General features: G+C 43.8%; 34 protein-coding genes and 2 pseudogenes. 16 read left to right on the top strand and 20 right to left on the bottom strand.

Annotated elements, in window-relative coordinates; genetic code table 11:
* Positions 1-104 precede the first annotated feature (104 nt).
* From A7325_RS13940 to rsmG, 11 genes and pseudogenes are all read right to left on the bottom strand, one after another.
* Positions 105-248 (bottom strand): hypothetical protein, encoded by a 144-nt coding sequence (locus A7325_RS13940; protein WP_227514935.1) that lies wholly within the window; start codon positions 246-248, stop codon positions 105-107.
* A gap of 90 nt (positions 249-338) precedes the next feature.
* Positions 339-461, bottom strand: a pseudogene (locus A7325_RS14225) (helix-turn-helix domain-containing protein); the annotation flags it as partial.
* Between the two features lie 107 nt (positions 462-568).
* Positions 569-1,699, bottom strand: coding sequence for a DNA polymerase III subunit delta' (locus A7325_RS04040; protein WP_227514934.1), 1,131 nt, complete (start codon positions 1,697-1,699; stop codon positions 569-571).
* A 134-nt stretch (positions 1,700-1,833) separates the two neighbouring features.
* Positions 1,834-2,676, bottom strand: coding sequence for a 3-deoxy-manno-octulosonate cytidylyltransferase (gene kdsB / locus A7325_RS04035; protein WP_226928773.1), 843 nt, complete (start codon positions 2,674-2,676; stop codon positions 1,834-1,836).
* A gap of 21 nt (positions 2,677-2,697) precedes the next feature.
* Positions 2,698-3,825, bottom strand: a complete 1,128-nt coding sequence (gene lpxK / locus A7325_RS04030; RefSeq protein WP_068404875.1) for a tetraacyldisaccharide 4'-kinase — start codon at positions 3,823-3,825, stop codon at positions 2,698-2,700.
* A gap of 36 nt (positions 3,826-3,861) precedes the next feature.
* Positions 3,862-5,649: a lipid A export permease/ATP-binding protein MsbA gene (gene msbA / locus A7325_RS04025; protein ID WP_068404873.1), complete on the bottom strand. Its 1,788-nt coding sequence runs from the start codon at positions 5,647-5,649 to the stop codon at positions 3,862-3,864.
* 143 nt (positions 5,650-5,792) lie between these two features.
* Positions 5,793-6,236 (bottom strand): ExbD/TolR family protein, encoded by a 444-nt coding sequence (locus A7325_RS04020; RefSeq protein WP_068404870.1) that lies wholly within the window; start codon positions 6,234-6,236, stop codon positions 5,793-5,795.
* A 58-nt stretch (positions 6,237-6,294) separates the two neighbouring features.
* Positions 6,295-7,027, bottom strand: a pseudogene (locus A7325_RS04015) (MotA/TolQ/ExbB proton channel family protein).
* An 80-nt stretch (positions 7,028-7,107) separates the two neighbouring features.
* Positions 7,108-8,229 carry a ParB/RepB/Spo0J family partition protein gene (locus tag A7325_RS04010; RefSeq protein WP_068404868.1) on the bottom strand — a complete coding sequence of 374 codons (1,122 nt, stop codon included), beginning with the start codon at positions 8,227-8,229 and terminating at the stop codon, positions 7,108-7,110.
* A gap of 103 nt (positions 8,230-8,332) precedes the next feature.
* Positions 8,333-9,118, bottom strand: a complete 786-nt coding sequence (locus A7325_RS04005; RefSeq protein ID WP_068404866.1) for a ParA family protein — start codon at positions 9,116-9,118, stop codon at positions 8,333-8,335.
* Between the two features lie 180 nt (positions 9,119-9,298).
* Positions 9,299-10,015, bottom strand: coding sequence for a 16S rRNA (guanine(527)-N(7))-methyltransferase RsmG (gene rsmG / locus A7325_RS04000; RefSeq protein ID WP_068404864.1), 717 nt, complete (start codon positions 10,013-10,015; stop codon positions 9,299-9,301).
* A 372-nt stretch (positions 10,016-10,387) separates the two neighbouring features.
* Here rsmG and A7325_RS03995 point away from each other — a divergent pair, with 372 nt between their 5' ends.
* From A7325_RS03995 to A7325_RS03985, 3 genes are all read left to right on the top strand, one after another.
* Positions 10,388-13,219: an ATP-binding protein gene (locus A7325_RS03995; protein WP_068404863.1), complete on the top strand. Its 2,832-nt coding sequence runs from the start codon at positions 10,388-10,390 to the stop codon at positions 13,217-13,219.
* Positions 13,220-13,337: 118 nt separating this feature from the next.
* A complete protein-coding gene (locus A7325_RS03990) occupies positions 13,338-14,504 on the top strand; it encodes a helix-turn-helix transcriptional regulator (protein ID WP_068404861.1) in 1,167 nt (388 codons plus the stop codon).
* A 135-nt stretch (positions 14,505-14,639) separates the two neighbouring features.
* Positions 14,640-15,305 carry a TerD family protein gene (locus A7325_RS03985; RefSeq protein ID WP_068404859.1) on the top strand — a complete coding sequence of 222 codons (666 nt, stop codon included), beginning with the start codon at positions 14,640-14,642 and terminating at the stop codon, positions 15,303-15,305.
* 122 nt (positions 15,306-15,427) lie between these two features.
* Here A7325_RS03985 and A7325_RS03980 read toward each other — a convergent pair whose 3' ends face one another.
* Entirely contained in the window at positions 15,428-16,408 is a 981-nt protein-coding gene (locus tag A7325_RS03980) for an ion transporter (protein WP_068404857.1), read from the bottom strand.
* Positions 16,409-17,097: 689 nt separating this feature from the next.
* On the opposite strand from A7325_RS03980, the gene A7325_RS03970 reads away from it, so the two are divergent.
* Positions 17,098-17,751 (top strand): OmpW/AlkL family protein, encoded by a 654-nt coding sequence (locus A7325_RS03970; RefSeq protein ID WP_068404854.1) that lies wholly within the window; start codon positions 17,098-17,100, stop codon positions 17,749-17,751.
* Positions 17,752-17,918: 167 nt separating this feature from the next.
* On the opposite strand, the gene A7325_RS03965 is transcribed toward A7325_RS03970, so the two are convergent.
* Both A7325_RS03965 and aceE read right to left on the bottom strand, forming a co-directional pair.
* A complete protein-coding gene (locus A7325_RS03965; RefSeq protein WP_068404852.1) occupies positions 17,919-19,694 on the bottom strand; it encodes a 2-oxo acid dehydrogenase subunit E2 in 1,776 nt (591 codons plus the stop codon).
* 39 nt (positions 19,695-19,733) lie between these two features.
* On the bottom strand, positions 19,734-22,547 hold the full coding sequence (gene aceE / locus A7325_RS03960; protein ID WP_068404850.1) for a pyruvate dehydrogenase (acetyl-transferring), homodimeric type: 2,814 nt from the start codon (positions 22,545-22,547) through the stop codon (positions 19,734-19,736).
* 799 nt (positions 22,548-23,346) lie between these two features.
* Here aceE and A7325_RS03955 point away from each other — a divergent pair.
* Together A7325_RS03955 and A7325_RS03950 are read left to right on the top strand one after the other, a co-directional pair.
* Positions 23,347-23,718: a hypothetical protein gene (locus A7325_RS03955; RefSeq protein ID WP_223808581.1), complete on the top strand. Its 372-nt coding sequence runs from the start codon at positions 23,347-23,349 to the stop codon at positions 23,716-23,718.
* Positions 23,719-23,759: 41 nt separating this feature from the next.
* Entirely contained in the window at positions 23,760-24,542 is a 783-nt protein-coding gene (locus A7325_RS03950; RefSeq protein WP_068404847.1) for a hypothetical protein, read from the top strand.
* Between the two features lie 123 nt (positions 24,543-24,665).
* On the opposite strand, the gene A7325_RS03945 is transcribed toward A7325_RS03950, so the two are convergent.
* The 4 genes from A7325_RS03945 to glpK all read right to left on the bottom strand — a co-directional run bounded on the left by A7325_RS03945 (position 24,666) and on the right by glpK (position 29,612).
* Entirely contained in the window at positions 24,666-25,358 is a 693-nt protein-coding gene (locus tag A7325_RS03945; RefSeq protein WP_068404845.1) for a TetR/AcrR family transcriptional regulator, read from the bottom strand.
* Between the two features lie 213 nt (positions 25,359-25,571).
* Entirely contained in the window at positions 25,572-26,600 is a 1,029-nt protein-coding gene (locus A7325_RS03940) for an endonuclease/exonuclease/phosphatase family protein (protein WP_068404843.1), read from the bottom strand.
* 409 nt (positions 26,601-27,009) lie between these two features.
* Positions 27,010-27,480 (bottom strand): glycine zipper domain-containing protein, encoded by a 471-nt coding sequence (locus A7325_RS03935; protein WP_225211729.1) that lies wholly within the window; start codon positions 27,478-27,480, stop codon positions 27,010-27,012.
* 539 nt (positions 27,481-28,019) lie between these two features.
* Positions 28,020-29,612: a glycerol kinase GlpK gene (gene glpK, locus A7325_RS03930; RefSeq protein ID WP_068404840.1), complete on the bottom strand. Its 1,593-nt coding sequence runs from the start codon at positions 29,610-29,612 to the stop codon at positions 28,020-28,022.
* A 324-nt stretch (positions 29,613-29,936) separates the two neighbouring features.
* Here glpK and A7325_RS03925 point away from each other — a divergent pair, with 324 nt between their 5' ends.
* The 4 genes from A7325_RS03925 (at position 29,937) to A7325_RS03910 (ending at position 35,663) form a co-directional block, all read left to right on the top strand.
* On the top strand, positions 29,937-31,688 hold the full coding sequence (locus A7325_RS03925; protein ID WP_068404839.1) for a TolC family protein: 1,752 nt from the start codon (positions 29,937-29,939) through the stop codon (positions 31,686-31,688).
* A 106-nt stretch (positions 31,689-31,794) separates the two neighbouring features.
* On the top strand, positions 31,795-33,078 hold the full coding sequence (locus A7325_RS03920; protein WP_068404837.1) for an HlyD family secretion protein: 1,284 nt from the start codon (positions 31,795-31,797) through the stop codon (positions 33,076-33,078).
* A 3-nt stretch (positions 33,079-33,081) separates the two neighbouring features.
* Entirely contained in the window at positions 33,082-34,431 is a 1,350-nt protein-coding gene (locus tag A7325_RS03915) for an ABC transporter permease (RefSeq protein WP_068404835.1), read from the top strand.
* A gap of 71 nt (positions 34,432-34,502) precedes the next feature.
* Positions 34,503-35,663, top strand: a complete 1,161-nt coding sequence (locus A7325_RS03910) for an ABC transporter permease (RefSeq protein ID WP_068404878.1) — start codon at positions 34,503-34,505, stop codon at positions 35,661-35,663.
* A gap of 112 nt (positions 35,664-35,775) precedes the next feature.
* On the opposite strand, the gene sthA is transcribed toward A7325_RS03910, so the two are convergent.
* Entirely contained in the window at positions 35,776-37,419 is a 1,644-nt protein-coding gene (gene sthA, locus A7325_RS03905; protein ID WP_068404833.1) for a Si-specific NAD(P)(+) transhydrogenase, read from the bottom strand.
* A 225-nt stretch (positions 37,420-37,644) separates the two neighbouring features.
* Positions 37,645-38,541 (bottom strand): pyruvate, water dikinase regulatory protein, encoded by an 897-nt coding sequence (locus tag A7325_RS03900; RefSeq protein ID WP_068404832.1) that lies wholly within the window; start codon positions 38,539-38,541, stop codon positions 37,645-37,647.
* Between the two features lie 427 nt (positions 38,542-38,968).
* On the opposite strand from A7325_RS03900, the gene ppsA reads away from it, so the two are divergent.
* The 6 genes from ppsA to A7325_RS03870 all read left to right on the top strand — a co-directional run bounded on the left by ppsA (position 38,969) and on the right by A7325_RS03870 (position 44,501).
* Positions 38,969-41,353 carry a phosphoenolpyruvate synthase gene (ppsA, locus tag A7325_RS03895; RefSeq protein WP_068404830.1) on the top strand — a complete coding sequence of 795 codons (2,385 nt, stop codon included), beginning with the start codon at positions 38,969-38,971 and terminating at the stop codon, positions 41,351-41,353.
* Between the two features lie 153 nt (positions 41,354-41,506).
* Positions 41,507-42,493, top strand: coding sequence for an RDD family protein (locus tag A7325_RS03890; protein ID WP_227514933.1), 987 nt, complete (start codon positions 41,507-41,509; stop codon positions 42,491-42,493).
* 299 nt (positions 42,494-42,792) lie between these two features.
* Positions 42,793-43,191, top strand: a complete 399-nt coding sequence (gene rpsF, locus A7325_RS03885) for a 30S ribosomal protein S6 (protein WP_068404828.1) — start codon at positions 42,793-42,795, stop codon at positions 43,189-43,191.
* A 16-nt stretch (positions 43,192-43,207) separates the two neighbouring features.
* A complete protein-coding gene (gene rpsR, locus A7325_RS03880; protein WP_068404827.1) occupies positions 43,208-43,435 on the top strand; it encodes a 30S ribosomal protein S18 in 228 nt (75 codons plus the stop codon).
* Positions 43,436-43,460: 25 nt separating this feature from the next.
* Positions 43,461-43,970 (top strand): 50S ribosomal protein L9, encoded by a 510-nt coding sequence (gene rplI, locus A7325_RS03875; RefSeq protein WP_068404825.1) that lies wholly within the window; start codon positions 43,461-43,463, stop codon positions 43,968-43,970.
* A 252-nt stretch (positions 43,971-44,222) separates the two neighbouring features.
* Positions 44,223-44,501 carry a hypothetical protein gene (locus A7325_RS03870; protein ID WP_068404823.1) on the top strand — a complete coding sequence of 93 codons (279 nt, stop codon included), beginning with the start codon at positions 44,223-44,225 and terminating at the stop codon, positions 44,499-44,501.
* Positions 44,502-44,556 lie beyond the last annotated feature (55 nt).

Raw genomic sequence — 44,556 nt, 5'->3', positions numbered from 1 at the left:
ACAATACAAGGGCGCTCATGAATCGAGACTCTGTCATTGATACGGCCTCGAGTCTCAGCGGTTAGACGCTGCCGGTATGGTTTTCCTTTACGTCTGAGACACTGTCACAATGTGCCGCCCTGCCTCTTATCACGCCAAATATAGCGATAAATGCTCATATGACTGATACCAGCATGAACGCCAGATATTTGCTCAGGACTCCAGTTCTCTTTAAGCTTGTCTGTCACCCATGCCCAGAGGTCAGCCACAATAGTTGTGGCGTTGTTAGCCCGTCTGTCACAAGCCTTGTTATTAGCATGCTTTGCTCGGTAACCTCGTAGGCTTTTATTGCGTCTAAGCTCTCTTGATATGGTACTGGGACTTCTGTTTAACGCCCTCGCTATAAATTTAATACTATGTTTTGCCCCTTTAAGGACATAAATCTGGTATCGTTCACCTAGGCTTAGATGTGTATAGCTCATGGTTGCAATCTCACTTTGGTCGGTGGATAAAAACTTTGATGCTAGCGCATCTAGGTCTTTTTTTCACCTTGCATTTGGTATTGCACTTCATGTGTTAATCTAAGAATTTATAGATAAGCCAATTCTTGCATCAGCTTATCATAAGCGAATTTTTCTTGCACATTTTGTTGTAGCGCCGTTTTTATTTCTTGCATACTTTTTATAAACGTCTCTAAACTACTTTCAGTAGGTTGATGACTGTGTAAAGACGCTGGTAAATCAATATCCTTTTGCAGCGCATCAAGACCCAAGCATACTCGGCGTATATCAACGAGCATTAGCTCCGACAATTGAATAAACTCGCTTATACTAAGCTGGGTCTGCCAATAGTCGCTTGCCGCTATGCTACTACGCTTGCCGCTACGCAGCGCTTGCCACGTTGTCAGCCATAGTGCGCGCTTGCTATACCATGGTGCTTGCGCAAGGGCGACCGCGGCTAAAGGCGCGCCATTTGCCAACTGTATCAGCTGCTCAATGCCCGCCGTACCGACCGCCTCACGATTGACCGTACTACCTAAAGCATGAGTCACATAGTCAACTGCAACGGCAGGTTCAATGGTCTGTAGTGCCAACTGCTGAACACGGCTTTTTATGGTTGGCAGTAACTGCGCTGGAGTATCACTGATGAGGAATAAATGTACTTGGGCTTGCGGCTCTTCCAAGGTTTTGAGCAACGCATTAGCCGCTGCAACCGTCATTTGCTCTGCGTAATCGAGCACACATATCCGCACGCCCTGCCCGCCTTGATAAATAAATGGCTGCAGAGCACGGATATCATCGACCTTTATTTTTAACGCAGCGTTATTAGCAGCTTTGGCAGATTTTTTGTCTTTTGCGCTGTTAGTTGCTGCTTGTTTAGCATCAGCATGTTCGGCACTGACTGGCATACTAATAAGTGGCAGAACTTGTAAGCTTGGATGTGTCCCTGATCTGAGCCATTGACAACTCTCGCAAATACCGCAAGCGCCAAGCGGATTGTGCTCGCGCTCTCGGCATAATAACCACGCTACCAAACGCCAAACAAAAGCGCGCTTGCCCATGCCCTGCATACCAGCGGCTAAAAGCGCGTGCGGCAAAGATTGCTGCGGCATCAACACCCGCTTGGTCAGCTGTGACCATAGCTCGTTTTGCCATGGTAATAGCGGTGCAAAATATATATTATCCGTCAAAGGCAATGCGCTTGTCATTTCAGTTGTCATTTTGGTTATCTTACTCATAATCACCTAATCGCCGCTCAATACCTTTAGTATGCTATACACGCTAATACACGTAGAATATTTGAATAATTGAACATACCAATTAGCTTGCTTAGGCTATTGCCAATTATATTGTATCAGCAATTTTGAAAATCGACTAAGCTCATTGCATTTAGCCGATTCAAATCTTCTTGAGTATCGACGCCGGCTGGTAGATGACAGCTTGCAGTGGCAATAGCAATTTGACCACCATTTTCTAAAACTCGTAATTGCTCTAGGCTTTCTAATATCTCGAGCGGCGTTTGCGGCCAGTGTACAAATTGCTGTAACAAGCTAACTCTGTAAGCGTATAACCCCAAATGACGATAAGCGTTTTTTGGTGCTTGCTGCTGTATATTTTTATCGTTTGCCAAAACCACATCACGGTCGCACGGAATCGGTGCACGGCTAAAATATAATGCACGCTGTAAATTGCTGGAAGTCTGACTGACAACTTTTACGACCGATGGGCGCATAAAAGTTTCGTAGTCTTCGATAGGCTCGCATAAAGTCGCCATCACGCTGTCGCTATCTTGCATTAGCAGGGCTTTGACTTGCTGTAATAATAACGGCGGTACCAGAGGTTCGTCACCCTGCATATTGACCACGATATCATGCTCAGCCCAGCCTTTGATAGCAGCAACTTCAGCCAAACGGTCAGTCCCTGACGCATGCTCATTACTGGTCATCACCACATCAAAACCTGCCTCTGTGCAAACTTTAGCAATCGTCTCATCATCAGTCGCAATACACATATCGTCAGCAAAATCAGCCAACTGTGCTTTTTCGGCCACCCACAGTATCATTGGTTTGCCATGAATCTTTAATAATGGCTTACCGGGTAAGCGCGTGCTTTTAAAGCGCGCAGGAATAACAATATGAGTTTTGGCTGGCGCAGCTTCAATTGGCATTGTTTCAGCTGATATTAAGTCTGACGACATGGTTTATTCCTATAAAATCATTTACGCTTTTGTGCTTTTAGATAAATTAATATTTAAAGCTTTTAATTGCTGCTGTAAGTTGACATAGCAACTGTCTGATAACACCGCAGACACTGGCAATACCCATAAGCGATTAACGAGTTCTTGATATTCATCGTTAAGTGGTTGGTGGCTAGACGTATCTATTAGTAACGCTCTGATTTTGACCGCGTCTTTACTGGTGACAATGATCGGCAGCTCGCTATATTGTAAAAGCTCAGTCAAGCTAAAATCATAATGATCAGGATAAGCGTGCCCAATGACATCAAAGCCAAGCGACAATAAAGTATCAAAAAAACGTTGCGGATAACCGATACCGCTTACCGCATGTACCCGACCATTTGGTATAGGTGGCATAAGTGGCATAGGCGTTTTTGCTGCGAAACTGAAACCATCTATCTCAACAGCAGAAGGCCATAAAGACTGCAATTTATCCGCTTGTAGATGCATGGTTAAACGATTGGATTGAGCTTGCTTATTATCTTCGGTCGTCCTATCCGCTTTTTCATGATAAACCACATTTGCGCCTTTTAAGCGCGACATGGGTTCACGTAAAAAACCGGTTGGTAGCAGCTGCTGATTACCAAAGCCACGCGACGCATCGACCACAATCCATTCGATATCACGTTGCAGCGCATAATGCTGCAAGCCATCATCAGCAATAATCAGTTGTAAGTCGGGATAAGCATTTAATAAGGTGGTAATAGCCTGCTTACGATTGGGGCAAACGGCCATCGCCGCACCTGTCATATTGACGATTAAACAGGGCTCGTCCCCTACGATGCTTGGTAAGGTATCGGCATGCACCAAAGCGGGCATTTTGCTGCTATCACCGCCATAACCGCGGCTGATAACGCCTACTTTTATACCTTGTTTTTGCAGATGAGTAACCAAGGCAATAATCAACGGTGTCTTACCGCTGCCGCCTACCGTGATATTACCAATCACCATCAGCGGAATAGGCGCACGATAACTGGAAAACAGGCCTACCTGATAAGCCTGACGGCGCACCATCGTAATGAATCCATACAACCAGCTGACAGGCAGTAGCAGCCAGAGCCAAGCAGCCTGACGTTGCCAGGCACGCGTCATTGTGGTTTCAATACTCATGATGATGTGTTATTTATCCTAGTTATGCAGCCATCTTTATTCAAAATCACGCGCGTACATTTGCGCATAATGGCCATGTAGTCGCATCAGCTCTTCATGGGTGCCTAATTCGACAATTTGACCACTATCTAACACCGCAATACGGTCAGCTGATTCAATGGTCGTTAAACGGTGGGCAATCACCAGTGTCGTCCTATCTTTCATGACGTTATCGAGTGCTTTTTGAATATAGTACTCTGACTCGTTATCTAAGGCACTGGTGGCTTCATCTAAAATCAAAATCGGTGCGTCTTTCAATAACGCACGCGCAATCGAGATACGCTGACGTTGACCACCTGACAGCTGCAAGCCTTCAGCGCCAATCTCACTTTGATAGCCATTTGGCATTTTCATAATAAAATCATGGGCAAAAGCGTCTTTTGCAGCGCGCTCGACCTCAGCTTGAGTTTTATTTGCCAAGCTGCCATAGGCAATATTATTAAACACCGTGGTATTAAACAGTACCACTTGCTGATTGACCATCGCAATTTGCGCGCGCAAGCTTTCAAGCTTGATGTCGCCAATTGGCATACCGTCAAGGGTGATTTGCCCCGAGGACGTATTTAAAGTACGCGTGAGTAAGTTAACGAGTGAAGACTTACCAGCGCCGCTACGGCCGACCAGTGCTATCGTCTCGCCTGCACGCACATCCAAAGTAAAATCACGCAGCGCCACCGTTGAATCAGGATAAACCAAACTGACATTATCGAACTGAATGTCACCTGCTAAAGTCGGGCTAAGTATGCCTGTGTCTTGTTCTTCTGGCTCATCCAACAAAGTAAAGATTGACTCACCCGCGGCAAGCCCTTTTTGCAATTTTTGATTGATATCAGTGAGTGAGCGCACCGGCTTACTTAATAATCCTGCGGCAGCAATATAGGAGATAAACTCACCTGCCGAGATATTATCTATTACCGCAGGACGCAGCGCGAGCCATACAACGACCGCCATCGCCATCGCCATCAATAACTGCACCGCTGGGGTATTGATGCTATTGGTCACCACGACCTTCATGCCTTGGCGCAAGTTTTTCTTTGAGGTTATATCAAAACGCTTGGCTTCATACGCTTGTCCGCCATAATTTTTCACTACCTGATAGCCGCCGATGACCTCATTGGTGATGTGGCTGACACTACCCATGGTTTCTTGAATGCCTTTAGACAGCTTTAGATAACGCTTTGAGGCCACCCGTATCAACCATAAAATCGGCGGTAGCACCACAAATAAAATTAAGGTTAAACGCCAGTTGCTATAAAGCAAAAAACCTATCAAAGCCACCACGGTCAAACCATCGCGCAACAAGGTTTTCATTGAATCAGTACTGGCTGCAGTTACCTGCTCAACATCAAAAATGAGCTTGGATGAAATAGTCCCTGCTGGATTTGCCAGATAGAACGAGCTTGGCAAACGCAAAAGCTTATTGAACACTTGAACGCGTAACTCATAAACAAGATTGCGCGATACCAAAGCCGTATAGTAATTACCCAAAAAACTGCCCACGCCGCGGACAAAAAACAGCGCCACGATAATAAATGGAAATAAGTCCTGTTTGCTTTGATCGTTTTGATTGATGGCATCAGTGATATATTGCAATAACTTGGCAATCCAAATCTCTGTTGCCGCATTAATCGCAAAGCCTATTATGACCAAGATTAGCGCCCACCAATAAGGTTTAAGGTAGCTTAATAGCCGCAATAAAGTCCTATGCCTAGGCGTATTTGATGGCGCTGCTGACAACTTTTTAGCAGAATTTTTTTTAGAGTCAGGTTGATAAGCTTGGCTCATAAAAGCCTCAATTTAGGTATAAAAAGAAATGACACAAATGCAGCAGTAGCAAGTGAACATAAAATACAGCAGTAAAAACACCAAGGGTTATGATAGTGGCGTTTGATGTTTTTACTGTAGCAATATATCAAACGCCCTAAAATTTACTGCGGCGCAGATTCTGGTAAAGGCTGCCCAAGTGGCACAACCGTACTGATATTGAGATTTAAAAAACCCAGTTTACCAGCGATATCCATGACCCGTACCACCGATTGATGGGTAGCATTTGCATCAGCAGCAATGACAAATAGCATATCACGATTGCTTCCCGCTTCTTGCTGAAGCATGTTAGTCAGCTCGGCCTCATCGCTACTCGCAAGGGTGATGCCATTAACCAAATAACTGCCATCTTCTTGCACAGCGACTTCAATACTGTTTTGCTCTTCTGTTAATGCTACCCCTTCCGCTTCCGGAAGAATAATATTTAAGCGGCTAAAGTGATTGAACGAGGTGGCAAGCAGTAAAAATACGATTAAAAATAATAAACAATCAATCATCGGCGTCAGATTGATTTCAAGTGGCTCAACGGTCGGTTTTCTAAAACGCATATCGCTCTCTTTAATGGGCTGCAATGTACAGATTCAACAAATAAGTGACATCACACAATTAAGTTGCTGTAGCGGCTGTCTCTAAATCCGAGGTGTCAAGTGAAAGTTCATAACCCTTAGTTTTAGTTGTTTCCGACCCATTAGCAGGTAGAGACATGGTAGAGGCATGCGTATTGTCTAGCAATTGATAATCATACAATTCTTGAATCATCAGTCCCGCTTGCGTTTCAAACTGCGCATTGATATCGATAATACGGCGCTGAAAATAGCGGTAAGCAACCAGAGCCGGAATAGCCACAATCATACCAGCCGCCGTAGTAATCAATGCTTGTGACACGCCAGCAGCTAGCATCGTTGGGTCTTGCATCGCGCCATCAGTAATCGCTAGAAATGACGAGATAATACCCAACACCGTACCTAGCAAACCAAGCAATGGCGCAATCGCCCCAATGGTGCCGAGCATATTAATGTTTTTTCTCTAACTGATGCACTTGCACACTGGCGCGGTTTTGCATATGCATTGTCATTGAGTCGAGGCCGTATTGACGATACAGCAGGCCAGTTGCCAGAATATCACCCAAAGGGGTTTTTTCTTTGACATTCATCAGCTGCGTACGACCGATGTCGCCGTTTTCACGTAGACGGGTTATTAGCTGTTCGCGCAATCTATTAGGTACAATTTTATTAAACTGCAACGTATGGCTACGCTCGATAATAATTACTAACGCCAATATTGAGCACACCACGATAGGTGTCATCAGCCAACCACCTGCTTTTACCAGCTCCCACATACGCACTCTCTTCTATGTTTTTGTTAATTATTAAAAGCCGGTTTTACATTTGAATAACCAGTTCAGGGGTATAAAAAGCCCTAAGCCTGCGCTTCTATCTGCTTAATCAAAGCCGCTAGCTGATCATGATTGTGGAAAAATATCTCAACGCTACCCTGCCCATCTTTTTTATGCTTAAGCTTTACTTCTGCGCCTAACATATCAGTTAAACGCTGGGTTAAGCGCTCAACATCGCGAGACTGTACTTGCTCGGCACGATTGGCTTTTGGTGCAGGCTGCAGGATAGATTTCACCAGCTTTTCAGCTTCGCGCACCGTCATACCAGCATCAATGATTTTTTGCGCAATGATAGGCTGCTGTTCTGATGATAGCGCCAACAGGGTACGCGCATGGCCCATATCTAAAGCGTTAGTTGCTAAATGGTCTTTTACCGTATCATGGAGCTGATTCAAGCGCAAAAGATTCGATACCGTGGTACGCGCTTTACCAACGACTTCGGCAATCATGGCATGGCTCATACCAAATTCGGTATGAAAGCGCTGCAGGGCAGCCGCCTGCTCAATCACCGATAAATCTTCGCGCTGAATATTTTCAATCAAGGCTAATGCTATGGCCAATTCATCAGATAGTGCACGTTCAATCGCTGGTATAACCGATTTACCCGCCATTTTTGCCGCACGCCAGCGGCGCTCGCCAGCGATAATCTCATGCGTCACCAAGGCTTCGCTTTTATCTTCATTCGCCAGTAATGGACGAATAACAATCGGCTGCATGACGCCATGCTGCTCAATAGAAGAAGCCAATTCTGCCAGCGCCGTTTCGCTCATATCACGGCGCGGCTGATACTTACCTGCTTGCAGACGCGTGACATCGATTTGCACCAAGCTGATTTGGTCTTCAGAGGTACTATTTTCTGTGACGTTTGTGCGAGCCTTATTAACAGGGGCTTTTTTTATCGTCCGCGCTTTACGATTATTATTGTCATTGGTTTGTTCAGACACTGGCAAGGCAGAAGGCTTGTTAACAGCCGCAGCTGCGCTATCTTCTTGCTCAATAGGTTGTGGTATTTTGGTTGACTCAGTATGCTCACGCACTACCGTGTCATCTTGTAAGGCAGAGGCGGCAATTTGCTTTTCTTTTTTGATTGACCCTAATAAGGCATCTAAGCCTCGATTGGCAGCCAACCCTCTTTTCTTTGCCATGATTACCTATCCTCTAACGCTAAAATAAAAAGCCAAATATTGCTAAATACCGGCTTACTGATAAATATAATTTGCTGTTCTTTTATTAACTTGCAACATGAACTTATAATGATGCGCTCTGCTTTATCACCTCAGCCGCCAGTTTTTGATAGGCGCGCGCACCTTTTGACCATCTTTCGTAAGCAATAACTGGCAAGCCATGTGCGGGTGCTTCAGCCAAACGAATATTTCTTGGAATATGAGTTTTATACATAATATCACCAAAGTGCGCCTCTAACTCAGCAGAGACATCACGCGCCAAGGTATTGCGCGCATCGAACAAGGTTCTGACCACACCGCGAATATAGAGCTTAGGATTAAGTTCAGTGAGACGCTCAATCGTCTGCGACAAATCCGCCAAACCTTCTAGGGCATAATATTCACACTGCATGGGAATAATAACGCTATCGGTGGCAACTAATGCATTAATCGTTAATAAATTTAAGCTTGGTGCACAATCGATAATGACATAATCGTAAGCAGATTTATTGGTCGCGATTTGATCCTTGGCCAACTGCGCCATTGCCGTCTTAAAGAGCTCATGACTATTGGTTTTGCTCATTAAAGTAATGTCCATCCCTGCCAAATCACGATTGGCGCCGATGACATCAAACCCAGCTGGACTACTCACAATCGCCTCAGATAGCGCAACGCCATCGAGCAGTACATCAGCGATGGTCAAGTCCAAGGCGTTCTTGTCGACACCTGTGCCACTGGTCGCATTGCCCTGTGGGTCTAAGTCAATCAGTAGTACATGCTTGCGCTTGGACGCTAAGCTGGCGGTCAAATTTACTGCCGTCGTGGTTTTCCCCACGCCGCCTTTTTGATTCGCAATCGCTATGATTTCCATACACTCACTCAATTTAATTAGAATCTGTTACTGATTTTTACTACAGTATTTTTGCCGCTCAAGCTTATTATATTACTCAAATACCTGACACTTACCTATAAGTCTATTTAGACAACAGCGTACACGCCACTTATAACTAAAGAACAATTGTTGCCTCACATAGCGTGACGTGCTCATAGCTTAGACATTTTTATAAGATAATTCAATTAAATGACGACTATCTTGTAAACGCGGTACTTTTAATGCAATCGTTCTTATCTGCCAAGCGTCACTTAGCGCCTGTAGCTCTTCATCGCTTGGGGCTTTGCCTTTCATCGCGCATAAATAGCCATTTTCTGCCAAGCGCGGCTGAGCCACTTCGACAAAATCAATCAGACTGGCAAAGGCTCTTGAGGTTACCACCTCGTAGCTGGCTTCATGCGCCTCAATACGCGAGGCGATTGGGTGCATGTTACTCAAACCAAGCTCGCTACTGATTTGCTTAATAAAACGAATTTTTTTCTGATTGCTATCGAGGGCGGTACATTGGCGCTCAGGCTGACAGATAGCAATAATCACCGCTGGCAAGCCCGCCCCCGTACCAATATCAAGCAGCGACCCTGACGGTAAATGCGTTATAATAGCCAAACAATCGATGATATGTTTGATAAGCGCCTCGACTGGATCGGTAATCGCGGTCAGATTATACGCCTTATTCCATAATAAAAGCTGGTCTAAATACAATAATAACGTGCGCTGCTGCTGCGCGCTTAACGTAAGACCCAACTCGTCTATTGCTTGCGCCAGCATACTTGCCAGCTTAGGTAATTGCGCACCGAGCTTTACAAAGCCTGTCGGGTCAATATGACTGTTACCCGTGCTAGCAGACGATGAAGAGGTATTAGTAGAATCTGACATACGGGTTATCCAGTTTTGACATGTGAACCGTCTATTTTATCATGCGCTCTGCTCCTTGAATAGTTGCAGATTGCGCCAATGTACGCCATCTTATACTATCTACGCCTATGTTGATGGCTTATCTTCTTCAATAACCAGCAGGTCATCGTAATAAAATCTCTATTATTACAGCCTAATAAGCTGAAACTTTCACTTTACTATGATACAAAACTGCGCTGAATGTCTTGTCTAAAACGCGCCGATATCTTGTAAGATGTTCTTATTTACTATCATAAATGTAAGCATGATTAAAAATATATTCCTAAACTTAAAGCGCAAACAGTAAAAAATCAATAACCATTCCACCCTTTTAAAACGACTTACTATATAACTATGACCGAACCGCAAAACACCCCTATAAATCAAGATTCAAAAGACAGCAAATCTATGGCAACACCTGTTAAAAATTCAGCAGTAACAAAAGCATCTAAGCCAGCCAATACAAAGCCGACAGCAATAAAGGCGAACGAGACTGATGAGCAAGAGCGCACTTTAGATATGCCTAATACGCCTCATCCGGTATTTATCGAGGTTAATGAGCGCTGTCTTATTAGTGCCGAGCAGCTGAAGCGTTATACCAATCCTGATGAGCTACCGAGCGATACCCGCACTGCCCCTGATTTAGATGTCGGCTTTGGGCAACAGCGCGCCCTAAAAGCCTTGCAGACGGCGCTGGATATTCATGCCAGCGGCTATCATGTGTTTGCCGCGGGCGAAAATGGTTTAGGTAAACGCACGGTTATAAATCGTTTACTACAACGAATTGCCGCTGACGCACCGACGCCAGATGATTGGGTTTATGTGCACAATTTTACCGACCCGCGTACACCGCAAGCGCTGCGCCTACCTGCCGGACAAGGGCAGATATTGCAGCAACAGGTTAATCAACTATGGCAGCACGCCAAAAAACGACTTAGCCAACGCTTTCGTAGCGACCAGTATCAAAGCAAAATCGAAGCGATTAAAAATGACACCCATCAAAAAGAAAGTCAGGCTTACGATGACCTTAATACCGAAGGTAAGCAGTACGATTTGGCACTGACGTTTCGCGCATTTGATAATAAAGCGGTATTTGTCCATCCTAGCAAGTTATCTACCGAAGAAAATCATCAGAGCACTGACCATTCAAAAATTTCTAGTAGCCAAAAAAATCAAACAACGGAAGAAAAAACTGCGCACCCTACTAAAAATAATCTTGATGATGGTAATGCTAACAGCGAGTATGGCAACGAATACGGCAAAAGCGAATATGAAGCTGAGCTGAATAACTTTGCCCAAAAAAACCATATGCAAAAGCGCTTAAGCCAGCTAACCATTGCGCTAGAGCAATTAGAAGACGAAGCCAATGATGCCATTGAAGCACTGCATCGCAATATTGCACGTCGTGCGCTACAACCTTTATTTGCGCCTATTTATGAGCAATTTGCTGCTCATCCCTTGGTTGTCGAGTATCTAAAAACCGTATTTGCCGATATGGTCACTCATGTCGAGCGCATCGTTAACGGTGATGATGATGAGTTTGTGACGGCCGTTCTTGCCACAACGCCGAGCCGTTACGCGGTCAACGTCATTGTCAGTCATACGCCAGATAGTGGCGCCCCGGTTATCTTTGAAGACTTACCGACGCATTTAAACCTATTGGGTCATGTCGAGCAAATCACCCAATTGGGCACAGTGACCACCGATGTCAGTATGATTCGAGCAGGCGCCCTGCACCGTGCCAATGGCGGCTATCTGTTGTTAGAAGCCAGTCATCTGCTTGAGCATCCTTACGCCTGGCAAGGCCTTAAACGCGCCCTGCAATCTCGCAAAATCAGACTATCTAGCCTTGAGCAGATGCTAACCTTGACAGGCAGTTTGTCGCTTGCACCCGCACCGATTGACCTTGATATTAAGGTAATTTTGCTTGGCGAAGCGGATTTATATTACGAATTACTCGAGCTTGAGCCAGAGTTTGATGCGGTATTTAAAGTACGTGCCGATTTTCATGATGATGTGACACGTAGCCCTGAACATGAATTGGCATTGGTGGCAAAAATGGCAGACATCATTGATTATGCCAACCTTTATCCGTTTGATAGTAGCGCCCAAGCTGCCTTACTTGAGCATTTAAGCTTACAAGCCGAAGACCAAGACCGCTTGAGTTTGCATAGTGATTTATTGATTAAGCTGTTGCATGAATCCAACCGCCATGCGCGTTTGAGCGGTAAAAATATCGTTAGCGCCATTCACGTGACCCACGCTATTGACGATATGGACGAGCGCTCAGGATACTTGCGCGACCTTTATTGGGATGAGCTAAAAAATGGCCAACAGCTGATTCAGACCCAAGGTAACGCCGTCGGCCAAGTCAATGCGCTCACCGTCGTCAGCTATGCCGATAGCGAATTTGGTATGCCTGCGCGTCTGACCGCGGTTATTCAGCCAAATATTGGCGCTGGCGAAATCCTCGATATCGAGCGCGATGTCGATTTGGGCGGCAGCTTACACGCCAAAGGCATGCTGATTATGACCAGCTATTTGCGCGCCTTATTTAGTCAGCATCATGCGCTCAACTTTAGCGCCTCGCTCGCTTTTGAGCAAAGTTACGCTCATATCGATGGTGATAGTGCCACGGTCAGTGAAGGCTGCGCGCTGCTTTCCGCTTTAGCAAACGTCCCGATCAATCAATCTTTTGCAATTACCGGCTCGATGAATCAGTTAGGCGAAGTCCAAGCAGTTGGCGGTATCAATTCTAAAATCGCGGGTTTCTTTGACGCTTGCCGCGAGCAAGAGCTGACGGGACAACAAGGCGTGGTCATTCCGATGGCCAACGTCAAACAATTAATGCTACGTGACGATATTATCGCCGCTGTTCAAGCAGAGCAATTTCATATTTATGGCGTGCAGACGCTTAGTGAAGCCTTGACCTTAATGACGGGTCTGCCTGTCGACACCATGAATAAAAAAGGTCGCTACCGTAAAGACACTCTATTTGGTAAAGTATTAAGTCGGTTGATGCTTTGGGATGAAAATCAAAACGCTGATGACGAAGTCGATGATAAAAAATCGAAGAAAAAGGATAAAAAGAAGCGTAAGGCCAAACGTCAAAAAAAACAGGATAAGCAAAAAAAAGCCAAAAAAGAACAAGATGACTGCTGCGCAAATACAGCAGAGCAACTCTAGACGCTGATATGCTTTTCTGCGATGATGAGTTTTTTGCGCTTTGCTGTTTTAATAAGCTGTATTCATAAATAATACCCTTATAAAAATTAAACTCGTGACTGAATAAAGGTTATCTTTAATGACTGTACATTCTACTGACGCCGATGGTCTTCAATCGCAAGCAGCTAATAATAAGCAAGCAACTGCTCTAGTGACTAAAGAAGTAACGAAAGAATTAGCTGCGCAAAATGAAGAAGTTGTGACAGATAATAAAGCGTCTGAGGAAGCAGCAGATAATCGCCATGGTGCCGCAACGACGGCGCGGCAATGGCAAGTATTGTCGCAGTTGCAGCGCAATCGCTGGGTAGGCACCACCCATGTCTACGAGCAGCTTAAATTGGCAGGTTTTGATATCAGTTTGCGCACCGTGCAACGCGATTTAAATGCCCTTGCCAAACGCTTTCCTATCGAAAAAAACAATGCCAATCCGCAAGGTTGGCGTTGGAAAGACGATGCGCCGCTGCAAAGTCTGCCGCATATGAATTTATCGCAAGCGGTTGCCTTTAATATGGTCGAAGCCAATCTAAGCCAGCTGCTGCCGCCGGTTATTTTAGATGAGCTTTTTCCTTGGTTTGATTTGGCACGCCGGCAGCTTAAAAACAGCAAAGTCACCCATTCATGGATTGATAGGGTACGTATCGAGCCTGCCTCGCAACCCTTAATTGCGCCACATATTGATTTGGAAAGTAAAGACAATATTTATCATGCGTTGTTTTATCAACTACAAATAAAAGCCAGTTATACTCGTAGCGATAAATCACAAGCCAGCGAATACATTCTAAATCCCATTGCCATCATCCAGCGTGGGGTGATTATTTACTTATTGGCGACGCGTACCGATGACCCAGACGTAATTATTCGTACCTTTGCCCTTCACCGCTTTGCCAGCGTTGAGATACTAGAAAGCGCGGCTCAAACCCCTGATAATTTCCACCTCGATAACTATTTAGATGCAGGTGGCATGGGCTTTAGCCATCCTCTATTTAGCCAGCTACCCGATCGTGGCAAACATACCGCAGTTGAGCTACAATTTACCAAACAAGCGGGCAAAAGCTTAACGGAAAGCAAGCTGAGTGACGATCAAACTGTAATCATCAATAGTGATGGAACCCTAACCATACGCGCAACCGTCAACTTAACCTCGCAGCTGGTTTGGTGGTTACGCGGCTTTGGTAGCGGTCTATTAGACGCCAAACCTGCGCTCCTATATCAAGCGGTTTTAGACAAACCCATCAATGATGCATAGCGACAATAAAAAGACAGCGAATGATTACTTATGATAACTATTAACGATGATAAAAATTTAACCGCTGTACCCAATACGCCAACGTTTATCTTAATTAAAAACCTAATACGAAATTAAAAGTCCAAAAGGAATATTATGTCAGCCACTACCCCATCACCGTTACTTTCAGACAGTTTAAGAGGGCTGGGTTTAGACACGGGGACATTGTTTTTTGCGCTCAATTATGAATTTACCAAGATTGAGCAAAAAGGCTTATTTAAAAACCTAAAAAAACGCTTTAAGAAAAATGAAGGCGCGATTGATATTGATTTGGCCTGCGTACTATATAACGACAACTGCACCATCAGCGATATCGTTTGGTTTAAGCAGCTACGGGATAAAGCAGAATCCGTCAAACATCAAGGCGATAGTCTCAACGGTAAGGACCGCGGTGAACAAGCGATGTATCTTGCGCCCCTTGACCAAGAGCAAATCAGAATTTATTTGGATAAAATACCCGCGCATATCACTCACATTGCCTTAATCGCTAACTCTTACCACGACCTACCGTTTAGCAGAGTCAAAAAAGGTGAGATTCATTTAAGCGATGATGAAGGCAACCGCGTTTTTGAGGTTAATTTAAAGCAGCTACCACGCGACTGTGTAACACTTTGGGCGGCACACTTGCAGCGAGAAGTGGACGATTGGCATTTGACCTTGCAAAATCTACCGCTACCTGCAAAAGATTTAGCAACCGCCGCGCAAGAAGTGGCGCATGAATTGGCACGCGCTCTACCGATTACGCCAGCTATGTATAACTGATACATAACCAATATTAGATTGATTATACATCAGTTAAAAAACCTATCGATTAAAAAAAAGGTAAAACGCTAATTAACGTTTTACCCTTGTTCTTTTTAAATAAGAATTTTTACATACTCCTCTTATTCTAACGGCTCACCGCAATGCGGACAAAAATTCTTTTGCCGCACTTCCTTTTCTCGGCGCTCAAGCTCTTTTTCGCGCAGTACTTGCAGTACGATTTCTTGCGCTTGCTCCTTATCCAATCCAAGCTCGCGGCGAATCTTTTCAATCATCATCTGATTTTGCACCAAATCAAAATCACTATCGACCAGTTGTTCGCGAAAATCTTGCTCGAGCTCTTCTCGGCGTTGACTGAGCTCATTTGCCAAACCCGTCGCCAAGATACCCGCTGGCAAAGCCGCAAGACCAACGCCGAGTATGGTGATAAGTGCACCTAATATCTTACCAGCATTGGTGATAGGTGTGACATCGCCGTAACCTACCGTCGTCAGGGTGACCACCGCCCACCACATAGCTTTGGGTATCGACTCAAACTCTTCAGGCTGAGCGTGGTTTTCGACCAAATAAATGCCACTTGACGCCGTCACAATCATAATGATTAAGATAAAAATAACCGCTTGAAACGAGCCTTTCTCCTTACTGATAACCACCAATAAAATACGCAGGGAGGCAAAATAACGGGTGAGTTTCAGAATTCGAAACAGGCGCAAAATACGTAAGAAGCGCAAATCGATACTGACAAAGAAATTCAAAAATGCGGGGGCAATGGCAATGATATCAATCAACGCCGACGGACTTTTTAGCCAATCCCAGCGCTGACGCCACGTGGTATTGTTGGGTTTGGCTTCAGCGACACTCCATAACCTCAGTAAATACTCGATAGAAAAGATCACGATAGAGAAGTTTTCAAACCACGTAAAATACGCTTGATACGGGTAATACCAGTTGTCAACCGACTCAGCGATAACCGCCGTGACGTTCGCCATAATCAAAAAAATGAGAAAGTAATCGACATAACGACTAAAGAGCGTGTCATGCTCATCGTTTTGCAAAATGTTATAGACGAAAAGACGCAAGCGCCGAATAGATTGGAATAGCATGCCGTCCCTATGTGGTGTAATACCGGTTTTATGTGATAAAAATCAGGTGGGAGATATCAACAAAAAGGTAGTTGCGCTTGCAGAATCAATGAGGGTTTTTTAAACAATTTATCGCAATTTTTGCTTCAGACGTTATGATTATACAAAATTTATGTAATAAATGTAGGTCGCGATTACTAATAGCAGCGCCGTGACAAAAAATATCAAACGTAAAAAACGCTCATCCGCTCGTAATTGATTGCTTAAGTTTTGGGCTGGTAATAAAAACAAGCCACATTTAGGACAACAGGCATCTATTTGGTTTAAAAGCTTAATTGAGCGGGCATTTTCGCAGCGCAGCGGAGAGTTACTACAATAACCGAGCATAATATCCAATCTATCCTTCTATCCTTCTATCCTTCTATCCATGTCATTGTTTAATACTAATGTTTAAAAACGCAAATGTAGCATAAGACAAGCATTTAAAAATAGAAAGAGTAATTTAACCCATAAAATCCGTCACGACTGTAACATAAAATACAATTAAGCTAACTTCCTATTTAAAACCTTACTCCTCGTGAGGTTTTTGTATTATAATAGAGAAATAATGTTACCAGCTATATTCTGACTCTAACATTATCTAATGGTCACTAATGCCATCCCTCATTAGAAACTGACCAATAACATCTATTATGTTGAGGAACTTAACGATGAAACTACAATCCCTAGTTTTAGCTGCTGCAACTGCCCTTACTATGACCACTGCTTTTGCGGTACCTGCTGGTACTTGGTCTATCGCTGCTGGCGCACATTATGTTGACCCTAAAAGTGATAACGGTACTTTAGCAAACACTGATCTTGGTTTAGTTGCGAATGTCGATGTTGATGGCGATGTACGCCCAACCATCAGTGGCGAATACTTTATCGCCAATAACGTTGGTGTTGAACTACTAGCAGCCATTCCATTTCATCATGATTTCACTTTAAATGATGCTACTGGTAACGAATTGCTTACAGGCAAAACTCAGCATCTACCACCTACTCTTTCTCTACAATACCACTTCGATGGCTATAACCTACCTATGAATGTAAAGCCATTCGTTGGTGTTGGTGTGAACTACACCACTTTCTTTAAAGAAAAAATTTCTAACGGCGCCGATTTAGATCTTGATGATAGCGTTGGTGTTGCTGGTCATATTGGTCTAGATATACCATTTGCGCCTACTGAGTCTTTCCGTATTGATGCGCGTTATATGGACATCAAAACCGATGCTAGCTTAAATATTGACGGAACTAAGTATGAACTTGGTGAAGTAGATATCAGCCCTTGGGTATATGGCGTTGCTTTCGTAAAACAGTTCTAATATAGTCCATTGCTATAAACTGAACGCCATAAATAAGAGAAGCCAGCTTAATAGCTGGCTTCTTTGTGTCTGCAAATATCTTTTATTCATTCATAAATGAGATATAAAAAAGACCATCCGCAGACAGTCCTTTTAACAATATATCTAATTATAATGAATAAGCAAGCCTATAGCAAAATGCGGCGTGGATCTGCCAATAAGCTTGCGATATAACGGGTAAATACCGCAGCATCAGCGCCATTAATCACCCGATGATCGTAAGATAAAGATAACGGCAACATCAGACGCGGCTCGAAAGATTGCTTACTAGCATTCCAACGCGGCTGCATACTGGCTTCTGATACCCCTAAAATACCTACTTGCGGCCAATTTACCAGTGGCGTAAACGCCGTACCGCCTAGATTACCTTGACTAGAGATGGTAAAGCTTGCGCCTTGTAATTCTTTAGCCGTGAGCTTCTTATCACGCGCTTTGACCGCAAGCTCACCTATCTCAATGGCGATTTGCTTTAAGCCTTTATCTTGCACATTTTTGATAACAGGTACAATCAGGCCATCATCCGTCGCAACCGCAATGCCCATATTGACGCTTTTACGTAAGATAATTTGGGTATTATCGTCACTCAAATGACTGTTAAAGCGCGGATGCTGGGTTAATGCATAAGCAGTTGCTTTAACCACGAAAGCTAAAATCGTGAAGCCGATACCTTCCGCTTTCATAGCGCCTTTGAGCTCACCACGTAACTTTTCAGTTTCCGTGATGTCTGACAAATCAAACTGCGTTACTTGCGGCAGCAAAGTATTGTAATTGAGCTGCGGTATCGAGACTTTTTGTAGGCGGCTTAAATCTTGTACTTCGCTCTCGCCCCATATCTCAGCATTGCTCATATCAGGTAAGCTTGGCAGGCTCGAGCTTACAGTACTACTACTGGTAGGCGCAGTTTTTTGCTTGCTTAAGCTGTCTTTTACATGGGCAAACAAATCTTCTTTTAAGATACGATCGTTAAGCGCCGAACCCGTCACTTGAGTAATATCAACGCCTAGCTGACGCGCAAGTTTACGCACGGCAGGACCGGCATAAATATCGACCATTTTTTCATTGACTTGCGATTCGGTTAGCTTAGCATTTGCAGCGCTAGTATTAGTCGTAGATTTAGCGGCTTGTTTAGGCTCACCAGTCGTTTGCTTGTTGGCTTTTTGGTCTAAATCAGCGCTTTTATCTTCTGCTTCAGCTGGCTTGGACGCTTGCGTCTCAGAAGTATCAGCCTTAGATTCACTAGCATTATTACTGCCGCTCTCTGAACCTTCACCAATAATCACGATAAAGTCTTGACCATTGGCGACCATATCACCCGCTTGCACCAATATTTTTTCAACCTTGCCTGCTTCTGGTGCTGGCACTTCGACCGACGCTTTATCAGATTCAATGAGCAAAATGGATTGATCCGCCGTGACCATATCACCGACACTGACCATAATCTCAGACACTTGCGCTTCATCAACACCTAAGTCTGGCAAAGCATGCGTGGTTGCTTTTCCTGCTTGCTCGCCTGCTTGGTTTGCTGGTTGAGAAGTATTTTCCTCAGCTGGATTAGTATCTGCTTGCTGATTATCCTGCGCTTCACTTTGTTTGTCGGCAGCAGCGTCTGTTTTGTTTTGTGTATCAGCGTTAGTGATTTGGCTGTCACTGTCGCTTTCGATTTCACTGTCAGCATCAGTATCGCTTTCAAGCTCAATGAGCACCATGCCTTCGCTGACTTGATCGCCAACTGCCACGCTAATTTTAGTGACTTTACCGGCAGCCGAGCTTGGTACTTCTACTGAGGCTTTATCAGATTCTAATAAGATAATATTGTCGTCTTTTGCAATAACGTCGCCAACTTCGACCATAATCTCACTGACTTCGGCGCTATCAACACCCAAATCGGGGGCTTTAATGTCCATCCGTAATTCTCCTTATATTATTGTTGCCTTGTCTTTGGGCTATTCTTTGACGTCGTCATCATTGAGTAAGGCGGCATCGGCCGGATCTTCTGCGCGGCCTTCGCTGCTTATTTCGTCATCATCTTCACTGACAAACTCTGGCACAGGGTTCGGATGTACATTGTCAGGGCCTGGGGCATCTGGGAAATGATCATAATGAGGCTGTTGTTGCCATGCAGGCGGTTGATCCGCTTCGATACCAAAGCTTGAAATCGCATCTTTTACCAGACGCATCTCAACTTCACCTTCATCAGCTAAGCGCTTAAGTGTCGCAACCACAATGTGCGCGGCATCGACATGGAAGAAGCTACGTAATTGTTCACGAGTGTCTGAGCGACCATAGCCATCAGTACCTAAAGTCGTATAAGGGCGATTGTCAGGCAACCACGCGCGGATTTGTTCTGGATAATTGCGCATATAATCGGTCGCTGCGACGACGATACCTTCGTGCGGAGCAAGCTGTTCGGTCACCCATGGCACCACTTCTTCATCCATTGGATGCAGGCGGTTATAATCATCACAAGCCATACCATCGCGGGTTAGCTCATTAAAGCTGGTCACGCTCCAGACGTTAGATGAGATATTAAACTCATCTTTTAGTATTTTCGCCGCTTTTTGCACTTCACGTAAAATAACGCCTGAACCTAATAGCTGAACTTGGCTTGAACCATTGTCTTCTAGCAAATACATACCACGCTTGATGCCTTCTTCGACACCTTCTGGCATGGCAGGTTGTTCGTAGTTTTCATTCATTAAGGTTAAGTAATAATAAACACGCTCGCCCTCACCATACATGCGGCGTAGACCATCATGCATAATCACTGCCAGCTCATAACCGAAACAAGGGTCATAAGTCACGCAGTTCGGTACGACGTTAAATAAAATCTGTGAATGACCATCTTGATGTTGCAAGCCTTCGCCGTTTAGCGTGGTACGGCCAGCCGTTGCGCCAAGTAAGAAACCTTGCGCCTGACAGTCACCTGCTGCCCATGCCAAGTCGCCAACACGCTGGAAGCCAAACATAGAGTAATAAATATACAGTGGAATCATCGGCAAGGCGTTGACAGAATAACTGGTTGCCAGAGCAATCCATGTACTCATTGCGCCCGCTTCGTTAATGCCTTCTTCTAACATATGACCATCGATGGCTTCTTTATAACCCATTAAAGCTTCACTATCCTCTGGCGTATATTTCTGTCCAGAAGCTGAATAAATGCCCAATTGGCGGAACATACCTTCTAGACCAAAGGTGCGCGCTTCATCAGGAACAATAGGTACGACGCGATCTTGAATGTCTTTATTTTTTAACATCGCTGCTAGTAAACGCACAAACACCATGGTAGTCGATTGCTCTTTACCATTACTGCCTTTTAGCACGCGATCGAAAATAGACAACTCTGGAATATTTAATGGAATATGACCACTACGGCGATTGGGCAGATGACCACCCAAGGCTTCGCGGCGACCTTTTAGGTACTTCATCTCCAGCGAGTCTTCTTTTGGACGATAAAACGGTAGCGTCTCTAACTCTTCATCGGTAAATGGCAAGTCAAAGCGGTCACGGAAATACATCAAAGCTTCATGATCGAGTTTTTTGATTTGATGTGTCTTATTGACTGCCTGTGCTTGATTAGATAAGCCATAGCCTTTTACCGTTTTTACTAAGACCACGGTCGGTTGGCCTTTGGTTTTCATGGCTTCACTAAAGGCCGCATAGACCTTCATCGGATCATGACCGCCACGGTTTAGGCGCGAAATATCATGGTCAGACAGCTCGTTTGCCATCTCCTCTAGCTCAGGATATTTACCAAAGAACTCTTTACGGGTAAATTCAGGCGTACGCGCTTCATACAACTGATATTCGCCGTCGACCGCTTCTTCCATGCGATATTTAAGCACGCCGGTGGTATCTTTATCTAACAAGGTGTCCCACTGACCGCCCCAAATCACTTTAATCACCCGCCAGCCTGCACCGCGGAATACCGACTCAAGCTCCTGAATAATCTTGCCGTTACCACGCACAGGACCATCGAGACGCTGTAAGTTACAGTTAACGACCCAAATTAAATTGTCCAATTTCTCACGACCGGCAAGCGAAATGGCTCCCAAGCTTTCTGGCTCGTCGGTTTCACCATCACCCAAGAAAGTCCAAATCTTGCGATCTTCTTTTTCTAGCAAGCCGCGGTTTTCCATATAGCGATGCACGTGCGCATGATAAATGGACATAATTGGGCCCAAACCCATGGACACGGTTGGGAACTGCCAATAATCTGGCATCAAATATGGGTGCGGATAGCTTGACAGACCCTTGCCGCCGACTTCACGGCGAAAGTTATCCAGCTGCTCTTCATCTAAACGCCCTTCTAAATAAGAACGCGCATAAATACCGGGCGCCGAGTGACCTTGATAATAAATCATGTCACCGCCGAAATGGTCGCTTGCCGCCCGAAAGAAATGGTTAAATCCGGTTTCATAAAGGGTCGCACTTGAAGCAAAAGTCGCTAAGTGACCGCCTAAATCATCATCATTTTTGTTGGCACGCATGACCATTGCCAATGCGTTGTAGCGAATCAGCGCACGAATTTTACGTTCAATCGTCAAGTCGCCTGGATACATTGGCTCATCTTCGACCGCAATGGTATTGATATAAGCGGTATCGAGACGGTTAAATGGCAGCCCTTCTTGTACCGCCATGTTATATAGTGCTTTTAATAAAAATTGCGCTCGATCCTTATCGGCATGTTTGATAACCGACTCAAAGGCTTCCAGCCATTCTTGGGTTTCGGTGCTATCAGCATCCTTATAATAATTCATCTTTATTAATCCTTTTTATCAGTCAGCCCTGCACGATAACAGGGTGTTATTAAATCAGAGGGTGGTACGTATCTTAATGAGCAATCGATTGACTTGATGCCTTCCCTATAACTTCCTTGCCGCATCTAAGCATTGCATTTACGTTCAGGGTTATAACAGAGAATTCTAAATAAATCATATCACTGTAGAGTAGCATTAGGCGCGAATAAAAACCGTTGTAAAATTAAACGATAGCCACTATGCGCTTCTCACTATCAAATGATAATGACACTCTATTATAGGTACTTATTGTGGATTTGTTTATAGCTATGGAGAAATGCCGATATGACAAGTATTTCTGAAATAAATAGTGGATATTTTTTTTGCGATATTTCAGAATATTGTTTAGTCGTTTTATTTTACGGAGCCATTACTTAAATTTAGCATTTTGATGTGTTTGGTCATACTAAAACTGCCATTCGTCTGTTTTTTAGAGTTGCTATAAGAGAATTGGTAAAAAATATTTATAATCTAGTAGAGAGCTATAAAAACAAAAGCGTACATATTTATAACTGCACAGATTAGCAAATATTCACCACCCCTATAATTAAATAGCATCTTCCTTATAATTACCTCATAATCTCTAAATAATGAAGGTGATATCTCATTTAACATTGATACAGTCAGCAAGTAGATAGCGATATGAGAATTGAGGAAGAAATATACTATGAATTGCCTTAGATTTTTAAAGGTTATTTTGTCAACAGTTTTATTATTTATGCTTTCATTAACTCTGGGATATGCTAATAATGGAGTAAAAATGGAACTGACAACTAATAAAGTAGTGAGTGATAAGCAAGGCAAAGTAGTTTATATACCTGTCAGAACTGCTCCAGTAGGCACTATTATCCAGTATAAAGTCATTTATACTAATACTTTAGCCAAAGATATCAATGACTTAATTATTACTCTACCAATTCCTTCAAGTATGACATTTACTGGTGAAGCACATCCTGCTAGCGCTCAAGCTAGTACCGATGGAAAAAACTTTGCTGATATACCCTTAGTGCGTCAAGTAGCTGGAAAAATGACTAATACGCCGCTTTCTGAATATCGCTATATCCGTTGGAATATTAAACTTTTACCTGCAAGAAAATCTGCCAATGTATCTTTAAATACCACGGTAAATTAGTTTTCTCGAAATACTTATTACCTTACTATAAGGTTGTTCTTATGCCTCGCACTAGCATTCAAGCCACTGGCTATAAAAAACCTTTATATACTGTCTTATCAGCTGCGTTACTATTGTCAGCGGTTTCTTGTGTATCAACTACAAGTCTTACGCCAAAAGAGAATACATTAAAGACAGCAGATTACTGTCGCAGCAGCAACGATACTAAAACTCTAGCACCTTCTAAATCACAAAGCGTACAGCAGCGTGCTATGGATTGCATGCTGAACGAATTACAAACTTATCAACAAAAAAACATGAGCGCGCGGCAACAATACTTTGCTTACAAAGCCCAAGCTTGGCTAAACTATGCAAATCATAAAGACAGTATGAATAGTCGCTCAGACGTTGGTGTGGAAGCTGCCCAAACGGCAGAAAATATCTTGCAAGCGTTAAAAAATGATAAGGTTGAAGAGCTTGCACTTATTGAAGACATTCCGTCTACTTCTGCGCTCATGCGACCTGATTTATGGGCAACGTTAAGCGCTCTTAAAGATAGTGGCGGTATCGATAGCGCGCCACGCGAAATCGCCTTTAGCGAAGTGTCATTAATATGGGCAGCTACCGACCAGTGTGAGCGTGGCGCGAAATCATCAAACAGTCACTTTCGGATGGCAGACCGCTGGCTTGAGCAAGCGCGCGAGGCATTTGTAAATACTCATGATTCAAAAGCGAATGTCGCTTTAGAAGCGCTTATCGTGCGCTATTATGAAGAATACGCTCCTTTAGATTCAAGCGATGACGGTTGTAACGGTCAAGCGCTACCGATAATGAATAAAAATTAAATGTCCTCTTAAAACACTAAACGATTAATACAATCTCATAAAATTGCACAAAAAAAGCCGACATCATGTCGGCTTTTTTATATTCGTCATTTGGCTCAAAACTCTTGTCTAACTCAATAAAAATTAACGGTTTTTACGCGGTAATTTTTCTGGCAGATAGCAACGCAGATAAGCGATAGACGCCGTATTGGCTTCTTGCAAATACTTCTCAGTAATGCTTTGATGACGGCGATAAGAAACCGTAAAGATGGCATTGATGATGCTGAAGGTAATCAATAATACATCTTGAATATCTTCTAATTTTGGCATCTCATAACGCTCTGATAAGCGCTTATAGACCAATTGCACCACTTGATTGTCCATATGCTCACCATAGCTATCCCCTTCAAAATCAGGCGTATTGGTGTCATAAATCAATTTGGCTTTGGTTTGATCTTCATCAAATATTTGTACACAGCGCTCAATCAACGCGGTCAAGTACGCTTGCCATCTGTCATAATCAACCGTTTCAACCGTTGTCAGCACTTCTAAAATATCGATGGCATTTAAAAAACGCAGTGCTAAAAATATCGCTTCGATATTAGGGAAGAAATGATAAGCAGAAGCTCTTGGAATACCCGCTTCTTCGCAGACAGCTGCCAAAGTGATGTCGTTAATTGCTTGAGTTTCACTCAATTTTTTCGCGCCCATCAATAGTTTTTGACGGCGTGCGCGGCCTTGTTGACTGGTAAATTTGAATTTATTTGGCACCAGCTTCTTTGCCAGCTCAGAATCTACCAGTACATCTTCAATCTTATCTTCTTTATTTTCAATCATCATAAATCTCTTAAGGTTACGCCCTAACTTTATATAGTCTTCATCAGATAGTATTTGTCCTAAATCGAAGGACTATTTTCTATCAACCGGCAATTTGGGCCAATAGCACCGCTACTATACTAAAATGAAGCAGCATGATAAACGCTTGTAAACTATCAAGCAAGGGACATGAATAGGTTAAAAAATAACTCACTAATTACTAAGTAAACAGGGTTAATTGTGAAGTTTAATTTTCGCTCTTATAATACCATGATCGATGACTCTATCGGCATAATCCCACTTTAAATGGTCATTAAAATAGTCAACTCGTTCAACCTGACCGAGCGAAAACTTACTATCAGGTAAAAATTCTTCTGAAACAAACAGCTGATCAATCACTTCAGGCATACCTTGATAAATATGGGTATAAGCAACATCTTTCATCCAGCCATAACGTGCTTGAATACGAGCGGCGTCAAATAACGCGACATCGCGCATACTTTTATCATAATTGACTTCGCCTGTCTCGCTCATCAGTTGGGTGGTCACGCTACCGGTGACATCGTTCATATCGCCTAATAAAATCAGTGGCTCACGCGTATGATGCAGGCGCTCAATAATGGACATACGAATAGAGGCAGCTTCTGCGGCGCGCATACACAAACTACGCAGCTTGGCACGGACGCGAATATTTGGATCGTCCATATCCTCTAGCAACTGACCGTTTTCATCGCGTAGGAAAAAAGCCCGTTTGCTTTTTAAATGCGCGGTGACAATCGTAATCGGTTGTCCAAAGGCATTGACTCGTAATACAAGCGGCGGACGATTAAAGCGCTGATAAAGACCGATATCAGGAATATCAATGACCGCTTTTGGTTCTACCTGTTCTAACAAAGTGTTTTCTAACTGCTCAAAACGCGTAATAATTCCGACAGCTGGCGTATGTTGCGCGCCTTTGCCTTGGGTATAAGGACTGGCCTTATCATTACTTGCCAGCGGAATAACCACATGCTCAGGTTTGAATCCTAACCCTACTGCCAGTGCTTCAAGCGCCTGACTGTCCCATACTTCTTGTACGGCTATAATATCAGCATGGGCCTTTGCCAGTAAGTCGGTAATGCCGTGCAGCTTATGCTGGTATTCGTTATCGCTATAAGCCGGCGTGTTTTCATAATAAATTCGATTAGGGTTAGCAAAATTAAGTAAATTGGCCGTTGCTATATAAAATTGCTTAGGGCTATTGTCTTCAGCGTTATTAACCATGAATTACCTATTATTATTATTTTTATTTTTAATAATTGTCTTTTTTACGAGTAACTGTTTTTGATGATTGTCTTTGTTTAATAATGGCTATTTTCTAAAATAACCTTTTACCACTCTATATTCATACATAATAATATACATTAAAAAAGCCTCCAAAGACATCTTTGGAAGCTTTAAAATAACATAAAACTGACTATATTTATGAGTTAGCAGAGCCAGTTCTACAATCAAACTAACTCTAGTAATGAAGGAGTAAGTTTTCTTATCCTTTGCTTACTTATATTAAATACCTCATTAGTTAAACTTAACTTATATGTTTAGCAAAAAGCAGTTCAACAAAACGTAACTTATCCTTCATTTTTTAAGGCTAACCTGACTTATAGCCAGTATCTATGAACTCATCGCTTTATTACGATACACGGTTCCATGCGTCACGTGAGGCACGGCGTGCTTCATTCCACTCTAGGCGCGACTCACCTTTCACTTCATGCCATGAGCGCTCTAAGTCTGATTCATGGTCTTCAAAACGAGCACCAGCTGGATAACGAGCACGATTTGCATAACCTACTGCATACGCTGGGTGTAAATCGCGGTCAAAGTCGTGACCTTCACGGTAATAATCGGCATTGGCATGTTCTGCGCGCCAGTAAGCTTCTTCACGAGTAGGATCAATCGCTTCTGCTGCTGCATGACCTACGCCGCCACCAACGATAGCACCAATAGCTCCGCCAATTAAAGTACCTAATGGGCCTGCCATTGTACCAATTGCCGCGCCTGCTGCTGCCCCGCCAACACCACCAATACCAGTACCAATTGGATGTGAACCTGGCTCACCTGTAATTGGATCGGCGTTTAAATCTTCTCTGCTTTCCTTCGTCATATGCTTAACGGCAGTACGGTCAATAGCATCATGGTCATTGATGATATTATCGTTTTCATGACCGACAACTCTATTGCCATTAATATCACGGTCAGTGCCTGCTAAGCGGCGATCGTTATCATCGATAATACGTTCTCTGTCGCCCACTTCAACATAATCATCATTCACTACGCGGTTATTAGGGTCGGTAATACGTCCATCGTTATTCATAATATTATCCTTAAATTATTTGTTATATATTAGATTTATTGTTCACTCATTTATAAAGCGTTAAATTTAACAAACTATGCAATATTAGAATTAACCAATAAAAATAATTGCTAAAAATTACCTCTTATAAATCAGCAGTATTGCTTGATTCATCTAAAGTATAGGAACTTATGGATAATGACCGATACACAGATTATGTAAACTATGTCCAAATTACGATTGCCTTGCGTTACAGCCTGTATCTTTATCACTATTTTGTAGGGCAGCAGAGTATTTTGAGTAATTTATAAGCGTCTATTCACTAATGCCTTAATTTTTCATTTAAATATTTATAAGACTTTTAGCGCTCTATCAATCGCTTGTTGCCACTTATCAAGATGCTGTTCACGCCTATCTGCAGACATCTCAGGCTCAAAGATGCGATCAATCTGCCACGAGGCTTGTATCGTAGTCTCATCGTATAGACCGGTTTTTAATCCCGCTAATAAAGCTGCACCTTTAGCGGTAATCTCTGTGTCTTTAGGGCGTAGCACCGGTACGCCTAACAAGTCGGCTTGAAACTGCATGAGCAAGTCGTTATTCGCCGCACCACCATCTACTCTTAATTCAGTCAAAGGGTGCGGGCTGTCTTTTTGCATGGCAATCAGCACATCGTAAGTTTGATAGGCAATGGCCTCGAGAGCCGCGCGGGCAATATGGGCTTTGGTCGTGCCACGGCTCATACCGGTAATACTGGCATTGATATCTGAGCGCCAATAAGGCGCCGCAAGCCCTGTAAATGCTGGCAGTAATACCACCTCCTCACTACTATCTACTTGCCGCGCTAAATGCTCAACCTCACTGCTTTGTTGAATCATGCCAAGATTGTCACGCAACCACTGCACGATAGCGCCCGCCATAAAAACACTGCCCTCTAAGGCATAAGTGACTTCTCTTTTGGGCGGCTGTAGCAAGCGTCTGCCAGACTGCACAATTTGATCAAAGGATAGATTGTCTGGGCGGGTTGGCGTTGATTTGCGTTGCCAAGCAATGGTCGTCAGTAACTTATGCTCGCTCAGTTTCGGCTCTTTACCAATATTCATCAGCATAAAACAGCCGGTGCCATAGGTATTTTTTGCCATGCCTGCATTGAGACAACCTTGCCCAAACAGCGCCGCTTGCTGGTCACCTAATACCGCCTGAATGGGAATTTGTTTAGCGAACAGTCCTTTTTTGGTTTTACCAAAATCGCCATCAGACGGTAGTACCTTGGGCAATATGTTCATCGGTATCCCAAAGCAGGTACATAGCTCCTCCGACCATACCAGTTTATGGACATCATATAATAAGGTACGACAAGCATTGGTGACGTCAATGACATGCTCGCCACCGGTCAATTTATAAATAAGCCAGCTGTCTATAGTACCGACCGCGATTTCGCCTTTATTAGCGCGCACCCTTAATTTGGGATCGTTTTCTAACAACCATGCAATTTTACTGGCGCTAAAATATGGATCCAAACGCAAGCCTGTAAGACGTTGAATCTCACTGGCCATATCATCATGGCTGTTATCCGTCTTAGCGCTTGGGCTTTTCGCAGCAAGCGTTTTACAATAGCTGGCAGTACGGCGGTCTTGCCAAATAATGGCCGGCGCTAAAGGTTTGCCCGTTTGCTTATCCCACATCACGATAGACTCACGCTGATTGGTAATTGCAATACTGGTGACATCGGTGGCTAGCAGCCCTGCTTGATTAATCACATCATGAGCACAGCTAATCTGCGTTTGCCAGATCTGCTGCGCGTCTTGCTCAACAAAACTTGCCTGCGGAGTTTTTAAAGTCGTCGGCTGCTGGGCCATTTTAATCGGGCGGGCATGGTCGTCATACAATATTGCGCGGCTCGACGTCGTACCTTGATCTAGCGCTAAAATATATCCTGCCATTACTCGCATCCTATTTTATATAATGTTATTTTTTATCGGCTAATTTTTATCTGGTTTTATCACTGATTTATAAACCAATTCATAAATAATGCTATTATCTATCTTGAAGCTAGACACTTAACATAAAACTGGTGTCCATTCAACGCAAAATAAGCGAATAGTGAGCATTGACCCGTCACCATTGTGCCACTACAGTGTACGCTTTGTTATGAATAACCAATTTTTGCTTTCTATTAATGGTCTATAATATTGCCCTGTTTGACTACCTGCTAGAAATTTTGCGCTTTAAACACTTTGCATTCTAATTAATGGCTTATGCGACTTATGAAATTTGCTTTATCGACTCTGTCTACTGCGGTGATGACGGTTACGCTCATGGGCTTAGCCGCGTCTCACTCCGCAAACGCCAATGATGATATTAACACGCCCCAAAATGAAGTAGCGCCCGTTGTCGTGACGCAAATTGTTGACGCGGATACGCCAAGCAGCCTGCAAGACAGTAGTGGTATTAAAAACAGTGTTCAAGAAAACGGCACTCAAATAACTCACACTCAAACTGATAAAAACCTTGCGCAAAAAAGCATCATAAAAAATAAAGCCGCGCCGATAGAAACACAGCCAGTTAAAGCTGAGTCAAATGGTCATTTAACCACCCTTATCGATCCTATTACCCATAAAAGCATTGAAAATAGCTATCCTTTAGAAGTATCGAGTCTGCTTAGTCTTGAGCAAGCGCAAAATATTTTATTGCAAGTTTCACCAAAAATCGCCGCCAATCAAGCCGCGATTGCTGCCAGTGAATATGAAACCGATGCCTTAAAAACCATCGACCACCCGTTAGTATTTGCGCGCGCCTCCGCCACTGCTTATAACTTGGACGCCGATGTTGATTTATCGTCAATTAAAAACGGTATTATCAACGATGTGAATAGTAGTATTGATGGTATCAACCCGCCGATAGACATAGAAAATTTGCCAGACTTTGGTGAATTGGTCGGTGACCGTATCCCAGATACTTACGATTTGAAACGTTCGGGTTCAACGACGGGCGCAGGCCTTGGCGTGGTATGGCCTATTTATACCGCTGGACGCACAGCGGCATTGACAGGCGCTTCCACTGCTCGCACCCAAGAAGCCGTTGCTGATAGCATACTAGATACCAACGAGCTGTATAACACCTTAGTTGAGCGTTATTTTAAGGCACAGTTGGCGATTATTGCCGCTTATTTACGTGACGATGCTTATGATACGGTGCAGCAAGTTGACCATATGGCGCAGCGTCTGCTTGAAGAAGGCTTTATCTCCCGTGTCGATCGCTTAGAAGCCCAGTCGGCGCTTGCCGATGCAAAAAGCGAATCGGTCAATGCTAATAATGATGCGCGTCTGGCAATGATGGCGCTGCAGCGTCTATTGCGTACCGATTATCGTATCAAACCCAGCACGCCTTTATTTGTCTCAAGCCGTCCTCTGCCTGATGTGAATTACTTTCAAGACTTAGCACTGAATAATCATCCAGGTTTGCAAAAAGTTGCTGCCAAACGAGCGCAAGCGCAGCAGCTGCATGCGCTATCTGATACGGGTTACAAACCTACGGTCATGCTTTATGGTTATAGCCAAGTTGAAAAAGACCCCAGTTGGGTCGCTGGTATTTCAGCCAGCTGGAAGCTTTGGGGCGGGCTAGATAAAAAGGCGTCTTTAGCTTCCAGTAACGCCAAAATACGCCAAGCAGATTTGTCAGAGATAGAAGTCAGTGACAACCTGTTATTATTGGTCGAAAAAAACTGGCACGATGTCAATAACGCTCAGTCGCGCTATCAAGCCTTACAAAGTAATGTGGATTTGGCAGCAGAGGTATTGCGCTTACGTCAACTTGGGCTACAAGAAGGCCTGAATACGCCCATCGATGTGGTACAAGCTCAGACACAATACCTCAAAGCGCGCACCGAGCAAGCGCAGGCAGCAAATACTTATGTCCAGTCGCTTGCCGCCTTGATGCAAAGCTGCGGTACGCCGCTTGCTTTTAATGCTTACTTGAACGCCGCTGATATTCGTCTACCAACCCTATATGACAAGTAGCTTATTTAGTACACCGTATTCAACAATCATATGAATTGCCAAGATTAAATAACGCCAATACTATTCTGCTTATTATCGACTTTATCGCTTTAGGAATCTCACTGTCATGACTGAATCTAATAACGAATCAGGCGACTCACGCAAACTACCTGCTACAGACCAAGCTACTGAAACAAACCGCAGTCATCATGAGCAAACGCCCGTTGATGCTGATGCTGATGCGATTAATGGTACTAAACCGACTGAATCCGGCTTTGATAATACTGATAGCGTCGATAGCACTAATAGAATCGACAGCACTGATATTGACCAAGAACAAGCGGTGCCGCCTTATAAACGCGAGCCTGCAAACGCGGATAAATCTGTCGGTATTAAAAAGGCGATTTTGGTACTTCTTGTGCTGCTTATATTAGGGGCAATTGCTTATGGTTTGTATAAAAGCAATCAACACAATGAGCCTGAAGTCATCACCTTACAAGGTCAAATGCAAATGCAGCAAACGTCTATTGCTGCAAAAGTACCGGGGCGTATTGCTCAAATCATGGTCACAGAAGGTGATGCGGTAACGGTCGGTCAGCAGCTTATTGAAATGGACTCACCTGAGATTAACGCTAAAATCAATCAGGCGCGTGCTGGCAAGCAAATGGCGCAAAGCCAGCTTGATAAAGCAGAAAACGGTGCCCGCCCACAAGAAATTGCCCAAGCAAAAGCGGCTTGGCAAGCCAATAAAGCGGCGTCTGATTTGGCAGAAAATACTTATCAGCGCGTCAACCGTCTTTATGAAGAAGGTCTGATGGCACGGCAAAAGCGCGATGAAGCTTATGCGCAATATCTAGCGACTCAAGATAAGACAGAAGCGGCACGCTTGCAGTATGATTTGGCAAAAGAAGGCGCTCGCAGCGAGGATAAATCTGCCGCAACCGCCCAAGTTGCCCAAGTCGATGCGCAACTAGAAGAAGCACTGGTCGCTAAAGAAGAAGCCAATCTAAAAAGTCCAATTGCCGGTATCGTGGATAATGTCATCGTCAACGCGGGCGAAGTCATTGGACAAGGTGTGCCTATCCTAACTTTGGTTAATACAGACGATCAATGGGTAGTACTTAACGTCACTGAAACCTACTTAAACCAGTTTGCCATTGGGCAGCGTTTTATGGGTACGATTCCTGCTTTATCCTCGCCTGAAAAGCCTTATACCAAGCAGTTTACTGTTTATGCGACCTCAACCTTGTCTGACTTTGCTACTTGGCGTCCGACCAACAACAACGATGGTTTTGATGTGCGCACCTTTGAAGTTAAAGCGCGACCATCAACACCTGATAGACGTATCCGATCGGGAATGAGCGTGGTCGTCAATATCAATCCAACCCTTGCCAATCAGACCAAAGAGTAAGCCATGCGCCTGACTGAGCAAAACGGGCAACGCGGCGGATTAATCGGCGCCTTTATACGTAGTGCAGGCTACGAGCGCCGCTTTTTAGCCAAAAATCCGTGGGATTTAAGCATGGTGGTCTGGATACCGCTTGCGACCGTGCTCTTGATTTGGTGGATTTTTTCACAAATACAAATCACCGATTTACCCATTGGCGTCGTGGATAACGATCGTGGTCCTGTTGCCAATACTGCGGTGCGTTATTTGGAAGCCAACCCAAACCTGACGGTCAGACAGCTTTATCACTCGCCAGCAGCAGTAGAAGCAGCGCTCCTGCAACGTGATATCTATGCGGTGGTTATTATTCCAGAGGATTTCTCGCGCAATATCTCATCGAGTAAACCGGCGCCGATTGTATTGCAAGTAAATGCCCAATACGGTACTCATTCTGGCATTATCCAAACCAGTGTCCAATCGGTGATTGGGACGCTATCAGCAGGCGTTGAGATACAGCGTTTGGTCAAAAAAGGCATGGCACCCTCGCAAGCAGCGATTGCTTACTCGCCCATTGGTATTCAACGCATCAGTTTGTTTAATGCAGCAACCGACTATCAACAGTTTTTAGCATCAACCGTTATCCCAGCACTGCTGCATATTTTAGCCATGGTCATTGGCGCGACGACCATTGGGCGTGAATTGCGCGATAAGAAAATCGGTATTTGGTATGACTTTATTAATGGTGGTCAGCCTGATTTAACCACTATTAAAGACAATGAGACTCAAGGTAGCCAAAATAAAGACCGTCAGACCACGGCCGTTTCAGTCTTAACTGAAGATAATCAAACATTCATTGAAGATCCTAAGCCAAGAAAAGCTAGTGTATCAGTTTTGCTCTTTGGTTTATTGGGTAAGTACTTTTGGCCCATGCTGGCTTATAGCTTATGGTCAGTTTTGGCGTTATGGCTCGCCGCGCCGCAGCAAGCGGTTGCTATCAGCTCCATTATTGCGACTTATATTGGCCTTGTATTGCTAATGATGTTGTCATTTTGGCTGGGTGCGATATTTACCTTAACCTCGTTTTCGTTACGCATGGGTTTATCGTCAACCGGATTTATCTCAGCGCCTTCTTATGCCTTTGCTGGGGTAACATTTCCCTATATCGCCATCAGTAAAAACGCTCAGCATTGGTCGGATGCCTTACCACTGACCCATTACCTTAAGCTGCATATAGCGCAATTACAAATGCAAGCGCCGGTTGCCATCTCATTACCCATCGTCTATGGACTGACGCTTGCGACGATTGTTACTATGTTTTTAGCCGCCTTATTGAGCAAGCGCGCGCTCGCACATCCTGAACGCTGGGGGGCCCGATAATGGTTATGACACCAAAAGAACCTTTATCTCAAGAAAACCTCATAGCAACAAAAAATCAGCCTTCTAGTGCTATGTTAGAGGCAAAAAGTCATTCGCCAGCGCAAAGCTTTTTCGGCAGTTTTTTGCAAACTATCCAAGACGTCTTTTCTGATAAAGGCGTGCTACTACTGCTCATGATTGCGCCGATTATTTATGGCTTCTTTTATCCTTGGCCGTATTCAACCGAAGTGGTCAACCATGTGCCCGTTGGTATTGTCGATCAAGACAATACCAATCTGTCTCAAACCATCGTTCGTTATGCCAGTGCTAGCCCGCAGCTCGATACCAAGCGTTTTTTAAATGAGCAAGACGCTCAAGAAGCGATATGGTCCGATGACATCGCTGGATATATGATTATCCCAAGCGGACTTGAGCAGCAAGTCTTATCTGGCAAAGCAGCGAGCGTCAGCGTATTAGGCAATGGGGGTTATTTTCTATTAAATAAAAACGTTCAAATGGGTTTTTTGCAGGCGGTTAGTACGGTTTCAGCGGGCGTTGAGATTAAAAAAAGCGTGGCGCAAGGGGCGTATTCTGCAACCGCAGCGGCAAATACCCAAGCGGTACCGTTAAGAATCATCCCTTTATATAATCAAACCGAAGGCTACGGCGCTTATGTGGTGCCAGCGGTCGCTATTCTTATTCTGCAACAAACCCTATTGATGTCGACAGCGATGTTAATTGGCACCTGGTATGAGCAGCGTCGTCATGCCGCCAGTATTCGCGGCTGGCTTGGCCGTATTGCAGCGCTCAGTATGTTCAGCTTTATCATCGGCTGCTTTTATTATGGCTGGACCTTTGAGCTGCACCATTATCCACGTGGTCAAAACATGCTTGGCAGCTTGTTATTTTTGTTGCTATTTTGCCCAACTGTCGCCACGCTTGGTTGTGTGTTTGGGCTCTGGTTCCGTCAGCGTGAGCGCAGTATGCAAATCTTGATTTTTAGCTCGCTACCGATGTTTTTTGTCAGCGGATATCCATGGCCTGCCAATCAATTACCAGAGTTTTTACAAGTCATCCGCTGGGTCATACCGACGACGCCTGGTATTAATACCTCTGTTCAGCTTAATCAAATGGGCGCGAGTGTGGCGCAAGTCGCAACTGGCTTTTATGCATTGGCAGGATTGTGGGCATTTTACTTTTTATTACTGCTACTTTTCCGCTGGCGTACGAGCCAAAGCAAAACTGCTGTTTAGCATAAAAATATATGGATAGTATTGGCATTTATGCTATAAAAAATACCTCAAAAAAAAGCGCCTACTCAAGAAGCAGGCGCTTTTTTATTTATCTGACTTGATGATGTTTGGTTTAAAAAACGCGATTTAAACCATTGAGAGCGGCGACGCGATAGGCTTCTGCCATCGTTGGATAGTTAAAGGTTGTGTTCACAAAATACTCAAGGGTATTGTTGCATTTCATGACCGCCTGACCAATGTGAATAATCTCTGAGGCATGATTGCCATAGCAATGAATACCTAAAATCTCAAGCGTCTCACGGTGGAACAAAATCTTTAACACGCCCGAACGCTCACCAATGATTTGCGCCCGTGCCAGATGTTTAAAGAACGCCTGCCCGACTTCATAAGGGACTTTTTCATCGGTCAGCTCTTGCTCAGTTTTACCGATACAAGAAATCTCAGGGATGGTATAGATACCGGTTGGCACGCTTGATACTGGCTCGGCATCGCTATCGCCAACCATAAACGCCGCCGCACAGCGCCCTTGGTCGTAGGCCGCTGATGCCAATGAGGGCCAGCCAATGACGTCACCAGCAGCATAGATATTTTCGACGCCGGTACAATAGGTATCATCTACTTTTAACTGACCACGGCTATTGGCTTCCAGCCCAATAGCTTCTAAGTTTAAGCCTTCGGTGTTACCCGAACGCCCGTTTGACCAAAGAATGGCATCTGATTTGATACGCTTGCCACTTTTTAAATGCAAGACCACGTAATCATCGTGAGTTTCAAGGTGGTCAATTTCTTCATTGCTACGGATTAAGACGCCAAACTGTCTAAAGTCATGGGCGATGGCATCACTAATCTCACTGTCTAGATAATTGAGCAATTGATTTTGGTTATTAATTAAGTCAACTTTATAGCCAAGACCAGTAAAGATAGAGGCATACTCACAACCGATAACGCCTGCACCATAAATGATGATTTTTTTGACCACATAATCCATTTGCAAGATTTTATCAGAGTCAAACACGCGCGGATGGTCAAAGTCTAAAATATCAGGACGATAAGGACGACTACCAACGGTAATAATGGCTTTATTAAAGGTCACGGTTTCAAAGACGCCGTCGTCTTTTTCGACACTTAAAGTATGCGCATCAACAAAGCTTGCCCAACCATGAATCACATCAATACGGTTGCGCTCATAAAAACGGGTGTGGGTGCTTACTTGATTACGGATGACGCGGCGCGCATTAGCGAGCACGCGGTTTAGAGGTACTTGCTGATACTCCATCGCCTTGGTAAACATAGGATCGCGGCGAAAGTTAATCAAGTTAAAAACCGATTGACGCAAGGCTTTACTTGGAATCGTGCCCACATGAGTAGAGTTGCCGCCGACCTGTTCACGCGGATCAATCACCGCAACTTTTTTGCCGGCCTTGGTCAGCTTCATCGCCGCCGCTTCACCAGCAGGCCCTGCGCCTAGGACAACGGCGTCATATTCATACTTATGCTTATCGCCTTTGATGCGCTGCGAGTCTTTAGTAAAAGGAGTTTTAATATCGATGCGGATATCATCAAGCGGATTGACCAAGTCAGGGTGATGCATGATATCTTCAGTGACTTGCTCATGGGTTTGCTCAATTTTTGCTTTTTTAGTTTTGCCTTCAGTATGCTCAGGGTTCGGCGCGCGGCCGCTTTCTTTATTAGACACCTCGGTATGAATGTCTTTACCCGTGTCATTGGTCGCGTCGCTTATCGGTTTGCTTCCCATCGTATCCTCTTTTATTAATTTATAAATCTGTGTATTTTTTAGGCTATGAATGTCTACAAGTAACGATCAAGTTAGACCCATAGCGCTAAAGCGTGCCTACCATACGTGCTGATAGGATATTTTGCAATAACGGCTACACCGCTATAATGTCAGTGATAATATAGCAAGCACCTAATATAATCAGCGCTCCAGCCGTTATCTATTATTCTGTAATGCTTAATTACTTTAGCCGATACGGCGTTTAAGTCCCGTCATCTGCAAGATACGTGTGGCAATCTCTTCAACAGACATCTCAGAGACATCAAGACTCGGAATCCCTTGCGAGATATAAATGCCCTGTATGGCGCGCTGTTCTTGCTGACATTGCTGATAGCTAGAATAACGGCTGCCCGCGCGGCGTTCTTGGCGGATTTTTACTAAGCGATCGGTATCGATTAACAAGCCAAATAACTTGTGCTTATGCTCACGTAAGGCTTTTGGCAATTGATTGTCGTTTAAATCTTCTTCGGTTAACGGATAGTTTGCCGCTCGAATACCAAATTGTAGCGCCAAATACAGTGAGGTTGGGGTTTTGCCAGAGCGCGAAACACCGATAAGAATGATATCTGCTGCATGATAATGACGAGTACGTGCACCATCATCGTTATCTAGGGCAAAATGCACGGCATCGATACGTTCTTTATAAGTTTCAGAATCGACATTATCGTGGGCATGACCCGAATGCGCGTCCGGCTCGACGCCCGTCTCTTCTGCGACTCGTCCGATTAACCCTTCATACATATCCAAATTACAGCTATGCGCTGAGTTGATTTTTTCACGAATTTCAGGGCTAACAATCGTATCGAACACCAAGGGCAGCAAACCGTCGCGCTGATAGGCCATATTGATTTGTTCGACCGCCTCTTCGGCGCGCTCTAAGCTATCAACATAAGGCAACACCCGAGTTTCAAAAGGCACAGAGGCAAATTGACTTAAAATGGCGCGTCCAAGGGTTTCTGCGGTAATCGCCGTCCCATCAGAGATAAAAAACGCCGTTCTGATATTTTGGTCGTTATCTACTTGCAACGCTTGTTTGTTTTGAATGGTCGGCTTGGCGGCTTCGGGCGGATTATTTACAAACATAACGTGAACACCTTGGTTAAGACCTCAATAGGCGCTTTTATTTAGCGCAGAAAGTCTGTAGCGGTTAGTTTCTTGTGCCCTATATTATACGCACAATAGCTGTCTAATAGAAATCAATGTTACAGGCGTACACTTAGTAAGTACGATGTAATAAGGATATCTATTAAGAGTATTTATGCATCTATAGTATTGCTATAAAGGAAGGTTTCTTATCAGCAAATTTTTTCTCTAGAAACCAGTTATATTTTACTCTTTGTTATATTCTAACAAACAAATATTGATTTTTGACCGCGCAAATATGTAGCAAACGCCACAATTTGTATATTTTTGACGATTTATTTGGTTCTAGGTATCGAAATTATCCAAATATAGGGGTATAATCGACCATTATAATCTTTACTAAATAACCTTATTTTCTGGAGTTATCATGGCAGCGCAATCTACAGCACTTGTAATCAATCTTGATCAGCTAGGAAAAGATGACATTGAGATGGTTGGCGGCAAGAATGCCTCGCTTGGCGAGATGATCAGCCATTTATCTGATTTGGGTGTCAGCGTTCCAGGTGGCTTTGCGACCACTTCAAATGCGTTCAATCGCTTTTTGACAGAAACAGGCTTACTCGACAAAATCAACAACGAGCTTAAAACGCTTGATGTGAATGATGTTAATAAGCTTGCTGAGACTGGTAAAAAAATCCGTACTTGGATTATTGAGCAAGAGCTGCCAAGCGACCTTGAGCAAGAAGTGCGCCAGTCGTTTGAAACCATGAGTGGCGGCGAAGACATCGCGGTTGCGGTACGTTCTTCTGCCACGGCTGAAGATTTGCCAGATGCGTCATTTGCCGGTCAGCAAGAAACTTTCTTGAACATTCGCGGCATTGATAACGTCCTGATTGCTATTAAAGAAGTATTCGCCTCTTTATATAATGATCGCGCGATTTCTTATCGTGTGCATAAAGGTTTTGAGCACGAAGGCGTTGCCCTATCTGCTGCTGTACAGCGCATGGTACGTTCAGAAACTGGCGCTGCTGGTGTGATGTTCACCCTAGATACGGAAAGTGGCTTTGATCAAGTGGTCTTTATCACCTCAAGCTACGGACTAGGTGAAATGGTTGTGCAAGGTGCAGTCAACCCTGACGAATTCTACATCTCCAAAAAATTGCTTGAAAATGGCAAGCCTGCGGTCATTCGCCGTAATCTAGGCAGCAAACATAAGAAAATGATTTATGGTGATGAAGGTAGCACCACTAAGTCTGTCAAAACCGTCGATGTCGAAAAACAAGACCGCATGCAGTTCTCTTTAACCACTGAAGAGCTAAACTCACTTGCCAAACAAGCCATGACTATTGAAAAGCATTATGGTCAAGCGATGGATATCGAGTGGGCAAAAGACGGCGACAGCGGTGAAATCTTTATCGTCCAAGCACGTCCAGAAACCGTTAAGAGCCGCCAAGACAGCAATGTCATGGAGCGTTATATCATCAATACTGGCGATGCTAAAATCCTATGTGAAGGTCGTTCAATCGGTCAACGCATCGGCGCTGGTAAAGTACGTATCGTTAGCAATTTAAACGAGATGGATAAAGTAGAAGACGGCGACGTCTTAGTATCAGACATGACCGATCCGGATTGGGAGCCCGTCATGAAGCGTGCTTCTGCGATTATCACCAACCGTGGTGGTCGTACTTGTCACGCGGCTATTATTGCTCGTGAGCTTGGCGTTCCAGCTATCGTTGGCTGTGGTAATGCCACTGAATTATTGGTTGATGGTCAAGACGTGACGGTTTCTTGTGCTGAAGGTGATACTGGCTTTATCTATGAAGGTCAGATTGATTTTGAAGTACAGACCAACTCTGTTGAATCTATGCCAGAGCTTGCATTCAAAGTCATGATGAACGTGGGTAACCCAGATCGTGCCTTCTCATTTACCCAAATGCCAAACGAAGGTATCGGTCTTGCGCGTTTAGAGTTCATCATCAACCGTATGATTGGTGTGCATCCAAAAGCGCTACTAAATATGAACAGCTTGCCACGTGAAATCGCCCAAGCGATCAATGAGCGTATCGCCGGTTATGCCTCACCAGTCGATTTCTATGTGGATAAATTGGTCGAAGGTATCTCAACCCTAGCCGTTGCCTTTATGGATCAGCCAGTTATCGTGCGTATGTCTGATTTTAAATCAAACGAATATGCCAACTTGCTCGGCGGTAAATTATACGAGCCATCAGAAGAAAACCCAATGCTAGGTTTCCGCGGTGCCAGTCGCTATGTGTCTGACAACTTCCGTGACTGCTTCGAGCTTGAGTGTAAAGCACTAAAACGCGTCCGTGATGAGATGGGCTTGACCAACGTTGAGATTATGATTCCATTCGTTCGTACCGTTGGCGAAGCAAAAGAGGTCATCGAGCTACTCGCGAAAAACGGTCTAAAACGTGGCGAAAATGGTCTGCGCGTCATCATGATGTGTGAGCTACCAACCAACGCGCTATTAGCAGAAGATTTCCTAGAGCACTTCGATGGTTTCTCAATCGGTTCAAACGACTTGACTCAGTTAACGCTAGGTCTTGACCGTGACTCAGGTATCGTCTCACATCTATTTGATGAGCGTGATCCTGCGGTTAAGAAGCTATTATCTATGGCGATTGAAGCTTGTAACAAAGCAGGCAAATACATTGGTATTTGCGGTCAAGGTCCATCAGATCATCCAGATCTTGCTTTTTGGCTCATGGAACAAGGCATCAACTCAGTGTCACTAAACCCTGACTCAGTGTTAGATACTTGGTTCTTCTTAGCTGGCGAAGAAACGAAATAAGACGTAACGATACGTCACAGCGTTAATTGACAGAGTCATTTAATATACTAACATTAGGGTCTATTTGATTTTTTCAAATAGACCCTAATATAATGTATTAGCGAAAGTGGCTTGAAAAAGTGACTTAAGATATGACTAACTATGTAGGCAATTATGCAGATTTTCCTTGCTCGAAATAACGTACAAGCGGGTCCATACACGTTGGATCAGCTCAATATTATGCTCGCCTCAGGTGAAGTGGTATTAGATGATTTGATGTGGCATGAAGGCCTAGATCAGTGGCAGCGTGTTGGTAATTTAACCAATAATCAGACTTATTATCGTCCTGCTCCTATAGTGTCGGCAGATGATAATGACTCTATTATCAATAACGTCACTATCTTCCCAGAAGATTCTGCTAGTAGCACCTCTAAAGATGACAAAGCGGTATCGCTAGACAGATTGTATGGTAAGCCTGAACGCCCAGCAGAGAACGCTAAAAATACCAAGCTGGACATGACCACCAATCGTCAATATACACCCAATAAAAACGTGTCATTAAATAAGTCTGCTGCAGTCAAAGCCGCCTCGCCTAAAGATAAAGTCGTCGGTAATGTTGTCCTTGCGCCGATTATGTCGCGGGTGTTAGCGACTGCGCTAAATGGCTTACTGTATATATTAGCGATTTTACCGCTGGTCATGGCATTGACCAAAATGGATGTGGACTATACCAAATTTCAAAACATCCAAGATATGGATGCCGCGTATCAGTATTCCATGACCTTGATGGAAAGTATTCCTAGCAGCACTTTGATGATGTCACAAGTGATGGTGTTTGGTTTGTTTGCGCTGCAGCTGGTATTTATTACCTTGCGTGGACAATCACTTGGTAAGCTGATTACCGGTATTCGCGTCGTTGACCAAAGCACCCACCGCTTGCCTTCTTTTAGCAAGCTTATTGGCATGCGTACGCTACTACTGTTTATTATTTATAACTTATTATTCTCATTTACTAGCTTTTTAGGTTTTGTGGTTATTATTGTTCATTATTATATGGCCTCAAAAAGTCCTGAAAACATCGGTTGGCATGATAAACTGGCTAAAACCTTAGTAGTGAAAGCCGATAATAGCCAATTGGTCAAACAACCCAAGGCAAAATAATGGGTTTATAAGTTTATGATAAAAACGATTGTTATAAATATCATAAGGTTATATGAAAAAGTGGCGTTTATACGCTGCTTTTTTATTGAAGAATTTATATTTACGTCTTTTATTATTTATTGACAGACGCTCAGTCATTAACCTTTGTGTTAAAGGCTGAGTACTGTTATAATACGGCGCTTTATAAACTAAGCTTATCCCCTATTGTTTTTGCAAAATTCGATAAGATTTGGGCTTACCTTATAAATCTCCTTGCTATTAACATAGGGTTAATAGCTACTAATCCGTAAGGAGTCATAATGCGACATTACGAACTGGTGTTACTTGTACACCCAGACCAAAGCGACCAAGTGGTCGGCATGGTTGAACGCTATATCAAGTTGGTTCAAGACAACGGCGGTACGATCCATCGTCTAGAAGATTGGGGTCGTCGTCAATTGGCTTACCCAATTAACAAAATTCACAAAGCTCACTACGTTCTTTTCAACGTTGAAACTGACGGTGAGACTTTGGCTGAACTTGAAGAATTATTCCGTTATAACGACGCGATCATTCGTAGTCTAGTTATGCGCCGTGACGAAGCTGTCACTGAAGAGTCGCAGTTAGCCAAGAATGCCGATGAAAAACGCGCACGCAAAGCAACGACTCGTCGTCCAGACAATCGTGAAAACGACGACAACGACAACAGTGAAGACTAATTAAAGGAGAATACTCATGGCACGTTTCTATCGCCGTCGCAAATTCTGCCGTTTCACTGCTGAAGGCATCACTCACATCGATTATAAAGATGTTGAATTGCTAAAACAGTACATCAGTGACAATGGTAAAATCGTACCAAGCCGCATCACCGGTACATCTACTAAATATCAGCGTCAGCTAGCCACTGCTATCAAGCAAGCTCGCTATCTTGCGCTACTTCCGTATACTGACAACCATCAGTAATTTAACCGTTAACTAGGAATGACTCATGCAAATTATTTTGTTACAGCGTATCGTCAACCTTGGTAAACTCGGTGAAACTGTCGATGTGAAACCAGGTTACGGACGTAACTTTCTTATCCCTCAGGGCAAAGCACTACCTGCAACTAAAGCAAACATTGAAAAGTTCGAAGCACGCCGTGCTGAGCTTGAAGCTGAAGAAGCAAAAGAAGTAGCGGTTGCTCAAGAACGTGCTGACGCGTTAACGGACGTTAATGTTATCATGCGCGCTAAATCAGGTGACGAAGGCAAGCTATTTGGCTCTATCGGTACTCGCGATATCGCTGAAGCATTGACTAACTCAGGTCTAGAAGTTGACCGTGCTGAAATCAAGCTACCTGAAGGTACACTACGTCAAGTGGGCGAATACAATGTTGATATTCAACTACACCATGACGTAACTGCTAGCATCTTAGTAACCATTCTTTCTGAAGATGGCGACAACGAAGATGCCGCTGAAGAAGTTGAAGACGACAACGAAGATTACTCAGAAGAGTAATTTTTGGTGGTAGTGTAAACTTACTACCCGTCTAAGAAAGCCAGTAACGTCATGTTGCTGGCTTTTTTATTTCTAAAATTTGCTAAATGCTATCTCATTAATACTTACAATAGTATTGTGTAGCAATAACTGGTAATAAAACACCTGCATAACCTATACCTAATAATAAAATACTGCTTATAAAGTCATCTTCATTAATCTCAGTGCTATTGCTATCCTAGCTGTATTTAGCCATAGATAAAATGGGACGATATGATAAACACTGATGACAAATTAATATGCATCCAAGGTAACGAGTTTTATAAAGAAGGTGAAATCTATACGGTCGGTAGGATTGTAAATAATAAGTATTTCCAGATATTGACCGGCAATAATGCCGACCATTGGTATGCAACCTTAGACGATGAAGGTATTTATGTTAGCTTTGATTCTATGAGCCCTAAAGACAATAAAGCATGGTTTGATAAGTTGACATACTCCCGCCACTTTCGACAAGCTCAAGCGGGGGATTCTAAAAGCAAAAGCTCTTAGGCGACTTTCTCACGACCGTCGCAAGTTTTCTGCTTCAACGGGCGACCTTTACTGC

This window comes from Psychrobacter sp. SHUES1 (assembly GCF_001652315.1).
Classification (GTDB): domain Bacteria; phylum Pseudomonadota; class Gammaproteobacteria; order Pseudomonadales; family Moraxellaceae; genus Psychrobacter; species Psychrobacter faecalis.
Note: the sequence above shows the minus strand (reverse complement) of the source record. Positions and strands in the feature narration are given on the sequence as shown.

Bases quoted from the DNA above. Each gene is read 5' to 3' on its own strand.
- A7325_RS04040 (WP_227514934.1), bottom strand. From the start codon at position 1,699: ATGACAACTGAAATGACAAGCGCATTGCCTTTGACGGATAATATATAT.
- kdsB (WP_226928773.1), bottom strand. From the start codon at position 2,676: ATGTCGTCAGACTTAATATCAGCTGAAACAATGCCAATTGAAGCTGCG.
- lpxK (WP_068404875.1), bottom strand. From the start codon at position 3,825: ATGAGTATTGAAACCACAATGACGCGTGCCTGGCAACGTCAGGCTGCT.
- msbA (WP_068404873.1), bottom strand. From the start codon at position 5,649: ATGAGCCAAGCTTATCAACCTGACTCTAAAAAAAATTCTGCTAAAAAG.
- A7325_RS04020 (WP_068404870.1), bottom strand. From the start codon at position 6,236: ATGCGTTTTAGAAAACCGACCGTTGAGCCACTTGAAATCAATCTGACG.
- A7325_RS04010 (WP_068404868.1), bottom strand. From the start codon at position 8,229: ATGGCAAAGAAAAGAGGGTTGGCTGCCAATCGAGGCTTAGATGCCTTA.
- A7325_RS04005 (WP_068404866.1), bottom strand. From the start codon at position 9,118: ATGGAAATCATAGCGATTGCGAATCAAAAAGGCGGCGTGGGGAAAACC.
- rsmG (WP_068404864.1), bottom strand. From the start codon at position 10,015: ATGTCAGATTCTACTAATACCTCTTCATCGTCTGCTAGCACGGGTAAC.
- A7325_RS03995 (WP_068404863.1), top strand. From the start codon at position 10,388: ATGACCGAACCGCAAAACACCCCTATAAATCAAGATTCAAAAGACAGC.
- A7325_RS03990 (WP_068404861.1), top strand. From the start codon at position 13,338: ATGACTGTACATTCTACTGACGCCGATGGTCTTCAATCGCAAGCAGCT.
- A7325_RS03985 (WP_068404859.1), top strand. From the start codon at position 14,640: ATGTCAGCCACTACCCCATCACCGTTACTTTCAGACAGTTTAAGAGGG.
- A7325_RS03980 (WP_068404857.1), bottom strand. From the start codon at position 16,408: ATGCTATTCCAATCTATTCGGCGCTTGCGTCTTTTCGTCTATAACATT.
- A7325_RS03970 (WP_068404854.1), top strand. From the start codon at position 17,098: ATGAAACTACAATCCCTAGTTTTAGCTGCTGCAACTGCCCTTACTATG.
- A7325_RS03965 (WP_068404852.1), bottom strand. From the start codon at position 19,694: ATGGACATTAAAGCCCCCGATTTGGGTGTTGATAGCGCCGAAGTCAGT.
- aceE (WP_068404850.1), bottom strand. From the start codon at position 22,547: ATGAATTATTATAAGGATGCTGATAGCACCGAAACCCAAGAATGGCTG.
- A7325_RS03955 (WP_223808581.1), top strand. From the start codon at position 23,347: ATGGAACTGACAACTAATAAAGTAGTGAGTGATAAGCAAGGCAAAGTA.
- A7325_RS03950 (WP_068404847.1), top strand. From the start codon at position 23,760: ATGCCTCGCACTAGCATTCAAGCCACTGGCTATAAAAAACCTTTATAT.
- A7325_RS03945 (WP_068404845.1), bottom strand. From the start codon at position 25,358: ATGATTGAAAATAAAGAAGATAAGATTGAAGATGTACTGGTAGATTCT.
- A7325_RS03940 (WP_068404843.1), bottom strand. From the start codon at position 26,600: ATGGTTAATAACGCTGAAGACAATAGCCCTAAGCAATTTTATATAGCA.
- A7325_RS03935 (WP_225211729.1), bottom strand. From the start codon at position 27,480: ATGACGAAGGAAAGCAGAGAAGATTTAAACGCCGATCCAATTACAGGT.
- glpK (WP_068404840.1), bottom strand. From the start codon at position 29,612: ATGGCAGGATATATTTTAGCGCTAGATCAAGGTACGACGTCGAGCCGC.
- A7325_RS03925 (WP_068404839.1), top strand. From the start codon at position 29,937: ATGAAATTTGCTTTATCGACTCTGTCTACTGCGGTGATGACGGTTACG.
- A7325_RS03920 (WP_068404837.1), top strand. From the start codon at position 31,795: ATGACTGAATCTAATAACGAATCAGGCGACTCACGCAAACTACCTGCT.
- A7325_RS03915 (WP_068404835.1), top strand. From the start codon at position 33,082: ATGCGCCTGACTGAGCAAAACGGGCAACGCGGCGGATTAATCGGCGCC.
- A7325_RS03910 (WP_068404878.1), top strand. From the start codon at position 34,503: ATGTTAGAGGCAAAAAGTCATTCGCCAGCGCAAAGCTTTTTCGGCAGT.
- sthA (WP_068404833.1), bottom strand. From the start codon at position 37,419: ATGGGAAGCAAACCGATAAGCGACGCGACCAATGACACGGGTAAAGAC.
- A7325_RS03900 (WP_068404832.1), bottom strand. From the start codon at position 38,541: ATGTTTGTAAATAATCCGCCCGAAGCCGCCAAGCCGACCATTCAAAAC.
- ppsA (WP_068404830.1), top strand. From the start codon at position 38,969: ATGGCAGCGCAATCTACAGCACTTGTAATCAATCTTGATCAGCTAGGA.
- A7325_RS03890 (WP_227514933.1), top strand. From the start codon at position 41,507: ATGCAGATTTTCCTTGCTCGAAATAACGTACAAGCGGGTCCATACACG.
- rpsF (WP_068404828.1), top strand. From the start codon at position 42,793: ATGCGACATTACGAACTGGTGTTACTTGTACACCCAGACCAAAGCGAC.
- rpsR (WP_068404827.1), top strand. From the start codon at position 43,208: ATGGCACGTTTCTATCGCCGTCGCAAATTCTGCCGTTTCACTGCTGAA.
- rplI (WP_068404825.1), top strand. From the start codon at position 43,461: ATGCAAATTATTTTGTTACAGCGTATCGTCAACCTTGGTAAACTCGGT.
- A7325_RS03870 (WP_068404823.1), top strand. From the start codon at position 44,223: ATGATAAACACTGATGACAAATTAATATGCATCCAAGGTAACGAGTTT.